Source organism: Streptomyces sp. NPDC090442 (assembly GCF_044769405.1).
Lineage (GTDB): Bacteria > Actinomycetota > Actinomycetes > Streptomycetales > Streptomycetaceae > Streptomyces.
Genome location: NZ_JBIVXW010000029.1, coordinates 1 through 47,187 on the forward strand (window position 1 = coordinate 1; position 47,187 = coordinate 47,187).

Below are 47,187 nucleotides of genomic sequence, written 5' to 3' on the forward strand. Positions count from 1 at the left end.
CCCTCAACGGGAGGGGGCGGGTCGGAGGGGGTGGTAGGCCAGACGTAAAGCGAAGCAGTCTGGCCTACCACCCCCGGAGACCCGTCACCGCACCCAACAGCCCCGCGCAGCGGACCCATCGGCTCGCCCCGCGCAGCGGATCGGCCCCGCGTAGCGGCACCGCCCCGCGCAGCGGACAACAACTCACCCCGCCCCGCGCAAGCGGATCGGCAGCGGACACCGCCCGCGCCGCAAGGCGCAAGGCGCAAAGACAGCCCCCCGCACGGCGGGAAAGCCAACAACGTGGGGCCGACCGGCCACAGCCTAGAGGCGGGCAAGCCCCTCGTAGCCGGCGATGGACTCCGGACGTCGGCCCGCCGGTCCCACATAGCGGGCGGAGGGGCGCACCAGGCGCCCGGTCCGCTTCTGTTCCAGGATGTGTGCGCTCCACCCCGCCGTGCGGGCGCAGGTGAACATGGATGTGAACATGTGGGCCGGCACCTCCGCGAAGTCCAGGACGATCGCGGCCCAGAACTCGACGTTGGTGGCCAACACCCGGTCGGGGCGCCGGTTGTGGAGCTCCTCCAGGGCCGCCTTCTCCAGGGCCTCGGCGACCTCGAAGCGCGGTGCGCCGAGCTCGCGGGCGGTGCGGCGCAGGACCCGCGCCCGCGGGTCCTCGGCGCGGTAGACGCGGTGGCCGAAGCCCATCAGGCGCTCGCCCCGGTCCAGCGCCTGCCGGACGTAGGCGGCCGCGTCGCCGGTCCGCTCGATCTCCTCGATCATGCCGAGGACACGGGACGGCGCACCGCCGTGCAGCGGCCCGGACATCGCGCCCACCGCGCCCGACAGCGCGGCCGCCACATCGGCGCCCGTGGAGGCGATGACCCGGGCGGTGAACGTGGAGGCGTTCATGCCGTGCTCGGCGGCCGAGGTCCAGTACGCGTCAACGGCCTTGACGTGCTTGGGGTCGGGCTCGCCGCGCCAGCGCTTCATGAAGCGCTCGACGACCGTCTCGGCCTTGTCGATCTCCCGCTGCGGAACCATCGGCAGGCCCTGGCCGCGGGCGGACTGGGCGACGTAGGACAGCGCCATCACGGCGGCCCGGGCGAGGTTGTCCCGGGCGGTCCGCTCGTCGATGTCGAGCAGCGGCTTCAGGCCCCATACGGGCGCGAGCATGGCGAGGGCGGACTGCACGTCGACCCGGATGTCGCCGGAGTGCACCGGGATCGGGAACGGCTCGGCGGGCGGCAGCCCCGGCGTGAACGCCCCGTCGACCAGCAGTCCCCAGACGTTCTCGAAGGACACGTGCCCGACGAGGTCCTCGATGTCCACCCCGCGGTAGCGGAGTGCGCCGCCCTCCTTGTCGGGTTCGGCGATCTCCGTCTCGAACGCGACGACTCCCTCAAGCCCGGGAACGAAGTCGGACATCAGGCGGCTCCTCAAGATGGGGACGGCAGTCGGCCCGTGACCGACTGCCGTGCGGTCGAGTCTCTTTCGGCGCCGGTGCGGTTACGCGGCTGCGCCGGCAGCTCGCGGTCCGTACCGGTCACCCCGGTGATGCCCCGCCAGGGCAGGGGCCACGCGACGGTCTACGCCCATGGATGGTCGGTCCACGGGCACGGGCCGTCGCGCAGGGCGCGCCGCGACGGCCTGAAGACGGACACGATAACTTCCGGTGTCCAAGGGCCACAGTGGGCCGGGCCATGATTTTGGCGGGTTCATCAGCAGCGGGGAAGCGTGACGTCCGGCACACTGGGCGATTTGCCGACGGGAGGGTTACGTCCCGGCGACGAGGGGCAGACTTCCGGCCCACCCGGCTGCCCGTCAACGGGCCGATGCTGCAAGATGAGGCCGTGCATCCCGCCGACATGCCTTCCGCCGACACCCCCGACCCGTCCTCGATGCGCGCGCACTACCGCGCCGAGGGCATCACCGAGTCCGAGCTCGCCGCGAGCCCCTACGACCAGTTCGCCCGCTGGTTCAAGGACGCGGCCGTGGCCGGCCTGCACGAGCCGAACGCCATGGTCGTCTCGACCGCGGACGCCGCCGGCCGGCCCAGCTCAAGGACCGTGCTGCTGAAGGCATTCGACGAGCGCGGCTTCGTCTTCTTCACCAACTACACCAGCCGCAAGGGCCGGGACCTGGCCGAGAACCCGCACCTGTCGCTGCTGTTCCCCTGGCACCCGTTGGCCCGTCAGGTCATCGTGACCGGCACCGCCGAGCGCATCGGCCGGGACGAGACCGCCGCCTACTTCCGCACCCGCCCGCACGGCTCCCAGCTGGGGGCCTGGGCCAGCGACCAGTCCGCACCGATCGCCTCCCGCGACGAACTGGAGCGTTCCTACGCGCAGTTGGCGGCCCGTTATCCGGAGGGCGAGCAGGTGCCGGCGCCCCCGCACTGGGGCGGCTACCGCGTCACCCCGGAGGCGATCGAGTTCTGGCAGGGGCGGCTCAACCGCCTGCACGACCGGCTGCGGTACGTCCGCGAGGGCGCGCCCGAGACCGGCAAGTGGCGGGTGGAGCGCCTCGCGCCCTGAGGGACGGGTGGTGGTGCGGCGCCGGTCGGGGCCGCACACGCAGACGACCCGCGGGCTGTCTCCTCCGCGCTCGGTGGCGCGAAGGGCCGGTCGGACGAACCGGCAGCCCGCGGGTCGGGTGACTGCTTGGGATTGGGCCGGCTGAGCGCATCTGCAGTATGCGCTGATCCGGCGCTGCACTTCGGTGAAGCGTCGGGCTGCTAGCCCGCAGCCACCTCACGCGTCCGGTGCGAAATCATCTGCCGAACCACCTCCCTTCTCGTGTACCCCATACGTTAGGAACCGCCCCGTCCCGGCACAACAGGTTTTTCTCGGGGTGTTTGCGGAGTGCCTCCGGGTCCCTTTCGGGACGGCCTCAAGGGGCGTCCCGGGGCCGCTTTGCGGGCCGGTTCCTTGCGGGGGCGGGGCCCGGTGGGCGGCGATTTCCGGGAAAGGGGTGTGTTCCACGTCACGTTCCAGTTGAATGTCCCCACGTGGAGCACGTGCGGCCGCGTTCGTAAGGGGTGCCAGTGACTGCCTCGTCAGCTTCTTCGGCCTCGTCGGCCTCGTCGCCGCAACAGCCTGCGTCCGCCGGCCCACCCGGCCACCGGGTGCCGGGGCAGGCCTCCTCAGGACCCCCGGGCGCCGAGCCCGAACAACCTCCGGACGCCGACGACTCCGGGCTGCTCGCCGCCCTCCTGGACGGTATGGACGCCGCCCTGATGGCCTTCGCCGTCGACGGGACGGTCACGCACTGGAACCACGAGGCCGAGCGCATCCTGGGCTGGACCACCGAGGAGGCGGTCGGCCGCAGCGGCCTCACGGGCTGGGCGGTGCGCGCGGAGGACGCCGACGGCGTGCGGTCCGCGCTGACCGCCACGATGCGCGCCGCCGGCCGTCAGGTGCACGACTTCGCCCTGCTCGCCAAGGACGGCCACCGCGTCCTGGTCCGCACCCAGTCCTCGGCGGTGCGCGCCCCCGACGGCCGGGTCGCCGGGGCCTATTGCGCCTTCAGCGAGTCGCACACCCAACTCGACCTGGAACGCGCGGTGGCGCTCAGCGAGGCGCTCTTCGAGGAGGCCCCCTGGGGCGTGGTGCTGATCGACGCCGACCTGCGCCCCGCGGTCGTCAACACGCACGCCGCCCGCGCCTTCGGAACGGGCCGTACGGCGCTGCTGGGCCGCCCGTTGGGCGACGTCCTGGTGCAGGGTGTCGAGGAGTTGGAGAGCGCCCTGACGCACGTCCTGGCCGAGGGGCCGCCGCCGGCCGTCGCCGAGCTGTGGGTGACCCTGCGGGAGGGCGAGGGCGAACTCCCGCGCCGGTGCTGGCGCAGCGGCTTCGTCCGGCTCTCCTCGCCGCTGGCGGAGGAGCCCGTCCCGCTCGGCGTCGCCTGGCTCTTCCAGGACGTCACCGACGCCAAACGGGCCGAGCAGGACGGTTCCCTGCTGCGCTTCCGGGCCCACCAACTGCACCGCGCGGGCCGGGCCGCCGCCGAGTGCCCGGATCCGGCCGAGGCCGCGGCGGTCCACCTCGACTTCGCGCTGGCGGGCTTCGCCGACCACGCCCTGGTCGACCTCGTCCACACCCCGACCCCGGCCCCGTACGGGGCGGTGGAGGCGGACGACGAGTGGGACGCGGAACCGTCGCCCATCGGGGGCGGTCCCGACGGCGCCGCCCCGGAGGGGGCCGGGCCCCCGCGGCTGGTGCGGGCGCTGGCCTCCCCGGCGGGCGAGCCCGGCCCCTCGGAGGCGGTCCCGGCCACCGGCATCCCGGTGGCGTACGCGCCCAACCACCCGGCGCTCCAGGCGTACGGCCGGCGCGGCTCCGTACGGGCCAGTGCCGGCCCGGCCCCGGCCGACGGCTGGGCGGCCGCCCGCAATTGGCCGGACGGCACGGTGCACGGGCTGTGCGTGGTGCTCCGCAGCCGCGGCCGCACCCTGGGGGTCGCCACCTTCCTGCGGGCCCCCGCGCGCCGCCCCTTCGACCGCCCGGACGCCGACTACGCCGAGGAGGTCGCCGCCCGCGTCGCCGCCGCCCTGGACCTCGCGGGGGCGGACGGGGCGTGAGGGCGCGCGCGGCGGTGGCTGGGGCGGTGGGTGGGGCCGTTGGGGGCTCAGTGCCGGTAGAAGATCCGGTCCGCGTACTCCCGCATCACCCGGCCGTTCCACTCGTGCCCGCCGTCCACGTTCCCGGAGCGCAGCAGCGGCGGCTGGTCCCCCCGCTCGGCCAGCGCGCCGGCCGCCGTCGCCACCACGGCCTGCATGATCGCGCTGGTGACGACCGTCGAGGCGGGTGCGAACGGCGCGTCGATGCCGGGCAGCGTCAGCTCCGCGTCGCCGACCGGGATCCGGCTGTCCAGGACGATGTCGCAGTGGTCCTTGAGGTAAGTCCCGGAGGAGTGCCGGGACTTGGTGGCGTCGGCGTAGGCCACCGAGGTCAGGCCGATGACCCTGATGCCCAGGGCCCGCGCGTTGATCGCCATCTCCACCGGGAGCGCGTTCCGCCCGGAGAGCGAGATGATCACCAGCACGTCGCCGCGCTCCAGCGGGCTGGTGTCCAGCACCGCGCCGGCCAGCCCGTCGACCCGCTCCAGCGCGCTGCCCAGCGTCGCCGGCCGGACGTCGACCCCGACGACCCCGGGGACGGACAGCAGGTTCATGATCGCCAGCCCGCCGGCGCGGTACACGGTGTCCTGGGCGGGCAGCGAGGAGTGACCGGCGCCGAAGGAGAAGACCCGGCCGCCGGCGGCCACGGTGTCCGCGATCAGCCGCCCGGCGGCGGTGATCCGGTCGCCCTCGGCGTCGCGGACCTGCCGCAGCAGGTCGATCGCGGCGTCGAAGTACCGCCCGGCCAGCCCCTCGCTCCGGTCGCTCTCAGCCATTGCCGCGGGCCCCTCTCGTCGCGTCTGGATGGGATCCTCACGCGGGATCCGTGGCGGGCCGTCACCGGCCCGTCACCGGCGCGCCGCCGCCTCGTGGCGCAGTGGCCCGGATCACGTTGCGGTCTGCACCAGTGCGCTGTCAATACGCCGGGCAATGCACCCGTTGAACCGACCCGCAAGGGTCCGCTGGGCGGACGAGGAGACACCGATGTCAGTGGGATGCGTCAGAATTGAATCCAGGGCCACCGCACGACATATCGAGGGGCACGCATGTCCGGACTGATCGACACCACGGAGATGTATCTCCGCACCATCCTCGAACTGGAAGAGGAGGGTGTGGTCCCCATGCGCGCCCGCATCGCGGAGCGGCTGGAACAGAGCGGCCCGACGGTCAGCCAGACCGTGGCCCGCATGGAGCGAGACGGCCTGCTGACGGTTGCGGGCGACCGACACCTGGAGCTGACGGAGGAGGGCCGCCGGCTGGCGACGCGGGTGATGCGCAAGCACCGCCTCGCCGAGTGCCTGCTGGTCGACGTCATCGGCCTGGAGTGGGAGCAGGTGCACGCCGAGGCGTGCCGCTGGGAGCACGTGATGAGCGAGGCGGTCGAGCGCCGCGTCGTGGAGCTGCTCCGCCACCCCACCGAGTCCCCGTACGGCAACCCGATCCCGGGCCTGGAGGAGCTGGGCGAGAAGGCCGAGGCCGACCCGTTCCTGGACGCCGGCATGGTGAGCCTGATGGATCTGGACGCCGGCGCCGACGGCAAGACGGCCGTGGTGCGCCGGATCGGCGAGCCCATCCAGGCCGACGCCCAGCTCATGTACACGCTGCGGCGGGCTGGGGTGCAGCCGGGCGCCGTGGTTAGCGTGACGGAGTCCCCGGCCGGGGTGCTGGTCGGCAGCAGCGGCGAGGCCGCCGAGTTGGACGCCGAGATCGCCCAGCACGTCTTCGTCGCCAAGCGCTGACGTCCCCGCGGCCCCAGGCGCCCCGCGTCCGGCGGCCCGTGCGCGGCACCGGCCGCCTACGCTCCGCGCCGCCCGCCGACCACTCCCGCGAGCCCGCTGAACTGCGCCGATGCGCAGGCCGGCGGGCTCGTTCGTGGTGCGTCAACTCCGGTGGCGATGAACGGTCTTGTGCGAATCCGTGCGGATCGGCCGCTCTCGTGTCACCCTGGCGCTGACGCATGGCCATGCGTCGTCACTCCCGCGTGATGCGTCGACGGCCGAGGGGGCTCGGATGCGTCCACCGAGATCGGTCGGGGACGGTCAGGGCCCCGGCGCTGCGAGCTGCCGGGGCCCTGCCTCCCCATGTCCCCCCACTGTGACCCGGAGCCCCGAGCTCTCAGGGTCGTTCCCCACGGGCCCCCTTCCCGGTAGGGCCCGCCTCCCGGCAGATGTCTCCCCGTGGTGGCCGTGGCCAATCACGCAGCAAGGTCACTCGAAAGTGGGGAGTTCGGCGCGGAAGCGATCTATTCGAATCTAGGTTCGATAATGTGGGGTGTGCGGGGCTGGTCAGGGGACGATTGGGGGTGCCAGGGCACATGGTGCGGCGTATCGATGTGACGGGGACCGGCGGCGTACGGCTCGCGGCCTGGGAGTTCACCGACCCGCCCAAGGGCGGCGGGCTGGAGGACGGCGGGCGGCGGCCCGGCGTGCTGTTGCTCCACGGGCTGATGGGCCGCGCCTCCCACTGGGCGCACACCGCGCGCCAGTTGAGCGCGACGCACCGCGCGGTCGCCCTCGACCAGCGCGGCCACGGCCGCAGCGAGAAGCCCGCCGAGGGCCCGCTCGACCGCACCGCCTACGTCGACGACGCCATCGCCGCCATCGAGCAACTCGGGCTGCCCCCCGTCGCGTTGGTGGGCCACGCCATGGGGGCGCTGACGGCCTGGCAGGTGGCGGCCCGGCGGCCGGACCTGGTCAGCGCGCTGGTGATCTGCGACATGCGGGCCTCGGCGCTCGGCGCGGCCTCGCAGCGCGAGTGGGCGGAGTGGTTCCGCTCCTGGCCGGTGCCGTTCGCCACCCTCGCGGACGTCCGCAAGTGGTTCGGGGAGGACGATCCGGTGCTGGAGCGCCCCCGGCCGGCCCGCGGGGAGTTCTTCGCCGAGGTGATGGCCGAGCGCGCCGACGGTTGGCGCCCGGTCTTCTCCCGCCGCCAGATGCTCCGCGCCCGCGAGACCTGGGTGTGCGATGCGCACTGGGAGGAGCTGGCCCAGGTCGGCTGCCCCGCCCTCGTCGTCCGCGGCCTCGACGCCGAGTTGGGCCGCGCCGAGGCCCAGGAGATGGTCCGGGTGCTGCCGCACGGCGAGTACGCCGAGATCCCCGACGCCGGCCATCTGCTGCCCTGGGAGCGGCCCGACGCCTGGCATCGCGCGATCGAGCCATTCCTCCGCTCGGCGGTGGCCCGCCCCTGAGGCCGACGGCCCGTACGGCCGGCGTGCCCTCTCGGGGGGCCGCCCCTACGGGCCGTTCACTCCGCCCGGCCCGCCCCGTCGAACTTCCAGACCAGCGGCTTGGTGGCGCCCTCGTCGCTCCAGCGGACCTCAAGGGCCTTGGCGCCCTCGGGAATCATGTAGGTCCGACAGATGACGTGACTCTCGCCGACCTGCCAGTTGTCGATGTCGATCGGGTCCTCGCACCCGGGCAGGTCCGCCGGGGCCGCGATGAGCAGCCCGCCGCGCTGCCCGTCCGCGTAGATCTCGGCGCCGTCGTCCACCTTCGCCAACCCCTTGACGACGCCCGGGCCCTTGTTGGTGAACTTCACATAGGCGGTGGCGGCGATCAGGCCCTTGGCGTTCGCCGGGTCCTGCACCATCTTCTTCGTCTCGTCCTCGGTCCCGATGTGGACCTTCTGCGCCACGACGTCGTACGTCGTCTTCCCGGACTCTTCCTTGTACTGCCCGGTGCCGCTCTGCCCCGGCCGCTGCGCCCCGCCGCCGGCCGTCCTGGTCGGCTCCGCACCGGTCTGCGGCGCGGCGTCCGCGGAGTTGGTCCCGCCGGCCGATCCGGAACCGGTGGACGGCTCGGCCGCGCCCTTCTTCCCGCCGCAGGCGGTCAGCGCCAGCGCCAATGCGGCGACCGGCGCGGCGGCGCGCAGCCATGCGGTCCTTGAGTGCAGCACAACGCTCCCCTGGTCCTTGCTTTCCCCCGTTTCACAGCACCGTTGCCCAGTGCTCGCGAACGGCTGTGTGAGCGGAGCATAGGAGCGCGATTTCATCCGTGTCGAAACGCGGAAGACGCATCCGTGTCGCTTTCCGTTCGCCCACCGCGGGAGCGTCCCGGAGCATTCCCCGCAATCCCCGCGAAATGACTTCCGGATTCCACCCGCAACCCCGCCCAATTACAGGTGAATTCATCGGCATTGCGAGCTGACGCACCGTCGGATGGTAATCCCCGGATAAAACTTTGACCGTGGATCCGTCATTGGCCGGGACGGGGTGGTCGACGGCCGCGGGCGGGGCGGGCGGACAGGTTCCGCCCCGCGTCGGGCCCGGCTGCCCGGCGTTCGAGGTCGTAGGGGTGGGGCGATCGGCCGTGGCGTCTCAAGAGGGCCGGCACAGCCGTCAGTTCGGCGCGCACGTGAGGGCGTCGCGTTGGAGGCGGGCGGCAGTGGGGTGAAGGGGGCCGAGGGGGAGGGGTGTGGGTCAGCGTGTTGTGCGGGTGAAGTCGCCTCGTTGGACGCGGGTGGTGAGGGAGGCGTTGGAGAGGAGGGAGCCGTAGCCGGTGGCGGCCCAGAGGCTCTGCTCCGGGGGGACCTCGAAGTAGGGGACCGGGTGGCCGTCCAGACGGTCGGTGAGGACCTCGGGGGCGCGGCGGGTGCGTACCGCGCGGAGGCAGGCGTCGCAGGCGGCGACCCGGAGTTGTTCCCGGCGGCCCAGCGGGCGCCAGGGTATGCGGCGGGTGGCGGGGCCGTGCAGCGGGTGGAAGAAGCACAGCGGCAGGGTGGCGGGGGAGGGGGAGAGCGCGGCCCGGCCCTCGGCCACCAGCGCGAACACGCCGGCCAGGTCCGGGATTCCGCGCGCCCGGTCCAGCACCGTGCCGGCCGCGGCGTAGGCGTCCAGGGCGCGCTCGATGGCCTCCGGGCGGCCCGCGGCGGCGCGGGCCTCCTCGCCGAGCCGCACCACCTCCTCGCCGGCGCGCTCCCGCAACCCGTCCTCGTCGGCCTGGTGCGCGGCGGCGAACACCGCCCGCGGCATCGCGAACGGCGTCCCGAAGTCACGCAGCTTCGCGCGACGCCGCAACAGCAGCCAGGCCGCGGCGAGCAGCAACACCGGCCCGACGACCAGCGCCACGATCCGACCGGCCGACGACGAGCCCGCCGCCGGCTTCTTCGCCGTGCCACCGCTCGACGCCGCGCCGCTCGGAGTGCCGCCGAGGTGGGCGGTGAGCCGCTGGTAGACCTGGTCGCCGTCGCCGGCCCTGATGACGGCGATGGCCCGGGATATCCGCTTGGCCAGCCCGGCGCCCTTCAGGGAGTCGTCGAAGTACACCGAGGCGGCGGCGCGTTGCGCCTGGTGGGCGTCGGTGGGCCACTCGCGGGCCGCGATGTCGTCGGGGAAGGTCCCGGGGGTGATGAGGATGGCCGGGCCGCCGCCCATCCGGTCGTGCACCACCTCGGTGAGCTGCTCCGGCTTGCCGCCCCAGTTGTCGCCCTCGACCAACGGGACCAGCACCACGCGGATCGGCAGCTGCGTCCCCCGGATCTGCTGCACCAGCGCCCGCTGCTGGTCCGGGTCGACCGCCGAGGACAGCGACGGATCGACGTACACCGGCGAGGCGCGCAGCGCGTCGGCGATCCTCTGCCCCGGGCTCTCGGCGGCCGCGGCCGGCCCGGCGGCGGTGCACAGCAGCGCGACGGAGGCCAGGCCGACGGCGACGGCGGAACGCAGCGAACGACGCTGACGAAGGTCAGTTGACACCGAAGGACTCCCGTACCTCGCGGGTGAGTTGATCTATCCCGGCGCCCTTGGCGAGCGAGGCCAGCGGGCCGGGGTGGTCGGGATACGGGGTGGGGCCCCGACGCCCGGAACCGACTGGGCCGGACAGTCGCAGCACCGCGCCGGGCGTCTCCCGGCAGGCCGCGCACACCGGCCGCGCCGGCTGCCCTCGGCCGCCGCCCCGCTCCCGCTCGGTGGCCGCGCCGTGCAGCGGGTTGCGGCAGCAGACGTGCGCCGTGGCGTTGGGCGCCCGGACCGCGGCCCGGCCGGCGCGGGCCAGCACGATCGCACAGGCCAGGCCGGCCGGGGTGGCGTCGGCGTCTATGCGGCCGTCGCTGTCCCCGTCGATCAGCAGCGCGGCGGCGTCCAGGCACTCCCAGGCCCGCCGGCGCGCCGCCTCCGGCAGCCCGGTCGCCGGCTCCAACTCCGCTGTCAGCGCGTCGACTTCCCGCCGGGCGGTGTGCCGCAGCCACGCCTGCTTGGGTTCGACGGGTGCCACCGAGCCGGCCGCGGCCCCGGCGCGGCGGCGTATCAACCGCCGCACCAGCGCCGAGACCGCCGCCACCACCCCGAAGAGCAGCAGGCCGCCCAACGCGCCGATGAACAAGCCGGGGTGGAAGTCTCCGGTGAACAGCCCGGGCAGCTTCCGCTGTGCCGCGGGATCCTGCACCGGAAGCGGTGCGAACGGCTCGCCGGCGGTCTTGGTCGTCTTGGCCTTGGCGACCGACGCGAGCAGCCTGTCCAGGCGCGGGCCCAGCGTGCTGCCGTCGAGGGCGGCGGCCGTGGAGTCGCGGGCCTCGTCGTACAGCGTGCTGGTGTCCAGGTGCGTGCCGTAGTTGGCGGTCCACAGGCCACCGCTCGGCAACTCCGCGAGCACGTAGAGCGCGTCGCGACGCAGCCGGTCGTGCAGCAACTGCGCCAGCTCGTCCTTGTTGCCCGCCGACTCGTCGTTCAGCGAACTGGGCAGGGCGACGACCAGGACCGGGACGGGCAGCGACCGGATCCGCCGGCGCAACCCGGCGCGCTGGGCGGCGTCCAGGGGCGAGGCACTCTCCGGATCGACGTACAGCGGGTCGTGCCGCAGCCCCTCGGCGACCCGGTCCACCCGGGCGCGCATGTCGGCGGCCGTCGGCACCGAACCGTCCCCGGTGCTCGTGGCGTCGAAGACCCGCGAGGCGCCGAAGGCCAGCAGCGCGGCGAGCGCCAGCGCGCCGAGGGGCAGCGACCAGGCGGGAAGGGGGCCGGGTCTGGTCGTCTTGTAGCCGCCCGCCGACGGCGCGGTGCCCTTCGACAGGGTGACGCCCTTCCGCGGGCCGCGGCAACCCGGGGCCGGGGTGCCTCCGGGGCCCTTGGCGCCCCCGGAACTCCGGGTGCCCCTTGGCCCGTTCGCGCCGGACCGGCGCCTGGTCAGCGCGTAGTTGGCGATCAGAAGCGCGCTCAGGGGCCCGCCGGCGATCACGACGCCCGTGAGGAAGCTCTGGTTCTGCCGGTCCGTCTGCGTGGTGTGCAGCGCGGGCGGCTCGTTCCTGTTGTACGCGCCGCCGTAGGTGGCGCGGGCCTTCTCGGCGCGCTGGTGGGCCTGCCCCGAGGCGAGCAGGTCGACGAAGTGCCGGAAGACCTCGCGGGGCGTGGCGTCATAGGGCAGTTCGTACAGCGTCGCGGTCTTGGCGTCCGCGGCGCCCGGCACGCTCACGCCGTAACTCTGCACATCGGACAGGCCCGTCTCGGAGACCGCGACATACAGCCCCTTGCGCCCGAGGTGGTCGTGCACCCCGGCGAGCAGACCGGAATCCAGGCCGCCGGAGGTGAGGAACGGCAGCACGACCACATACGTCGGCACGCGCAGCCGTCGGGCTTCGGCGGCGAACTCGGGCGCCGTCGACCGCGGCACGACGCGCGGCAGTTGGTCGCTGAGGTAGATCGGGCTGTGCCGGAGCCGGTCGGCCAGGTAGGCCGACTGCGACTGCGTCGGGGTCGCTGCGGGGGCGGCTTGCGCCGCCGTGCTGCCGACGAGGAGCGCCGTGGCGACGGCGAGGAGTGTCGCGGTGGTGGCGAGTAGCGTCGCCGACCAGCCGCTGAGTGGCGACCTTTTGGTGCGTCGCATGGCTTCCACCACCCCCCGTTCCCCTCGTTCGAATCTCGTCCTGACGGTACCGGGGGTGTGGGGGTGGGCGGGGGCGCCTGTGGATAACGTCCCGGCAAAGCGGGGTTGTTGTGTGGGCGGGGGCGCGTCTTGCTCGGTGGTGGGTGGCGGGGGTGGGCCTGCGGCGCCTGGGTTGTGGACTGCTTCGCTTTACGTCCACAACCCAGGCGCCTCCGGCCCACCCCCTCCCGTGATGCTTGGCGGCCCCCGCCCGGCGGAGGGTGAGGGAACGACGGGGCCGTCGTGGTAACCCCGAGACCAGAAGCGTGGGTCGGGGCTGCCCACCTTGGGCCTCAACAGTTCATCCCCCTTGGGGTGGGGCCGGTTTGCGGCAGGGAGGGTGTGGGGCCGGAGGGGTGGGTGTTCGGACGTAGAGCGAAGCACCGGTCGGCCCCCACGGAGCCCTCGCGTCACCCCTTGCTGACCGCCGCCAGGATCTCCGGCAGCCGGGCCGCCGCCCGGGGCGCCGCCACCCGCAGGCCCAGCGTCGCGATGCCCACGCCGTAGACCGCGCCGGCCGGGATCAGCACCCACAACAGGTGTGCGGAGCCCGCCACATGGAGCCAGACCATCAGGCCCGCCAGCGGCGAGACCAGCACGGCGGCCGTCAGGAAGCCGGCCAGCAGGCTGATCCAGGCGATCCCGGCCTGGCCGGGCGCCACGTTCTTGTTGCCCTCGGACGGGATGGAGTACGGGAACAGCGTGGAGGCCATCGCGCCCGTGGCGACCAGCGCGCCCAGGAGGCCCAGCGAGATGCCGTAGACGTCCGGGAAGGCCGACCAGGGGCCGAGGAGGGCGGCGGAGCCGACGACGACCAGCGTGACGTAGGGGACGGCCACCAGCGCCAGGCTCAACGCCCGGGCCCGCAGCTCCTCGTAGGCGTCCCGGGGGGAGGCGATGGTCGAGGCCACCATCCAGAACGCCGAGGTGTCCTGCCCGAACTGGTTGTACATCTGCATGCCGAGCAGGGCGGACGCCGAGAAGGAGGTGTAGATGGTGCCGTTGCCCTGGGCGGCAGTGATGATCGGCACCATCAGGCCGATGCCCAGCGCCACGGCCCAGGACATCTTCGACTTCGGGTCGCGCCAGGCGTAGCGCAGCGTGCGCAGCATGACGGTGCCGGTGCGGCCTTCGGGCAGGAGCCGGGCGAGGCCGCGCTCCCCGTCGCCGGACCGGTGCGCGCCGTCCTTGGCGGTGGCCTGGAGGGTGGAGGAGTCCGGCGAGGTCATCAGGGTGGTCAGGGTCCGCTGCCACCACCACAGGAGCAGCACCAGGGCCAGCACCGTCAGGGCCAGGCCGGCCGCCGCGCGCCCGTAGGAGCCGTGCCCGGCGTCGTCCACGGCGGAGAGCGCGGAGGCCGGCGGTATCCAGCGCAGCACCTCGCCCACCGGCTCCAGGGCGGCCAGGCCGCCCGCGCGGCCCAGTTGCTGCCCGGCGACGTTGACGACCTGGGCGCCCAGGGCGATGAACAGGCCGCTCAACACGGCGAGATCGCGGCCCCGGCGGCTGGTGAGCAGGCGCGTCGAGGCGGTGGCGACGGCCCGCGCCAGTGTGACGCAGACCAGCACCACCAAGACGACGGCCAGCACGCCGACGACCGCGGCGGCGGCGCCGTTGGCGACCGCCACGACGGAGCTGGCCACCAGGGCGAGTGTGGTCAACGGGCCGACGCCCACCAGCGACGTCACCAGCAGCGCGCGGATCAGTTGGCGCGGCCGCAGCGGCAGCATCACCAGGCGGGTCGGGTCGAGGGTCTCGTCGCCCGTGGGGAAGAACAGCGGCATCACCGCCCAACCCAGGGTGAGCATGCCGGTGAGGAGGACGACGAGCGCCGCGGCGTGTGGATTGCCGCGCAGCGCCACCAGGGCGATCACGACCGCGGATGCCACTACCAGTCCACCGAGGGCCGAGATGACGAAGGCCGCGGTGCGCCCGGGCGACTGGCGCAGGCCGTTGCGCAGCAGCGTCAGTTTGAGCCGGACGAAGACCGGGACCAGGGAGGAGGGGGCGGCGAGGGTGGTCTCGGTGCTCATCGGGCGCCGCCGCCCAGCCAGTCGAGGTCCTGCCCGGTGCGGCGGCCGTTGGCGCCGACCAGTTCGAGGAACGCGTCCTGGAGCGAGGGGGCGTCGCCGCGCACCGTGGCCAGCGGGCCCTGCGCGCGGATCCGGCCGGCGGCCATCACCGCGACCCAGTCGCAGAGCGACTCGACCAGCTCCATCACATGGCTGGAGAAGATCACCGTGGCGCCGGAGGAGGTGTAGCGCTCCAGGACCCCGCGGATGGTCTGCGCCGACACCGGGTCGACGCCCTCGAACGGCTCGTCCAGGAAGAGGATCTCCGGGTTGTGCAGCAGGGCTGCGGCCAGGCCGATCTTCTTGCGCATGCCGGTGGAGTAGTCCACGACCATCTTGTGCTGCGAGCCGGACAGGTCGAGCACGTCGAGGAGTTGGCCGGCCCGCTTGTCCACCTCGGCGCCGGGCAGACCGCGCAACCTGCCTATGTAGGCGAGGAGTTCGCGCCCGGAGAGGCGCTCGAAGAGGCGCAGTCCCTCGGGCAGCACGCCGATCCGGGACTTGACCGCGACCGGGTCCCGCCAGACGTCGTGCCCGCCGATCTCGACGAGCCCGGAGTCCGGCCGCAGCAGGCCGGTCACCATGGAGAGGGTGGTGGTCTTGCCGGCGCCGTTGGGGCCGACCAGGCCGATGAAGTGCCCTGCGGGCAGGGTCAGGTCGATGCCGTGGACCGCGGTCTGATCGCCGAAGCGTTTCCACAGGCCCTCGATGCGGACCGCGGGCGGTCCGGCCACGGCCCCCTCCTGGGTCGCGGCCGACCCGTCCTGCCCTTGCATGATGTCCGGTTCGCTGGCCACGGCCTGCCCTTCGACGTCCCCGCAGGGGTCTGGTCGTGACCCCCGTCTGGCAACCCACGATACGGGCAGGCTCTGACAAACCCCTCGCGTCGTCGTCAGCGGGTGCGGAGCGCCGCCGCGTCGCGGGCGCAGGCGTACGCGAGCGGGCTGATCAACTCCTCGGCGTCCGGCAGCCATCGGTTGCTGGCGGTGGGGCGGCGGGCCCACTGGATCGCGCCGTGCGGGCCCACCCGGGTCGGCGGCGCGGCGATGTACTCGCCCTCGCCGCGGCAGATCAGGTCGAGGGCGGCCGGCGTCCAGCCGAGGTTCCGGACCATGTCCGGGACCTTGGCTGCGGCGCCGGGGAGGACGAGGAAGAGCATCCGACGGTCGGGGGTGCGGGTCACCGGGCCGAGCGTCACGCCCAGTCGCTCCATACGGGCCAGCGCCAGGCAGCCCGCCATCTCGGGCACGTCGAGTGCCTCGAACGTCCGGCCCGTGGGCAGCAGGATCGACGCCCGCGGCTGCTTGCTCCACATCCGTCGCACGGCGGTGGCGCTGCCACTGGCCTGGTTGGCCCAGCCGGGGGCGGTCGGATGGGCCCCGGGCGAGGGGCAGTTGGCGGCGTCGCACGAGCAGCGCGGCAGCTCGCCCTCGTGCTCCAGCCATGCGCCGGGGAACACCTCCCAATGGCGTTCCTCGGCGTAACGCACCGCAGTGTCGATGAATTGCTCGCCGCGCTGTTTGGGGATCTGCGGGGCTCCTGTGACTCCGATGGTCTCTTCCACGCAGAGGACAACTCCCCTTGTCACCAAGGGTTACGGCCGAATGGGTGACGGCCCCGGCGCATCGTTCCGACACGTGGGGCGCATGGATGCACTAGTGGGGGCGCGTGTGCGGATGGGGTCCGGGTAGCGGGTAGCCACTTGCGTGACGGGCGGACGGACCGCCCGGCGGACGGCCGCGGAGCACTAGGGGAGCCCTGCGCCGCGGCGCCGCGACCGGTGCACGGACACTGCGCGACACCCCTCCTCGTAGAACAGCCCACCGCGGCGCGGACCTGGGGGCGGCCGCGCTTCGCACGACGACGCACGGGCATCGCGCACATCGCACGTATCCCGGGCATCCACTGCGAAGCACGCCCTCCGGGTTCGTACCGCGCATATCCCGGATGTCTCGGATATCCCAGATATTTACGGGGAATTGATCGCGGGGACGGCGTTCGCCGGTGAACGCGCAGCAGCAGTACAGGGGGTACACACCATGGCCGCCAGGCCACTCGTCGCGCGCCAGCCCAATGAGCGGCTGCAAGCGCTGATTCAGGAAGCCGGCTGTTCCAACGCCGGGTTGGCCCGCCGCGTCAACATGTGCGGCGCGGAGCACGGTCTCGACCTGCGTTACGACAAGACCTCGGTGGCCCGTTGGCTGCGCGGACAGCAGCCGCGCGGCCGTGCACCCGCCATCATCGCCGAGGCGCTGGGGCGCAAGTTGGCCCGCACGGTCACCATCGACGAAATCGGCATGGCCGACGGGAAGAACCTCGCGTCCGGGGTGGGGCTGCAGTTCTCGCCGACCGTCCTAGGGGCCATCGAGCAGGTCTGCGAGCTGTGGCGCAGCGACGTCGGGCGGCGGGACTTCCTCAGCGGGTCCACGGTCGCCGCCTCCGCGCTGGTCGAGCCCAGCCGGGACTGGCTGATCACCGGGGCGGATTCCCAGGTGTCGCGCAACGCCGGTGCCAGAGTGGGCATTTCGGACGTGGCGGCCGTACGGGCGATGACCTCGGCGCTCAGCGAACTGGACCACCGCTTCGGCTCCGGGCACGTCCGGCCCGTCGTCGTGCACTACCTCAACAGCGTGGTCTCCGGGCTGCTGGCGGGGTCGTACCGGGAGGCGGTCGGGCGGGAACTCTTCGCCGCCGTCGCCCGGTTGACGGAACTGGGCGGCTACATGGCCGTCGACACCGGCCAACCGGGCCTGGCACAGCGCTACTACATCCAGGCCCTCCGGCTCGCGCAGGCGGCCGGCGACCGCGGCTACGGCGGCTACGTCCTCGCCGCCAGCATGAGCCATCTGGCCGCCTCGTTGGGCAATCCACGGGAGATCTCGCAGCTCGCGCGGGCCGCCCAGGAGGGCGCGCGGGGCATGGTCACCCCCAGGGCCGAGGCGATGTTCTTCGCCGCGGAGGCGCGCGGGCACGCCCTGATGGGCGACGCCCGGGCCTTCCAGACGGTGGCGGGTCGGGCGGTCTCCGCGATGGAGCGCGCCGAGGCGGCCACCGGCGCCGGCGACGACCCGGTGTGGATCGCCCACTTCGACCCGGCCTACCTGGCGGACGAACTGTCGCACTGCCACCGGGACTTGGGGCAGCCGGCGCCGGCCGCGCAGCGCGCCCAGGAGGCGCTCGACGGGCATCCGGCGGCCCGCGCGCGGCGCCGCGCCATCGGGTTGGTGCTGCTGGCCACCGCCCAGGTGCAGCAGCGGGAGGTCGAGTTGGCCTGCCATACGGGAACGAGGGCGATCGAGTTGCTGAACGGGCTGCGCTCGGACCGTGGTGCGGAATACCTGGAGGACTTCCGGCAGCGTCTGGAGCCGTATCAGGACGAACCCGTCGTAAGGGAATTCGCCGCCCGGATGGAACTGCGCGCCGTCGCGGCGTGAGCAACGCCTCATCAGGCGCGGCGGCGAGCCCTCGCGACGAGGGGCGAAAACGGGCGGAAGGGGGTACCGGTCGAAGGGGGTTCGACCGTGTGCTGCCAGGGGCGGGCCGGGATTCCGGTCCGCCCCCGGTGCGTTCTGCGGGGCCGGCCGCACCGGCCGCCGGCGGCCGGTGCGGTGACCTGGACGCATGTCGAACGTTGCCGCGAACCGGTAGCGTGCAGCCGACGATTCCGTAGGTCTGCACGATGGTAGGAGTCCCGGTGACGCAGAGCGGACAGGGTCACGACCCGCAGGATCCTGCGGCCGGCCCGGCCAGAGAGGGCATAGTGCTGCCCGCCGGCGGCGGCGACGCATGGCCGCCCGACCAGCAGGCCGCGCCGCCCGCCGGGCAGCCGTGGGGCCAGCCCTGGGGGCCCGGCCAGCAGCCGCCCGCACCGCACGGCCCCGGGCAGCCCGGCGCGGCCCCGGGCGGGCCGCAGCCGCACGGTCAGACCCCGTCGTACGGCTACCCGCCCGCGCCCCAGGCGCCCGCCGCGCCGCACCCGCCGCAGTACGGCTTCCCGCCGCCCTCCCCGGGGCCCTCGCCGACGCCGCCCATGCCGGCCGCGCCGCCCCCGATGCCGCCGCAGGCGGGCCCGCCGGCCGCCGGTCCGATGCCGCCCAACGCGTCGGCCGCCGAGGCCACCGCGATCCTCTCCTTCGGCGGCCAGGGAGGGCAGCAGACCGGCCCCTCCGGTGCACTGGTCCGCGCGACCCCGCAGGCCGGCGCCCCGCTGCCGCCCGCGGCCGGCGACGACGCCACCACCCTCCTGCCGCCCGTCGCCGGCGGACCCGGCGCCCCTGGTGGCGCCCCGCTGCCACCCGAGTCGGCCGCCGCGCAACACCGGGACGCGGCCACGCAGATGCTGCGCCCCATCAAGGCGCACCAGGGGCCGCCGCGTTCGGCCCAGCCCATGCCGCAGTCCCAGCCGATGCCCGGCGCCGGTATGGACCAGGCCACGCAGCTGATCCCGCCGATCAGCGGCGCCGGCGGTCCCGTCGGCGCCGGTGCGCTCACCCCGCCGCCCGCCGCGCAGTTCGGCGCCCAACCGGGCGCGGCCGGCGGCCGGTCGACCCCCGCCGAGTTCGACGGCCTGTTCCGCGACGGACCGGCCGCCCCGGCCGCACCCGCCCCCGACGCCACCGCGCAACTGCCGCGCTTCGCCGACGCCGGCCACCCGCCGTACGGCCAACAGCCCGCCCCCGGCGGCCCGTTCGCCCCCGGTGGCGGCCCGGACCAGCACGCCCCCTACGAGGAGGGCGGCGGCGGGCGCCGCAAGATACCCGCGGCCGTCGTCGTCGGCGCCATCGTGGTGGCGCTGGCCGGCGTCGGCCTCGGTGTCGGCTGGGCGCTCAGCGGCGGCAGCGGCGACGACACCGCCCAGAAGAAGCAGCAGGACACCGGCACCAGTACGGCCAAGTCGACGAAGGACGGCGAGACCAAGCCGGCCGACGACCCGGCCGCCGGCCAGGCCAAGGGCCTGGACGCCCTGCTCGCCGACAGCAACAACAGCCGCTCCGCCGTCATCGGCGCCGTACAGAACATCAAGAGCTGCAGCAACCTCGGCGGCGCGGCGGGTGACCTGCGGTCCGCCGCGGGCCAGCGCAACGACCTGGTCAAGCGGCTCCAGCAGCTCCCCGTGGACAAGATCCCCAACAGCGGCGAGCTGACCGCCGCGCTCACCACGGCCTGGAGGTCCTCGGCCGACGCCGACAACCACTACGCGGCCTGGGCCGACAAGGTCGCCGGCAAGGGCGGTTGCGACAAGGGCCACGCCAAGGGCGGCAAGGAAGCCTCCCAGGGGAACGCGTCCAGCGGCACGGCCACCAAGGCCAAGCAGCAGGCCGCCGGTCTGTGGAACCCGATCGCCGAGAAGTACGGCCTCCGGAAGCACGGCCCCGAACAACTGTGAGGTCGGGCCCAGGGCTTGCCCCGTAGGCGGCCGGGCGGGCGTCAGCCGTCGTCGGTGCGCCGCTGCTCCAGCGTCCGGGTCACGTCGACGAACCCCTCCTGGGCGGCGACCAGTTCGCCGTGCCGGACGACCTGGTACGTGACGTCCGCGTTGACGATCCGGGGGAAGTCGGCGACGGCCAGCATGTCGTCGTTGCGCCAGCGCAGGTCGGGCGTCAGGCCGCCGGTGTCGACGGACTGCTCGCCGCGGTCCAGGGCGGATTGCAGCGTGTGCGCGGTGATGTCCGAGACGCCCGAGGCGGCCAACTGCCGGATCACCGCGCTCAGTACGGTGTAGGCGATCCAGGTCGTCTGGACGCCCTGGTCGGCCGGGTCGATGCGGCTGTCGTCGAACGCCTCCTGCTCGATCACCCGGCGCATCGGCAGCCAGCGCGGATCGCTGGGGACCGGGTACCAGCCGGTGACGTCCGCGCCCTCCAACGGGCCGGACTCGCCGCCGCTGCGGTTGACCATCGACTGGTCGACGCTGCCCAACACGGAGCCGACCTGCACCTTGGTGTGGGACTCCTGGAGGCGCCGGAAGGAGTCGAAGAAGGTGTCGGTGTGGTCGCCCAGCGAGGCGGCCACGCAGGAACCGGGCGCCGCGCCGCCGGTGACTGCCGTCCCGTACACCGCGGAGTCCGCGCCCACCGCCTTCAGCGCGGCGGTCACCTCGTCCGTGTAATCGGTGGCGGCCTCGGGCGCCTTGACGTCCAGGGCGCTGCTCCGACCCCCGCTGTTGAGGCCGGCGTTGAGCAGCCCCGGCATCTGGTCGCCCTGGATCGTGTCCGGCCGGACCAGCGCCACCCGCCGGCAGTCGCCCGCCAACTGGCGACCGTTGCCGGCCAGGAGGGCGGCCTGACCGCCGTTGACGGGGTAGGAGAGCGGGCTGGCGAACTCCTCGGCGGAGGCGCCGTACCCGCCGATGTACGGGATGCCCGCCGCTTCGAGCGGCGACATGAACGAGCGCCCCCACTGGCTGTACGAGCCGACGACGGCCACCGCCCCGCCCCGCACCGCGCGCTGGGCGCACCGCGCGGCCTGCGCCGAGTCGTTCTGCTCGTTGCAGGTGAGGACCTTCAGCGGGTGGCCGGCTATCCCGCCGCGGGAGTTGACCCAGCGGGCGTACGCCTGCGCCATCGCCGGCATCCCGGGCAGGTTGGTGGTCTTGGTGCCCTCGGGCGCCCAGGTCATCACCGTGACCGGCTCCCGCTCCCCGGAACCGGGGAGGGAGCCGCAGCCGGACAGCAGCGACGCGATGACCGCCGTGCACGCCGCCGCGGCGGTCGTGGAAGCGCGGAGAGAGGGGCGGGGGGAGGAGCGTCGCCGTCCGGTCATGGCCCCGGAGCCTTCCGCTCCGGCCGGAACGGGTGCGTGACACCGAGGCAACGGATGGTGACGCTGTGGTGAACTCCGGGGGGCCGATCGAGATCAATCGGGAGGAACGTACGATCGCTTGCTGTGCAAGGTTCGGAGAAGTCTTCCCGTCGCGGCCGTCGCTCGACCACCATGGGCGGTATGCCGCTCTCTGACATGCCGTGGTGGCGCTGGCGCAGCAACGTCCGCTCCGCGCTGCACATGCTCTCCGACCCCGTCTTCCAGCAGCACACCTGGCTGGCCGGCCGTCCCGGCTACGGAGACGTCACCGACGCCGTCTACCGGCTCGTCGAGGACACCTGGTTGGACAACTGGTCCGCCGAGAAGTACATCGGCACGATCTTCCGGGACACCCAGGAGGCGCAGTTGGTCGACGCGGCCGTCCTGCGGGTGCTGCGGATCATGCACCAGGTAGGGCCGGACGCCCCGGTCACCGCCTACATGGAGCACGCCGGTTGGCCCGACGCCGTACGGGCCGCCCGCGAGGCGCACGTCCACCTGGCCACCGCGGACGGAGAGGACCCGGCCACCGCCCCGCACTCCCTCGACGCGTTGGCCGCCGCCCAGTCCGGCACGCTGGGGGCCCCGGCGTGACCGGTGTCCCGGCCGTCGCGGTCGGAGCGGCCCCGCGGATGTGCGACCCTATGAGGTCATGAGCGAGTCGCAGCCCACCCAGCCCGGTCCGCGGGACCGGAACGATCAGTACGTCCTCACGCTGTCCTGTCCGGACAAGAAGGGCATCGTGCACGCGGTGTCCAGCTACCTGTTCATGACCGGTTGCAACATCGAGGACAGCCAGCAGTTCGGCGATCGGGACACCGGGCTGTTCTTCATGCGGGTCCACTTCACCGCGGAAGCGCCGGTGGACGTCGACAAGCTGCGGGCCAGCTTCGCGGCGGTGGGCGTCTCCTTCGGGATGGACTGGCAGATTCACCGCGCCGACGAGAAGATGCGCGTGGTGCTGATGGTGTCCAAGTTCGGGCACTGCCTCAACGACCTGCTCTTCCGCTCCCGGATCGGCGCCCTGCCGGTCGAGATCGCGGCCGTGGTCTCCAACCACACCGACTTCGCCGAGCTGGTCGGCTCCTACGGCATCCCGTTCCACCACATCCCCGTCACCCGGGACACCAAGGCCCAGGCCGAGGCCCAGCTCCTGGAGCTGGTGGAGAAGGAGCGCGTCGAGCTGGTGGTGCTCGCCCGCTACATGCAGGTCCTCTCCGACGAGCTGTGCACGGCGCTGGCCGGCCGCATCATCAACATCCACCACTCCTTCCTCCCCAGCTTCAAGGGCGCCCGCCCCTACCACCAGGCCCACGCCCGCGGTGTGAAGCTGATCGGCGCCACCGCGCACTACGTGACCGCGGACCTCGACGAGGGCCCGATCATCGAGCAGGAGGTCGAGCGGGTCGGCCACGACGTCACGCCGGACCAACTCGTGGCGATCGGCCGCGACGTGGAGTGCCAGGCGCTGGCCCGCGCCGTGAAGTGGCACAGCGAGCGCCGGGTGCTGCTCAACGGGCGCCGCACGGTCGTCTTCGCCTGACGCGGACGACACGCGCGCCGGCGCCGCTCACGGCGTAGGCGACGCGCACGACGCAGGTGAGGTGGGCCCCGACGGGCAGCCCGCCTCACCACCGAGCCCCCACCCCAAGCTCCCCTACAGGCGGGACAGCGCCGCCGTCGCGAACAGCACCTCGCGGATCGCCTCGCGCTCGCCGTTCTGCCCCGCCGCGGCCTCCTCCGGCGAGATGTGCCCGGCGGCCAACTGGCAGAACTCGTCGCTGTCCAGGGCGATATGGGCGACGGTGCTCTCGGGCGAGCCGACCGCCGCCGGGGAGTCCAGGGCTATGTACCAGTCCCCGCCGCCGTTGCCCTCGACCTCCAGATGGAGCGTGCGGCCCGGGGCGCCGGCGGCGACCAACTGCCGCGGCGGTGCGGCCAGTCCGGCCTGCCGGCGCTGGGCGAGCGTGGTCGGCAGCAGCCGCGCCGCGAGGTCGACGAGCAGATGCAGATGGCCGGAGGCCGGCGGCTTGTACGGATAGTCCACCGCCTCGGCGATGTCCCCGGCGTGCACCCAGGTCTCGAAGGCGCGGTCCAGGAAGGCGTCGTGCAGCGCGAGGTCGAACTTCCCGTACGGGACGGAGAGTTCGGTGACCCCGGTGCCGGCGAACGAGACCGTTCTGATCAGTGCCTGGCCCTGCTCGCGCCAGGGGTCGTGCGGCGCCCGCGGATCGGGCTGCTCGCCGAGGGTGCGCCAGTACACCTCCGTTCTTCGGCGCGGTCCCGGCTGCTCCGGGGCGTCGGCGCCCAACGGGTCGGGCAGTCCGAGGGCCGCGGCGACCATGCCGTCCACCGCCATCAGGTGCCCGATCACCCCGCCGACGGTGCTGTCGCGCGCCACCGGCTCCCGGCCGTCGAACCAGCGCAGCCGCACCGGAGCCCGCCACTCCGCCTCGCCCATGTCGCGCAGCAGCGCGTCGAGTTTGGCGGCCTCCGCGTCGAACGGGATGGCCCACTCCGGCACCGGGATGCGTGCCGGTCGGCGGCCCAGGCAGCCCGCCAACACCCGCGACCGGAGCAGCGGATCGAGGTCGAGGCTGTCCGCGGGGTGCAGCAGCGCCACCGCGTCGCGCAGCCGCAGGGCCTCCTCGGCGCAGGCGGCGCAGTCCGTCAGGTGCTCCTCGACGGCGGTGGTCTCCTCCGGCGAGCAGGCGGACAGTGCCCAGGCACCCAGCAGGGACTTGAGCACCTTGTGGGACGGGGCGGCCGGCGGTGGCCGGCGCGGGCCGGTGTCGGCGCCGGTCACGGGGTCGTCATCGCTCTCGTACTCCGCAGGGACGTCGTGGGACGGGACGTGGTCCGGGACGGGACCGGGCGTCGGGTGGGGGACGGGCGGCAGCGGGCCGTGGTCCTCCGCGGCGGGGCGCGGCGCCGGTATCCGGGGCCGTTCACCGGGGCCACCGGGGCGCTCGCGGCCGTCCCATTCGTCCGGGCCCCTCACAGCGGCCGCCCATGGCCCGGTGCGGGCGGTGTGGAGCGCGGCGGGCGCGGGGCCTGCGGCCCCCGGGCGGCGGCGCGGCGCATCGGGACCGCGGGCAGCGCCTGGTGGTTGTGGGCGGTGGACAGCAGTTGGAGGCCCAGGCGGAGCCGGCGCCGGGCCTCGTCCTCGGTGACGCCGAGGTCGGCGGCGGTCTGGCGGTAGTCCCGGCGCTGGAAGTACGCCAACTCCAGGGCGTCGCGCAGCGGGGCGGGCATGGAGGTGACGATGTAGTCGGCGCGGGCGGCGGTGGACGCCTCGTGGATCTTCCGCTCCAACTCGTGCTCCGATGCGGCGGATCCGGGCCCGTCCCCGTCGCGGTCGCGCGCCGAGGCGGACTCGGTCTGGCGCAGCCGCTGGACGGCCTGGTGGCGGGTGATCGCGGCCACCCAGGAACGCAGCGAACCCTGCTTGGGGTCATAGGAGTCGGGGTGCTCCCAGATGTAGCCGAACACCTCGCGGGTGATGCGGTCGGCGGCGTCCTCGTCGTCCAGGACGCGGTAGGCGAGGCTGTGCACCAGCGAGGCGAAACGGTCGTAGAGCTCACCGAGCGCGGCGGCCTCGCCGCGGGCGAGCCGCTGCTGCATCCGCCTGTCCCAGCGCGGTGGTGCGTCGTGTGCCATGGGACCCCCATTCCTGCCCCTCGCGGCCGGGCTCACACCTCGGCCGGCGCCGTCGCCGAAAGCCCCCGGACGTGACCTCAGCCTCCACCCGGGGCCCGTGCTCCGCCGGACCCCGTGCCGTCACTCCCGCCCACTGTCGTACCCGTACTCGCCCCTCCGCTCACGAACTGTCGTGCGTCACCCGATCCGGCGGCCCGCCGCATCGGGCGCTTTACGCTCGCCGCGCCCCCGCCGTGACGTTCGCCACGACGCTTGCCGTGCCCACGAATGTAGTGGCCGGGTCTGACAGCGCAGGCGCCTTTGCGGCAAAGCGGCCCGCACAGGCGTTGCGGATGGTAAGGGGGTGATGACGGTGTGGCAGATCCGGGCACACTTCGCGAGCGAAGTGGAACGATGCGGACCGTTCGTGGCCGTATCCACCCATGTGTTACGCGGGTGTGACCGGTTGCGGGCGAAAACCCGCCTTCCCTTGGGCATAGCCTTAGGAGGGGACGGCCTGCCGCGCCACGGAATCGCAAGCGTTTCAGGGGGGAGAGGCCGGGCAGTCGAGCCGGGAAGGGTGAGTTCCGCATGGCAGCCGGGGCGCATCCGGTCCGAAAGCGAGCGAAAGGCTTCGAGCGCGTGTCGTTGAAGGTGGCAGAGGACGAAAAGGGCCCATGGGCGGTGCTCCAGGTTTCCGGCGAGATGGACCTGGTCACGTCGCCGGCGGTGCGGCAGCACGTGCACGACGCGGTGGCCGAGGGCCGGCGCTCCCTCGTCCTCGATCTCTCCGAGGTCCGGTTCTGTGACTCCAGCGGCGTGGGCGTGCTGATCGCCGCCCGCCGCCTGATGCGCTCCTGCCAGGGGCGCCTGCGGCTGATCCTGCCCGCCCAGGGCGCCGTCGACGGCTCCCACGTCAACCGCGTCCTGGCCGCCCTCGGCGTCCGCCGGCTCTTCGAGGTCTACCCGGACCTGCCCACCGCGGTCGACGAGACGGCGGCGCCGCTCTCGGCCTGAGCGGCCCGATGTCGGCTTGAGGGCGGCCTGCTGGAGGGTCGCCGTCGACGCCTGCCCGTCTCCCGCTACCCGCCCGCCGCGCCCTAACGGGCCACCTCCCGCCCCCGGTTGTCGACCGCCCGCCCGATCACCCCACCCCGTACGGGAATTCCGCCCGCACGACGAAGCCGCCCTCGGCCGTGGGGTGCGCCTCCAGCGTGCCGCCGAGGCTCTGCGCGCGTTCGCGGAGCCCCACCAGCCCGTGCCCGCCGCCCGGGAGCGCGGGGACCGGCGCCGCCGCGTCCGCCGGCCCGTTGCGGATCTCCACCCGCAACCCTTCCCGCGCCCGCGCCGCCGCACCCACGTCGTCCGGTGCCGTCAGCTCCACCGCGTCGACCCGGACCCGCACCCGCGCCCCCGGGGCGTGCTTGCGGACGTTGGTGAGCGCCTCCTGGACGGTGCGGAAGGCGGCCCGCTCGACCGTCCGGGCGCCGCGCGGACGGCCCGCGTCCGCCCCGACCGGAGCCGCCTCCTCCGGGGCCCCGTCCGCCGCGCACAGCCCCTCGTACGTCACGTCCAGCGCGCTCATCTCGATCAGCCGCGGCAGCTCGTCGAGGTCCGGCTGCGGCGCCAGTTCGGCGGTCTCCCGGGCGTCGCCGCCGGCCGCCCGCAGCACGCCGACCATGTGCCGCAGCTCCTCCAACGTGCGCACGGACAGCTCCCGGATGGTCCGGGCCCCGCTGCGCGCCGCCTCGTCCGCCGTGCTGACCTGCACGGCGCCGGCCTGGAGGCTGATCAGGCTGACCTGGTGGGCCACCACGTCGTGCATCTCGCGGGCCAGCCGGGCCCGTTCGGTGGCCTTCACCCGCTCCGCCAGCAACCGGTCCTCGCGGCGTAGGCTGCGGGTCAAGTCGTCGACCCGGGAGGCGAGTTCGCGGCGGGTCCGGACCAGGAGGCCGAGCGCGATCGGGGCCGCGGAGGTCACGCAGGCGTCGATCAGGACCAGGGTGTTCTCCCGGTACGCGGTCGGTTCGAAGTCCGAGATCGGGTACGGCAGGAAGTGCGCGGCGACCAGCAGCAGCGCGCAGACGCCGAGCCGGGTCCGGCCGGGCCGCAGCGCGGCCAGGGTGTAGAGGGCGATCATCGGCGCGAACCAGATGTAGCCGATGTAGAGCCCCGGGAGGGTCACCAGGAACACCAGCAGCGGCCAGCGGCGCCGCAGCAGCAGGGCGGTCGCCGCGACCACCGAGACGGCCAGCTCCAGGGCCATCTCCAGGCCGTTGACGAGCAGCGCGTCGGCGATCGCCAGCAGCACCGGCACCAGTACGGGACCGATCCGGCGCAACCGCCGTCCCAACGGGCCACGGGCGAGCCGGCGGACGGGATGGCGGGCGGGTCGGCGGCCGGTGCCCGGGTCCCCAACGGGCACCGGGCCTGTCCCCGTTGCCCGCCCCTTCCCGAGGTCCCGTCTTCCCCCGGGCTTCCGGCCGGATATCACCACGTCCCCCGGGGGACGCCGGCCACCAGGCCCGCCCGGTCGGCGACGATAGCCGCCTGGACGCGGTTGATTCCGCCCAATTTGGCCAGCAATGCCCGGACATGGTCCTTGACCGTGCTGGGCGCCAGCCCCATCCGCTCCGCGATCTGCGCATTGCCCAGGCCCTCGCCCAGCAGCGCCAGCACCTGCGACTCGCGCGGCGTCAGCCCGCTCACCGCCCGGGCCGCGGCCGCCTGGTCCTCGGCGGTCAGATAGCCGCCGATCACCGCCCGGGTCACCCCGGGGTCCAGCACGCTGCCGCCGGCCGCCAGCGTCCGCACCGCCCGCACCAGTTGCTCGGGGTCGGAGTCCTTGAGCAGGAAGCCCGCCGCGCCCTCCCGCAGTGCGGCCGTCAGGTACTCCTGGGCGTCGAAGGTGGTGAGCATCGCCACGGTGGGCGGCTCCGGGGCGGCCCGCAGCTCCCGGAGCACGGTCAGGCCGTCCACGTCCGGCATCCGGATGTCGAGCAGGACGACCTCGGCCGCGCAGCTCAGCACGGTCTCCACGGCCTCCGCGCCGCCGCAGTCCGCGACCATCTCGATGTCCGGGGCGGTCCCCAGGATCATCCGCAGTCCGGACCTGACGAGCCGTTCGTCGTCCACCACAGCGACACGGATCACCGGCCGCCCCTTTCTTCCACGCATCGTTCGAGCCCCGGAACCGCCCGGCGCTGCGCGACTCCGTCCCCGCCTCCGGGTCCCCCTCAGGAGGGCCCCGCACCCCCGCCGACCGGCGGGGGTCCTCGCCCGACCTGCGGACGATGGCGCGGGGCGGACCCCGCGGGCAGAGTGGTTCTCATGCTGCACCACTGAAGAGGCCACAAGCCCGGGACGCGTTGCAGCTCACATCGACGGCCGCCGCGGCCCCCACACGCGACGGACGTCCCGGCGTGCGGGGGCGGGCCCGGAGGGGACCTTCCTCAACCCCGGTCACGGGGTCCACGAGGCCCCGTCGCCGCCGCCCCCGCTGCCGTCGCCCCCGAACGCCGCGGGCTCCGCCTCGTCACCGCCGTCGCCGGCCCCGGACGCCCCCTCGGCATCTCCCGCCTCCTCCGCCGCGTCCTCGGCATCCGTCGACTGCCGGTACTGGGCCAGCCGTTCGCCCCGGCTCTCCGCGATCCATACGGCGTCCCGTAGGGCGGCGAGCAACTGCGCGGCCAGGAAGCGGAGCTGTCCGGCGTCGGCCGACGGGTCGTCGATGAGGGGCTCGGCGTGGTCCAGCAGCCCGAGGCTCATGGCCAGTTGGAGCGCCTCGATCCGGTCCACGTGCCGGGAGACGGGGCCGTCGCCGGCGAGGTCGGTGAGGAGGTAGCAGGGCTGGTCGTCGGCGCCGACCCAGGGGAGCAGCCGGCCAACGGTACGGGCGGGGCGGACAGTTTCGGCAGTTCGGGCATTCCGGTCGGAACGGTGCGGCACGTCAGCCTGCTTTCTTGGGGTGAGCGTGACCGGGCCGGCGCGGCCCGGGGCCGTCGTCTTCGACGCGCCCGCCACGCTAGGCGGGCGCGGTTCGCCCGGACAGTGACGCCCTGTGCCACTTTGCATGCCGGGTAGGACGCCGTGCCCTACCCGCCCTCTGGGGAGGCGGTGCGCTACGCGTCGAGGTCCAGCCGATCGGCGAGTGCCGTCAACGGAGAGGCCCGGCGCCTTTCCCGGCCGCGGAGTTCGGACACCAGGCGCAGGCTGGTGGAGTGGTACCGCATCCATTCCGGGGCGATGCGCTCGGCGGTGAGCAGGGCCGTCACCGCCCCGTCGTCCTGATCCAGGTCGGCGTGGGCCAGGGCGCGGTCGACATGGAACCGCGCCCGCCACGTGGGCGGCAGCGCCTGCAGTTCCGGCACGGTGCGCGCGGTGCGCAGGGCCTCCGCGCTGTCTTCCATCTCCACAAGGAAGTTGACCTTCGCCACCCCCATGTTGGTGGGTCCGAACGGCGTCGCATAGTCGAGCCGGTCCGTGCCGAGCCGGGCCGCCGCCGCGCCCGCCAGGTTGAGCAGGTCGTGGACGGTGTCCCGGCGTTCCGAGCGGACCGCCGCCGTCGCCGCGCGGAGCAGCAGGATGCCCCACAGCGCCAGTTCGAGCGGTGCGGAGCGGAAGCCGGGTTCGATCCGCTCGGCCGCCCTGAGCGCGACGCGTTCGGCGTCCGCCAACCGCCCCTGTTTGGTCAGGACCCAGGCGAGGCTGGAGAGGCCGACGGTCTCCAGATGGGGGTCGTCCCCCTTGGCGGCCGCCGTCCTGGCGCGTTCGAGCGCGGTGAACGCGGCGTCCTCCTTGCCCAACGCCGCCAGTGTCGTCGCGGCGACCTGGTACGCCTCGGCCAGCACGGAATGGGCCGCGGCGGCCCGGCACCCGGTGGAGGCGTGTGCGGTCGCCTTGGCGTCGTTGATCAACTGCGGCAGCAGGGCGCCGATTTCGGCCATCCGGCCCTCCCTGCGGATGCGCTCCGTCGAGCGCAGTGCCGTCTGCAGCGCCGCGATGTCCGGCGGGTCCTCGGGATCGGGGTCCTCGCCGAGGAGCTCGGACACCGGGGCGACGGCCTGGCGCAGCGCCAGGACGGACGGCTGCTCGCCATCCCCGCGGACCTCGAAGGTCGTCGGCTTGCCGACGAGCGCGGACGGCTCCACGTCCAGCGCTCTGGCAAGGGAGTTGAGCGTGCTCAGCCGGGCCGTCCGGCGCGCGCCCTGCTCCAACTTGCGTACGACGTCGACGGACAGCCCGGCCCGTTCGGCGAGCCCTTCCTGCGTCAGTCTGCGCCGGGCGCGCAGTCGGGCGATGCGGTCCCCGATGCCGGGCTCCTCGTGGAACAACTCCATGGCCACTCCCGCCAGACGGACGTAGCGACCACGCTACGCCTGCGGGCGCGGGGGTGTTGCGCCAGCGATTGGAGCCGCCCGTCGGACTACCCCTCCCCGCCCGCCGTCCCCGCCCCGTCGACGACGCCCTCGCCCCGTTCCAGGCCGTGTCCCATCGCCAGCACCAGCACCGACGTCATCGCGGCCAGGCCGAACGCCGTGGTGGCCATGTAGAGCGCGCCGTCGGGGGTGGCGAAGGACTGGTTGAAGAAGTCGGTGACGGTCAGCCAGACCACCGTGCGGACGGTGAGGTAGAGCTCGACCGCGGCGAAGACGAGCAGCGCGCCGCGGACGTCGTGGCGGGCGCGGCAGGCCAGCACGCCCAGCACGAGGAAGCCCAGCACCGAGCCGAGGGTGGTGAATTCGCTGGAGGTGGCCAGATTGAGGGTGCCCAGGACCGAGCCGTCCACCGCCCCGCGGAGGTAGCGGCGGGCGGCCTCCACCCCGGCGGACGTCAGGTCGTACGCGGTCCAGGAGAGCCGGGCCACGCCCATGACCAGGAAGAGGGCGCCGCAGATGCGCGCGAGCCGACGGTCCCGGCGGCAGGGGGAGGGGGCCGGGGCGTCCGGCGTGGCCAGGAGGGTCGAGGTAACCGGGGCGGCCCCCTCGGCCCGGGGGCGGCGCCAACGCCCCGCCACGGACCGCGTCTTCGCCGCCTCCGCCGTCTCCTTCGCCGGGAACATCTTCGTCAGGACGACCACCGCGACCACCAGTCCCAGCGCCCGGGTGGCAAGCGCCCAGCCGCCGAGCGGATCGGTGGCGTACTGGTCCCGGTAGGCGGCGTCGGAGAGGCCGACCACCTCCCGCAGCGTGACGGCCAGCAGGAAGAACCCGCAGAACAGGGCGGCGCTGCGGGCCGGCCGGCGGTGCGCGACGGCCAGGCCGGCGGTCGCGAGGAACGCCGCGGCGAAGGCCCACTCGTAGGGGCCGACCAACTGGGACGCGGGGGCGGCGCCAGGATTGAACAGCCCCTCGACGAAGTCCCAGACCGAACCGTCCCCTTGGACGATGCCGTACACCGTCCAGGCGGCGAGCGCGACGGCGTAGAGGGCGAGGGAGAACGCGGTGGTGTGGTACGCGGCGTGGTGCCGGGGTGCGGCGCGGGTCGGATCCCCGCCCGGACGGACGTCCAGTGCGTCGCCGTCCCGCATGACCATGCCCGATCCCCGTTCCCGTGCCGCCCGTTGTCGTACCGGCGTCGCCGCCGTAGCCGCCGCCTCACTGTGTCAAGGACGGCCGGAAGGGCGGGGGAGGTTCCGCTCCGTGTGTCGCGAGTTGATCAACGTGGGTGGTGGGTTTACGGCGGTGGTGGTGCGATGGCGTGCGGAAAGGGCTAACGGCCTGTAGAGGGCGGGGTGTTGACGCGGGTGGTCGCGCGGCGTTGACGTCGTGGTGGTCACCGGCCGGCTCCGGCCCGCCCGCGACGGACTCCGCGCCGGACGCCGGGAGTTCGTCCCGGGCGGCCGCGCCGGATGCCCGTCCCGGGGCGCGGCCGCCCACCGGCGACCGAGAGCCGCCCGCTCCCGTCCCGCCTCCGGTCCATCCCCCCAGCCCACCCCCCTTGCGGCCAGCAAATACTGGCGCGATGGTGGGCAGGGCGGGAAAACCTGTTACCGCCGGGTACACAAAGCGGTCCCGGACGAATACGCTCGCCCGCATGACGGACTCGCAGGACACCGGAACGGCCACCTCCGACGCGGCACCCCAGGACGCCCCGGCGTCCACGACGCCTCCCGAGGCCCCCACCGCGCCCGGCACGGAGGCCGATCCGGTCGCGCCCGCCGCGCCCCACAAGGACGGCAACCCGGTCGCCGTCGCCGCGCCCGGCACCCGTACCGCCGCGGACGTCGTCCCCCCGGAGGTGGCCGCCCGCCTCACCCGCGCCGTGGTCGGCAGCGGCGCGACCGCCAACCACGCCCCGTTCACCGGCGAGAAGTTGGCGGACCTGCCCGAGTCCACCCCCGAGGACGTGACCACCGCCTTCGAGCGGGCCCGCGCCGCCCAGGAGCGCTGGGCGAGGGTCCCGGTCAGGCAGCGCGCCGCGGTCCTGCTCCGCTTCCACGACCTGGTCCTGCGCCGGCAGGCCGAGGTGCTGGACCTGATCCAGTTGGAGACCGGCAAGGCGCGGCTGCACGCCCACGAGGAGGTGCAGGCGGTCGCCGTCGCCGCCCGCCACTACGGCCGCAAGGCCCCCGCCTACCTCCGCCCCAAGGGCCACACCGGCGTCGTCCCGACCCTGACCAAGGTCACCGAACTCCGGCAGCCGCGCGGCGTGGTGGGGCAGATCGCCCCCTGGAACTACCCCTTCGAGCTCACCGTCGGCGACGCCCTGCCGGCCTTCGTCGCCGGCAACGCCGTGGTGATGAAGCCCGACACCGAGACCGCGCTGACCGCCCTGTGGGCCCGTGAGCAACTGATCGAGGCGGGCCTCCCGGAGGACGTCTGGCAGGTGGTGCTCGGCGAGGGCCCGGTGATCGGCCCGGAGGTCGTCCGGCACGCCGACTACGTCTCGTTCACCGGCTCCACCCGCACCGGCCGCGAGGTCGCCCAGGGCGCCGCCGCCCGGCTCGTCGGCGTCTCCCTCGAACTCGGCGGCAAGAACGCCATGTTGGTGCTGCGCGACGCCGACGTGGACAAGGCCGCCGCCGGCGCCGTCCGCGGCTGCTTCTCCTCCGCGGGCCAGTTGTGCATCTCCATCGAGCGGCTCTACGTCCACGAGTCGGTCGCCGATGCGTTCGTCGAGCGGTTCGTGGCCCGCACCAAGGCGATGCGGCTGGGCAACGCCCTCGCCTACGGCGCCGACATGGGCTCGCTGGTCGGCCCGCGCCAGTTGGAGACCGTCACCCGGCACGTCGAGGAGGCGGTGGCCAAGGGCGCCCGGGTGCTCGCCGGCGGCCGCCCCCGCCCCGACATCGGCCCGCTCTTCTACGAGCCGACCATCCTGGACGGCGTCGAGACACCGATGGCCGTCTGCGGCGAGGAGACCTTCGGCCCGGTCGTGTCGGTCTACCGCTTCCGCGACGAGGACGAGGCGGTGGCCCGCGCCAACGCCACGCCCTACGGCCTGAATTCCAGCGTCTGGACCAAGGACGGCCGGCGCGGCCGGGCGCTCGCGGCACGGCTGCGCACCGGCACCGTCAACGTCAACGAGTCCTACGCGGCCGGCTACGGCAGCGTGCAGTCGCCGATGGGCGGCATGGGCGACTCGGGCCTGGGCCGCCGACACGGCTCCGAGGGCATCCTCAAGTACACCGAGGCACAGACCGTCGCCCAGCAACGCCTGATGCCCATGGCCCCGGCCTTCGGCATGAACGACGAGAAGTACGCCGCCTTCATGACCCTCAGCCTGCGCGCGATGAAGGCCCTCCGCCTTCGCTGAACCGAACGATGCGTCCCGCAACATCTCAGCCCCGCCGCGCCTGCGGAGCAGGGCCGGCGGCGGAGCCCGGAAACCAGCCCCTCCGGCGTGGCGGGAGCGGGGTCCGGGGCGGAGCCCCGAAGACGGACACGGAGGTACCGGTGCCACAGGACAACGCTTCCCCCCACCAAGCCCCGAACGGCGAGTTCGCCGCCACCGGGCAGACCCCCGACGACCACGCATACGACTACGACGTCATCGTCGTCGGCTCCGGCTTCGGCGGCTCCGTCTCCGCCCTCCGTCTGACCGAGAAGGGCTACCGCGTCGCCGTCCTCGAAGCCGGCCGCCGCTTCACCCGCGAGACCCTGCCGAAGAACTCCTGGGACCTGAAGAACTACCTGTGGGCCCCCGCCCTCGGCCTCTACGGCATCCAGCGCATCCACCTCCTGGGCAACGTGATGGTGCTGGCCGGCGCCGGCGTCGGCGGCGGCTCGCTGAACTACGCCAACACCCTCTACGTCCCCCCGAAGGCGTTCTTCGACGACCCCCAGTGGCGCGACATCACCGACTGGCAGCGGGAGTTGGACCCGTACTACGACCAGGCCCGGCGGATGCTCGGGGTGCGGCTCAATCCGACCATGACCCCCTCCGACGTCCATCTGAAGGCGACCGCCCGGGAGATGGGCGTCGGCGACTCCTTCCACATGGCGCCGGTCGGGGTGTTCTTCGGCGACGGCGCGGACGCCGACGGCACGACCAGGGCGAAGCCGGGCGCGGAGGTCCCCGACCCGTACTTCGGTGGCGCGGGCCCGTCCCGCCGGGCGTGCACCGAGTGCGGCGAGTGCATGACCGGCTGCCGGCACGGCGCCAAGAACACCCTCAACGAGAACTATCTCCACCTCGCCGAGCGGGCCGGCGCGGTGATCCACCCGATGACCTCGGTCGTCGCCGTCACCGAGGACTCCCGCGGCGGCTTCGCGGTCAAGACGCTGCCCACCGACAACAAGAAGGGCCGACGGGGAGGTGCGGCGCGGGGTGGTGGCCGGGCGACGGGCGGGCGGACGTTCACCGCCCGCCGGGTGGTCCTCGCCGCCGGCACCTACGGCACCCAGACGCTGCTGCACCGCATGAAGGACAGCCGGCAGCTGCCGTACCTCTCCGACCGCCTCGGCACGCTGACCCGCACCAACTCCGAGGCCCTGGTGGGCGCCCAGACCACCGACCGCCGCTACCGGAAGCAACACGGGGCCGGCCGCGCCGACTTCACCAAGGGCGTCGCGATCACCTCGTCCATCCATCCCAACGAGAACACCCACATCGAGCCGGTCCGCTACGGCAAGGGCTCCAACTCCATGGGGAGTCTGACGCTCCTCCAGGTGCCGTACCGACCGGCCGGGCGGGTCCGGGGTTGGGTCGGCAACATGGTCCGCCACCCGATGCTGGCGGTCCGCTCGCTCTCCAACCGCCGCTGGTCCGAGCGCAGCATCATCGGCCTGGTGATGCAGTCCCTGGACAACTCCCTGACCACGTACCGGAAACCGGGCGGCCTGGGGAAGGGCCTGCTCACCGCCCGGCAGGGCCACGGCGCCCCCAACCCCAACCAGATCCCCGAGGCCACCGAGGCCGCCACCCTGCTCGCCCGCGAGATCAACGGCTTCCCGGGCAGCAACGTCGGCGAGTTGATGGGCACCCCGCTCACCGCGCACTTCCTCGGCGGCTGCCCGATCGGTGCGGACGCCGACCACGGTGTCATCGACCCCTACCACCGCCTCTACGGCCACCCGGGCATCTCGGTCGTCGACGGCGCCGCGGTCTCCGCCAACCTCGGCGTCAACCCGTCCCTGACCATCACCGCCCAGGCCGAGCGCGCTATGTCCCTGTGGCCCAACAAGGGCGAGGCGGACCCGCGCCCGGCCCCGGGGCGGCCGTACGAGCGGGTGGCGCCGGTCGAGCCGGTCCGCCCGGCCGTGCCCCGCGCGGCCTTCGGCGCGCTCAACCTGCCGTTCCTGCCGGTCCCTTCGGTCCCGCCGAAGAAGCCGTAGCGCCCACCCGGCACGGCGAAGGGCCCCGCGAACTCCTCCGCGGGGGGATGCGGAGGCCACGGGGCCCTTGGCGTTCGGTGCCGACGTCAGGGCAGCGCCGGCACCGACAGGCGGCGCTGGGGGGGGGGGTAGCGCCGCTGGCTCATCAAGAGGGGTGCGGTGGTGCGGTGTTGCGGAGTGGTGCGCATGCGGTGCGAGACGTGGTGGGGAAGTGGTGCGCGGGACCGCTCGGCAACTGGTGTGGACCAATGGCGTGCGCGGCAAAGGTCCGTACCGGAAGCGGTCTGTGGTGCGTCAAGCATCGTCCTGGATGCGCCTCACCTGGCGCAACCGTTTCGGCGGGATGCGGTCGGTCCCGGGCGTCCCCAGGACCGACCACCCCATCGGTGTGACCGGGCTGCTGTCCCCTGCTGACCGGTCACGGACCGGAGCGAGGTCCCACGACGCGGGCCGCTGCCAGCGGCCGACGTCTCATCGCTCCGGTTTTCCGCCCGTGGGGCGGCGTCTACGCGTAGTCCTGCAGGCCACGTCTGGCTGGCGTGGCACCGGGAACAACGAAGCCTCTCCGGGCCCGGTCACGCGCCGTACGGGTGAGTCGGCAACCGAACTCAGTTCCAGCCGGGCCCCCACTCGCATCCCATCCGCACCGGCCGCGCGACCGGCCGGATCCGGCCGCCGGACCGCCGTTGGGCCCGCCCTTCCGGCCCGGCCGTCAGACCCGGCCCCGACACAGCTCCAGCAAGGTCATCGCCAGCGCGGTGCCCGGCCGGCCGAGCTGGTCGCGGTAGTGCGCCAGCACCTCCATCTCGCGGGAGAGGTTCACCCGCCGCCCGCCGGAGGCGATCCGCTCGCGCTGGATGACCGCGGAGACCGCCATCCGTTCCTGGACGAGCCCGATGATCCGGCCGTCGAGGTCGTCGATCCGGCGCCGGGCGTCCTGGATCACACCGGCCGCCTCCGGGGTGTGCGCGCCGGTGTCCGGGGCGGCGGGGGTGGTCGTCGGTCGCGCGGTGTCGCTGCTGGTGCTCATGTCCGTTCCTCCTGGGGTCCTGGCCCCGGGAGCCGCGGGATCCGGCACCGGTCCCGGACAGACAACAGGCGCCCCGGACCGTGGTCGGCCCGGGGCGCCTGGGGAAGTCGCTGTCAGTTGATCAAGCAGCACGACCTTGGCAGCCGGACGGGCCGGTGCCATAGGTAAAGACGAAGCTGAGCTGCTTGGACATGGCGCTCAGTATGAGCCCGTTAGAATCGAAAGTCCAACCCCTGCTCCACACCGCCGGAAGGCCGCCGAAGTGCCATCAGCGCCCCCTGCCGCCGCACCGGACGTCGTCCTCGTTGTCGACTTCGGCGCACAGTACGCGCAGCTCATCGCCCGTCGGGTCCGCGAGGCCCGGGTCTACAGCGAGATCGTGCCGTCCACCATGCCGGTGGCCGAGATGCTCGCCAAGAACCCCAGCGCGATCATCCTCTCCGGCGGTCCGTCGTCGGTTTACGCCGAGGGTGCCCCCAGCATCGACCGTTCGCTGTTCGAGGCCGGGGTCCCGGTCTTCGGCATGTGCTACGGCTTCCAGCTGATGGCCACCACGCTCGGCGGCACGGTCGACAACACCGGTGCCCGCGAGTACGGCGGCACCGCCCTGAGCGTCAGCAAGCCCGGATCCACCCTTTTCGAGGGCACCCCGGCCGAGCAGTCGGTGTGGATGTCGCACGGCGACGCCTGCTCCGCGGCCCCCGAGGGCTTCACGGTCAGCGCGTCCACCGACCTGGTCCCGGTCGCCGCCTTCGAGAACGACGAGAAGAAGCTCTACGGCGTGCAATACCACCCCGAGGTGATGCACTCCACGCACGGCCAGCAGGTCCTGGAGCACTTCCTCTACCGCGGTGCGGGCATCGAGCCGAGCTGGACGACCACCTCCGTGGTCGAGGAGCAGGTCGCCGCGATCCGCGCGCGGGTCGGCAGCAAGCGCGCGATCTGCGGGCTGTCCGGCGGCGTGGACTCCGCGGTGGCCGCGGCCCTCGTCCAGAAGGCCATCGGCTCCCAGCTGACCTGCGTCTACGTCGACCACGGCCTGATGCGCAAGGGCGAGACCGAGCAGGTCGAGAAGGACTTCGTGGCCGCCACCGGCGTCCAGCTCAAGGTCGTTGACGCCAGCGAGCGGTTCCTGAACGCGCTCAAGGGCGTCTCCGAGCCCGAGCAGAAGCGGAAGATCATCGGCCGGGAGTTCATCCGGGTCTTCGAGCAGGCCCAGGCCGAGCTGGTCGCCGAGGCCGGCGCCGACGGCGAGGAAGTGGCCTTCCTGGTCCAGGGCACGCTCTACCCGGACATCGTCGAGTCCGGCGGCGGCACCGGCACCGCGAACATCAAGTCGCACCACAACGTCGGCGGCCTGCCGGAGGACATCGAGTTCGAGCTCGTCGAGCCGCTGCGCCAGCTGTTCAAGGACGAGGTCCGGATGGTCGGCACCGAGCTGGGCCTGCCGGACGCCATCGTCCAGCGCCAGCCGTTCCCCGGCCCCGGCCTGGGCATCCGCATCGTCGGCGAGGTCACGCAGGAGCGACTGGACCTGCTGCGCGAGGCCGACGCCATCGCCCGCGAGGAGCTGACCGCGGCCGGCCTGGACCGCGAGATCTGGCAGTGCCCGGTGGTCCTGCTCGCCGACGTGCGCTCGGTCGGCGTCCAGGGTGACGGCCGCACCTACGGCCACCCGATCGTGCTCCGCCCGGTCTCGTCCGAGGACGCCATGACCGCGGACTGGACGCGCATGCCGTACGAGGCGCTGGCCCGGATCTCCACGCGGATCACCAACGAGGTCGCGGACGTCAACCGCGTCGTCCTCGACGTCACCAGCAAGCCGCCGGGCACCATCGAGTGGGAGTGAGCGGCTCCCACTGACGCCCGATGACGAACGCCGTCGCCCGCTGTGTGCGGGCGGCGGCGTTCGTCGTGTGCGGGGCCGGTTCGCCGCGGGCGGTCGGTGGTTGACGACCGACGGCCGAGGGCGGAAGATATTTTCCGCTAGACGGTAATAATTCTTCGGTATGCGGAAGTGAGTGGGTCGCGCGCTATGAGCACCATCGGTTTCCTCGGCCTCGGCATCATGGGCAGTCCCATGGCGGTGAACCTCGCCAAGGCCGGGCACACCGTGCGCGGGTGGAACCGCAGTCCCGGCAAGGCGGGCGCGCTGGTCGCCGCGGGCGGCCGGGAGGCCGCGTCGATCGCCGAGGCGGTCGCCGACGCGGACGTCGTCATCACCATGGTTCCGGCCTCCCCGCAGGTCGAGGCGGTCGCCTACGGGCCGGACGGCATCCTGGCCCACGCCAGGTCCGGCGCCCTGCTGATCGACATGTCCTCGATCACCCCGCAGACCTCCGTCGACCTGGCCAGGAACGCCGCCGAGAAGGGCGTCCGGGTCCTGGACGCCCCGGTCTCCGGCGGCGAGGCCGGCGCCGTCGAGGCCGTCCTGTCGATCATGGTGGGCGGTGAGCGGGCCGACTTCGACGCCGCCAGGCCCGTCCTCGCGGCCCTCGGCACGACCCTCGTGCACTGCGGCCCGCACGGGGCCGGCCAGACCGTCAAGGCCGCCAACCAACTCATCGTCGCCGTCAACCTCCAGGCGTGCGCCGAGGCCGTGGTCTTCCTGGAGAAGTCCGGCGTCGACCTCGCGGCCGCCCTCGACGTCCTCAACGGCGGCCTGGCCGGCTCCACCGTCCTGAACCGCAAGAAGGACAACCTCCTGCGGCGTTCCTACGCCCCCGGCTTCACGTTGGAACTCCACCACAAGGACATGGGCATCGTCACCGACGCCGCCCGCACCGTCGGCGCCCCGCTCCCGGTCGGTGCCGCCGCCGCCCAGCTCATCGCCTCCGCGGTGGCCCGGGGCGACGGCGCGCTCGACCACTCCGCGCTGCTCCGCGGCGTGGAACTGCTCGGCGGCTGCGGTCAGGAGCAGTAGGGCCGCCCTTGGGGCGCGGCGCGGTTGGTGGCGGCACGGGCCTGGTCTCTCGCGGAGGCGGGGGGTAGCTTCCGCCCGAGCGCCGCGAGCCGCACGCGCCCGGAAGGAGAACCACCATGTCGGAGCCGACCCCGATACCCCCCGAGCAGCTCTACTTCGCGATGCCGCCGACGCACCAGAGCGTCGAGGAGGAGCGGCGGCACCGCAAGGAGCGCCTGGTGGCGGCGGTGCGCCTGCTGGGCCGGCACGGGTTCGACGAGGGCGTCTCGGGCCATTTCACCGTGCGGGACCCGGAGTTGGCCGACTGCTACTGGGTCAACCCCTTCGGCCTGGCCTTCGCGCTGCTGACCGTCGGCGACCTGGTCCTGGTCAACGGCGACGGGAAGGTCGTCGAGGGCCACCACCACGTCAACCAGGCGGCGTTCACGATCCACGCGCAGATCCACCGGGCCCGCCCGGACGTCGTCGCCGTCGCCCACAGCCATTCCCCCTACGGGCGCGCGCTCTCCGCCCTGGGGGAGCCGCTGGCCCCGATCACCCAGGACGTCTGCGCGTTCTACGAGGACCACGCCGTCTACCCCGCCTATACGGGCGTGGTGGTGGACGAGGAGGAGGCCCGCCGGATCGCCGCCGCGCTCGGACCGCACAAGGCCGTGATCCTGCGGAACCACGGGCTGCTGACGGTCGGCGACTCGGTCGACGCGGCGGCCTGGTGGCTCCTCACCATGGAGCGCTGCTGCCAGGTGCAGTTGACCGCCAAGGCGGCCGGCAAGCCGGTGCCGATCGCCCACCAGGACGCGGTGCGCACCCGGGAGCAGCTCGGCAGCGACCTGGTCGCATGGATCAACTACCAGCCGCTGTACCAGCAGATCGCCCGCCGCGAACCGGAGATGTTCGGCTAGGGCGCCGCTGACGGATCTCCGTGGAAGCCCCTCGCGCCGGACCGACAGGGCGGAGCCGGGCCCGCGCATACGACGGACGGCGCTCACGAGGCCGTGAGAGGCCCGGTGAGCGCCGCCCGCGCCTATCGGGTGTCCCGGGCCGCTACTTCTGCGGGAAGAGCTTCAGGAACGGATCCACGGCCGCCGGCAGCCCGCGACTGAACGGCGCGTCGAAGTCCCAGACGAGGAAGAGCAGGAAGGCGATCAGCGCGCTGAACACGCCGGCCATCAGCAACTCCCGCGCCGACCGCCTGATCTGGAGCGTGAACATCACCCCGATCGAGATCACGCCCCCGACGATCAGCCCGAACCACACCACCCCGGGAAGCGTCGGTTCCGCCGCGTCCGAACGGGCCATCCGCGCGCTGTCCGCGGCCGCCACCTGGTCGATGAGGGGCTGGTAGGACTCCCGCTCGTAGTCGTCCCGCGGGTGGTAGCCGATGACGTCGGAGCGGACCTTCGCCAGCAGCGCGTCGCCCTGCTCGGTGAGCTCGCCGCGATCGGCCATCACCGGCCACTCCTTGTGGACGACGTAGCTGACATAGGAGTTGGCGTCCGCGCGGATGGTGTCCCGTACGGGCGCCGGCCACGCCTGGGCCCGCGCGCTGACCTCGTGCAGCGCCTGCGCCTCGGCCCGCACGGTGTCCTCGGCGGTGCTCCGGGCCTCCCAGACACCGGCGATGGCCAGGCCCAGCACGATCGCGTAGACCACGCCCACCATCATCGTCAGGTACTCGATCACGTCCGGCGTCTCGGACGGGTCGTCGTCCTCGCCGATCCGGCGCTCCTTGAGGACGGTGATGGACAGCACGACGCCGCAGACCGCGGCCATGGCGATGGTCAACACCAGCCATTGCGACATGGAGACCTCCTACGAGGAACTGCGCCCGGCGGAACGGGACGAGGAGCGCGAACGGGGACGGAGGGCGACGCCGGCCAGTACGGCCGGGGTGGTGACCAGCAGCATCCTGGTCACCACGGAGCGCCCGCGGTGCGGCTTGTGGCGGGCCGGCGGCACATAGCCGTGCCGGGCCGCCGGCCGCGGAAGCTCCAGGAGCTGCGCGGGCGTTGAGGGGGGTGGTGGGGCCGGCGGCGTGGGGCGCGCGGGCGGCGGCGCCGGTGGTGACGGCCGGGGCGCCGGTGGGTCGGTCGGCGTGTGCCACGGGTGGGGCCGCGGCGTTGCACTCCGACGGGGCGGCGGCGGGGCCGGTGTGGGCGTGGGACGGGGCGGGGGGTGGTGCGTCGGCTGGGTGCAGGGGAAGTGCCAGCCGGGCGGCATCGGGAAGTCGGTGGGCAGATGGACGGGTGGAGCGGTGCCGGCGTAGGCGCAGTTGTCGCCGGACGGCCGCTGGAGCGGTCCCGGGCGGGCCGCCGCCGGCGGGGACGTGACCAGGGCCAGCGCCGCCGCGAGCGTCGACGCCGCGGCCAGCGCCAGGGCCGCGGCGCGGACCAGGGTGGCGAACGGCGGCCGGCCGGCGGACCGGCCGCCGCGCCGGACACGGGAGCGCCGGCGCGCTCCGGCGCCGGCGTCGTTTCGGGGAGATTCGTGTATCTCACGCACGGCGGGAAGTCTGCGCAGCGCCCGGGCCGGACAGCCGTCCCTCGACGGCGATTCGCCCGAACGGGGGGCATCGGGGAAAGCGCGTCCGGGCCACCGGCGGGCCGCCACACCGCCTGCGCACAGGTGAGCGTCAACCTGCCGATGCCGAACGGGACTTCCGTGACCTGGACGATTACCTCTCGCCCCGGTGGTTTACGGCACAATTCCCGTCTAGCGAAGAGAAGTTGATACGAGCGGCGGCGGGGCGGTACGGACGTGTCGGTGGAATCGGCGAGCACGGTGGCCGGGAGGAGCGAGCCGGGAGGCGGCGCGAGGCCCTCCGACGGCGGCGGATGCCGGTGCGGACAGTGCCCGCACGGGGCCCGCGAGGGGCACCGGCAGGCGCTCGCCGCGTTCGTCGCGCTGCGCGAGGAGTTCGCCGCCGGGCGCGGGGTGCCGGCCGGACTGGCGCACTCCGCCGGTGCCGCCCGGCAGTGGGTGTCCGACGAACTCGCCCTGTCGGCCAGGCTGTTGGCCGAACGCGGCGCGGCCGAGGGCGCCACCTGGCCGGCGACGGCCCGCCTGCGCGCCGTGCTGGCCGTCTGGGCCGGGGTGCTGGCGCTGCTGCTCGGGCAGGCGCTGACCGCCGTCGGGCACGGCTGGACGACGGGGCGCACGGCCACGCTGACCGCGGCCGCCCTGCTGGCGCTCGGGGTGACGGCCGCGGCCCGCCTCCACCGTGAACAGGGCGGCGCGCTGGCCCCGTTGGTCGGCGAGGACCAGCGGCTGTCCACCTCCCGGGCGGTGGCCGTGGCCTGGGTGACTGCGGTGCTCTACGCCGTCCTGACGCTCGCCGTCCAACTGGCGCTGGGCCCGGGCCCGGATGCCCGGCGCCACCTGCTCTCCGGGCTCGGACTGGTCCCCTCGGGCGGGCTGTTGGCCATGTTGGCCATCGGGTCCACGGTGGCCGTGCTGGCCTACGGGATGACCGCCGGGCGGGTCCGCGCCGGGCGGGTGCAGAAGGTGCCGGCCGACCGGCCGCGGGTCGCCGACCTGCTGGCCGACGACGGGGGCCGCGGCAGCTTCACCGACGCGCAGTACGTGCTGGTGAACGCGGCCGTGCTGATCTTCACCCTGGTCCGGCTGGCCGGCGACCCGACCCAACTGCCCGGCCTCCCCTGGGTGTTGGTGGTCCTGGCGGCCCTCTCCGCGGTGACGTACCTGGCGGGCAAGGCCGTCTCCGGGGGCCGGCCGGTGATCCTCTCCGTGGTGCGCGCCAGGGAGCTCGGCGACCTCGCCGCCCCGATCCGCACCGGCGACGACATCGAGATCCGCGGCGCCGGCTTCGTCCCGCCCGGCGCGGCGACCCCGGACCGGCTGGCCCGTACGGTCGTCCGGATCGGCGGGGTCCACGTGCCCGTCCCGTTGGTGCCGGTGCCCGGCGGATTCGCCAATCCGACGGACGGGGTGCTGACCGTGCCCGTGCCGGTCGACGTGGAGCCGGGTCCCGTGGACGTCCGGGTGATCACGGCGGCCGGGGCGGAGACCCGGGCCTATCGGATCGAGGTCCAGGACTGAGCTGAGCGTGGCGGCTCGCCAATTCCCTTCGCCTTAGAGGGCATTGCCCGCTCGGCGGTCGCGGGGGTGCCCCTCTGGACGGTGACCTGGGCCCGTTGACCGGCCTCTCGCCCCGCCTCGTGGTCGTCCGGTCTTGTGTGCGCCCGGCCTCTCGCCTGGCCTCGTGGTCGTCCGGCTCGTGTTCGTCCGGCTCGTGCGCGTCCGGTTTCGTGTTCGTCCGTCTCGTGCGGGGCGGTGCCGCGGGGGCCGGCGCCGGCGGGGGCCCATCCGGGCGGTGCCGCCTGCGACGCCGGAGGGAATGCGGAGGGGAATCTCGCGCCACCGTGCGTACGCGTCTCGCCAAGCCGCGCGGGCCCCGGCACAATCGGCTGCCCCCGGCGGCAACGGAGAGGCAGACGTCATGGCCCACGCACACCGCACGCACCCCGCCGACCTTGCCGGTACCCGGCCCGGCGGGCTCCGGGGCGGGCTGGCGCGGCACGCCCTGCTCCCGCTGCGCCTCTTCCTGGGCGCCACCTTCCTCTACGCCGGAACCCAGAAGCTCACCGACCGGGCCTTCCTGAGCGCCGGCGGCAAGGGCTCGCTGGGCGGACTACTGCGGCAGGTCCACGACTCCGCGGCGCTGCCGCAACTGGTGGAGCTGGCGCAGCACAGTCCGGCCGCCTTCGGCTATGCGCTCGCCGGCGGCGAGGTGTTGGTCGGCATCGGGACGCTGCTGGGGCTGCTGGGCCGGCTGGCGGCCTTCGGTGGCGCGCTGATCTCGCTGACCCTCTGGCTCACCGTGAGCTGGCCCGCCGCCCCCTACTACTACGGCAACGACCTCGCCTATCTGATCGCCTGGACCCCGCTGGTGCTGGCCGGCGCACCCCGCTTCTCGCTCGACGCCGCACTCGCCCACCGCCGCGGCCGGCGCGGGGCGCAGCTCTACGGGTGAGCGAGGGCGCCCGGGTGCCTCCGCCGGGCGGGCGGGGGCGTGCCGCCCACGACCCGGCCCGTCTACCGCCCGCCCCTCGGCGCTCCACCGCCGGCCGCCCGTCATGACGGCTGCCGGGGCGGGGCGTCCCGGTGGTGGTGGCGTCGGACGGTGGCCCAGACGGCGGTGGTGATGCCGGCGAGCAGCAGGCCGGCCGGGATGGCGAAGAACAGCCAGGGGCCGGGGGCGTGCCAGCGGCCGACGGCGTCGAGGCCGTAGCCGACGCCGACAACGAGGGCGGCGAGGCCGGTGATCAGACGGCCCGGCTCGAAGGGATGGCGTTTCACTGGGGGGCTCCCTGGGGGGTCTGGGCCGGGGACGGGGTGGCCGAGGGGGCCGGCGCGGCACGCTCGACGGCGATCTGGCCGAGGCCGACCTTGAGGTCCAACTCCACTGCGCCGTGCGGCCGCTCGCCCTTCTTCAGACCCTCCGCGGCCAGTGTGACGGTCCGCTCGCGGTGCCCGGCGACGATCTCCACGTCGTTGGCCGCCTCGCCCGGCATCTGGATGCCGCCGGCGCCGAGCGAGAGGTGGAGCGTCGCGGTGGTGCGCTGCGGCAGCGTCACCTGGAGCCGACCGGCGCCGACTTCCGCGGCGCTGTGGACCGTCGTGCCGGGAGTGAGGGGGAGTTGGGAGAGATCCAGCCGGACCTCACCGGAGCCGACCGCGTAGCGCGGTTGGACGGCGGTGGGGGCGGCGGGCGTCCAGGTGCGGCGCTGCCAGTCGGCGGTGATGGTGGGGGGCAGCGCCGTCGCACCGGCCAGCAGGGCCGCGGTCAGCATCATCAGGAAGACCGTGCCGCCGCCGGTGCGCCCCAGCCAGGCGCTCAGGAGGATGCCCAGCCCGAAGACGGCCAACGCACAGGCCAGGCCCGCCTGGAGGGACGGCGCCAGCGCGGCGTGCCGGGACACGGCGAGGCCGGTGCCGGTGCCCGCCAGCACGGCCAGCACGAACGTCCGCCCGCCGATCGCCCGGCCGCGGACGGGCCGGGGCGGGGCGGCGGTGCGCGCGGCGGCCGGGGAGGCCGGGGCCGCACCGGGCTGCCCGGGGCCGGCGTCCGCGTCGGCCGGCGCCCCGTGGGTGGACTCGTAGGTGATGTCGAGCCGGGCGTCCTCCGGGCCCCACAGATAGCCGCGGCGCATCAGCGCCTCGGTGCGCGGATCGCGCCACCAGGAAGGGGTGTTGGGGGCCGGGGGCGCGGTGGCCTCCGGCGGGGCGTCGGCGACCGCCTGGGCCGTGGCGGCGTCCACGGAGCCCGGGCCCTCGGACTGCGCCCGGCGGCGCTGCCGCGACCAGTAGGCGGCGCCGGCCACCGCCAGCGTCACCATGATCGCGAAGGACATCATGCTGCCCTTGCCGAGCGTGGTCAGGAACAGCGCACAGCCGGCCAGCGCGCACAGCAGCGCCGTCAGCGCCGAGCCCTCGACCCGGCCGGAGAGCAGCCGGCGACCCTCGTTCTCCTCCTGGCCCTCAAGGGGCACGATCAGCCAGGCGAAGCCGTAGAAGATCAGGCCGAGTCCGCCGATGGACAGCACGGCGAGCACGACCCGGAAGATCACCGGATCGACGTCCCACTGCCGGCCCAGGCCGCCGCACACGCCCGCGACGACCTTGTGCCGCCGGCTGCGGCGCAGCGGCGGGCGCGGCGGGGTGGGGCCGGCGGGGTCGGAGGCCGTCGGCTCCGCGGCGGTGGGTGCATCGTTCATGGAGACATGGTGACAAGGGCCTCGGCCGCGCGGTATCGGTGAAAACCCTGGCTGACCCCTGAGATCCCCCGGAGCGACCCTGGGGTTTTCCCCGAGAGGGCCCCGTGAACGGGGTCTTCCGGGGCGTGCCGTGGGGCGTCGAACGGCGCCCCTGAGCCGCCGGAAAGTGGCCGCGCACGCCGCGTGCGCGGCGGCCCGCGCCGGAAAAAGACTCGTCGCGGCGGTGGCCGGAGGTCTTTTCCGGCCTGCTGAAGACTATCGTTGCGCCCTGAATACGTACGGGTTTCCGGAGGGGCGTGCGGTGTCGGAGGACGAGGGGCGACTGGTCGCCGGGCGGTATCGCCTGGTCCAGCGGATAGGCCAAGGCGGTATGGGCACCGTCTGGCGGGCCCGGGACGAGCTCCTGGGGCGTCAGGTCGCGGTGAAACGCCTGCACGTCTCGCCCCAACTCGATGCGGACGAACTCGCCACCCGCCACGAGCGCACCACCCGTGAGGCGCAGGCCGCGGCGCGGATCAACCACCCCAACGTCGTCGGCGTCCACGACGTCGTGGACGACGAGGGGTCGCCGTGCATCGTCATGGAGTACGTCCCCTCCTCGACGCTCGGCGACGCCATCAAGGAGGCGGCGCAGTCCGGCACTTACCTCTCGCCCCGGGAGACCGCCCGGATCGGCCGGGGCATGATTTCCGCGTTGCGGGCCGCGCACTCCGCCGGTGTGTTGCACCGTGACGTCAAGCCGGGCAACGTGCTG

General features: G+C 73.8%; 38 protein-coding genes. 17 read left to right on the forward strand and 21 right to left on the reverse strand.

Going from position 1 to position 47,187, the window contains the following annotated elements:
- Window positions 1-303: 303 nt before the first annotated feature.
- Window positions 304-1,407 carry a citrate synthase 2 gene (locus ACIQU6_RS21045; RefSeq protein WP_403483173.1) on the reverse strand — a complete coding sequence of 368 codons (1,104 nt, stop codon included), beginning with the start codon at window positions 1,405-1,407 and terminating at the stop codon, window positions 304-306.
- Between the two features lie 407 nt (window positions 1,408-1,814).
- Here ACIQU6_RS21045 and pdxH point away from each other — a divergent pair, with 407 nt between their 5' ends.
- Both pdxH and ACIQU6_RS21055 read left to right on the forward strand, forming a co-directional pair.
- Complete coding sequence (gene pdxH, locus ACIQU6_RS21050; RefSeq protein WP_403483174.1) at window positions 1,815-2,516, forward strand: pyridoxamine 5'-phosphate oxidase; 702 nt, start codon at window positions 1,815-1,817, stop codon at window positions 2,514-2,516.
- Between the two features lie 590 nt (window positions 2,517-3,106).
- On the forward strand, window positions 3,107-4,561 hold the full coding sequence (locus ACIQU6_RS21055; protein ID WP_403483175.1) for a PAS domain-containing protein: 1,455 nt from the start codon (window positions 3,107-3,109) through the stop codon (window positions 4,559-4,561).
- Window positions 4,562-4,608: 47 nt separating this feature from the next.
- On the opposite strand, the gene ACIQU6_RS21060 is transcribed toward ACIQU6_RS21055, so the two are convergent.
- Entirely contained in the window at window positions 4,609-5,376 is a 768-nt protein-coding gene (locus ACIQU6_RS21060) for an SIS domain-containing protein (protein ID WP_403483176.1), read from the reverse strand.
- 270 nt (window positions 5,377-5,646) lie between these two features.
- Here ACIQU6_RS21060 and ACIQU6_RS21065 point away from each other — a divergent pair, with 270 nt between their 5' ends.
- Both ACIQU6_RS21065 and ACIQU6_RS21070 read left to right on the forward strand, forming a co-directional pair.
- Window positions 5,647-6,339 (forward strand): metal-dependent transcriptional regulator, encoded by a 693-nt coding sequence (locus ACIQU6_RS21065; RefSeq protein WP_274913877.1) that lies wholly within the window; start codon window positions 5,647-5,649, stop codon window positions 6,337-6,339.
- Window positions 6,340-6,914: 575 nt separating this feature from the next.
- The gene (locus ACIQU6_RS21070) at window positions 6,915-7,787 is read left to right on the forward strand and encodes an alpha/beta fold hydrolase (protein WP_403483177.1); all 873 of its coding nucleotides are present in this window, start codon (window positions 6,915-6,917) and stop codon (window positions 7,785-7,787) included.
- Window positions 7,788-7,843: 56 nt separating this feature from the next.
- On the opposite strand, the gene ACIQU6_RS21075 is transcribed toward ACIQU6_RS21070, so the two are convergent.
- From ACIQU6_RS21075 to ACIQU6_RS21100, 6 genes are all read right to left on the reverse strand, one after another.
- Window positions 7,844-8,494, reverse strand: coding sequence for a hypothetical protein (locus tag ACIQU6_RS21075; RefSeq protein WP_403483178.1), 651 nt, complete (start codon window positions 8,492-8,494; stop codon window positions 7,844-7,846).
- A gap of 523 nt (window positions 8,495-9,017) precedes the next feature.
- The gene (locus tag ACIQU6_RS21080) at window positions 9,018-10,292 is read right to left on the reverse strand and encodes a hypothetical protein (protein ID WP_403483179.1); all 1,275 of its coding nucleotides are present in this window, start codon (window positions 10,290-10,292) and stop codon (window positions 9,018-9,020) included.
- Entirely contained in the window at window positions 10,282-12,414 is a 2,133-nt protein-coding gene (locus ACIQU6_RS21085) for a hypothetical protein (protein WP_403483180.1), read from the reverse strand. The genes ACIQU6_RS21080 and ACIQU6_RS21085 overlap by 11 nt, the downstream gene beginning before the upstream one ends.
- 449 nt (window positions 12,415-12,863) lie before the next feature.
- A complete protein-coding gene (locus tag ACIQU6_RS21090; RefSeq protein WP_403483181.1) occupies window positions 12,864-14,486 on the reverse strand; it encodes a transporter in 1,623 nt (540 codons plus the stop codon).
- Window positions 14,483-15,301 carry an ABC transporter ATP-binding protein gene (locus tag ACIQU6_RS21095; RefSeq protein ID WP_403483251.1) on the reverse strand — a complete coding sequence of 273 codons (819 nt, stop codon included), beginning with the start codon at window positions 15,299-15,301 and terminating at the stop codon, window positions 14,483-14,485. The genes ACIQU6_RS21090 and ACIQU6_RS21095 overlap by 4 nt, the downstream gene beginning before the upstream one ends.
- Window positions 15,302-15,417: 116 nt before the next feature.
- Complete coding sequence (locus tag ACIQU6_RS21100) at window positions 15,418-16,089, reverse strand: bifunctional DNA primase/polymerase (RefSeq protein ID WP_274913870.1); 672 nt, start codon at window positions 16,087-16,089, stop codon at window positions 15,418-15,420.
- Window positions 16,090-16,564: 475 nt separating this feature from the next.
- On the opposite strand from ACIQU6_RS21100, the gene ACIQU6_RS21105 reads away from it, so the two are divergent.
- On the forward strand, window positions 16,565-17,959 hold the full coding sequence (locus ACIQU6_RS21105; RefSeq protein ID WP_403483182.1) for a transcriptional regulator: 1,395 nt from the start codon (window positions 16,565-16,567) through the stop codon (window positions 17,957-17,959).
- A gap of 260 nt (window positions 17,960-18,219) precedes the next feature.
- Window positions 18,220-19,911, forward strand: coding sequence for a hypothetical protein (locus ACIQU6_RS21110; RefSeq protein WP_403483183.1), 1,692 nt, complete (start codon window positions 18,220-18,222; stop codon window positions 19,909-19,911).
- 41 nt (window positions 19,912-19,952) lie between these two features.
- Here ACIQU6_RS21110 and ACIQU6_RS21115 read toward each other — a convergent pair whose 3' ends face one another.
- On the reverse strand, window positions 19,953-21,287 hold the full coding sequence (locus ACIQU6_RS21115; RefSeq protein ID WP_403483184.1) for an ABC transporter substrate-binding protein: 1,335 nt from the start codon (window positions 21,285-21,287) through the stop codon (window positions 19,953-19,955).
- Window positions 21,288-21,458: 171 nt separating this feature from the next.
- Between ACIQU6_RS21115 and ACIQU6_RS21120 the strand changes: the two genes are divergently transcribed.
- Together ACIQU6_RS21120 and purU are read left to right on the forward strand one after the other, a co-directional pair.
- Complete coding sequence (locus ACIQU6_RS21120; RefSeq protein ID WP_403483252.1) at window positions 21,459-21,920, forward strand: hypothetical protein; 462 nt, start codon at window positions 21,459-21,461, stop codon at window positions 21,918-21,920.
- Between the two features lie 58 nt (window positions 21,921-21,978).
- Window positions 21,979-22,869, forward strand: coding sequence for a formyltetrahydrofolate deformylase (purU, locus tag ACIQU6_RS21125; protein ID WP_403483185.1), 891 nt, complete (start codon window positions 21,979-21,981; stop codon window positions 22,867-22,869).
- Between the two features lie 114 nt (window positions 22,870-22,983).
- Here purU and ACIQU6_RS21130 read toward each other — a convergent pair whose 3' ends face one another.
- A complete protein-coding gene (locus tag ACIQU6_RS21130) occupies window positions 22,984-24,327 on the reverse strand; it encodes a zf-HC2 domain-containing protein (protein ID WP_403483186.1) in 1,344 nt (447 codons plus the stop codon).
- Window positions 24,324-24,986 carry a sigma-70 family RNA polymerase sigma factor gene (locus ACIQU6_RS21135; RefSeq protein ID WP_403483187.1) on the reverse strand — a complete coding sequence of 221 codons (663 nt, stop codon included), beginning with the start codon at window positions 24,984-24,986 and terminating at the stop codon, window positions 24,324-24,326. The genes ACIQU6_RS21130 and ACIQU6_RS21135 overlap by 4 nt, the downstream gene beginning before the upstream one ends.
- A 621-nt stretch (window positions 24,987-25,607) precedes the next feature.
- Here ACIQU6_RS21135 and ACIQU6_RS21140 point away from each other — a divergent pair.
- A complete protein-coding gene (locus tag ACIQU6_RS21140; RefSeq protein WP_403483188.1) occupies window positions 25,608-25,982 on the forward strand; it encodes an STAS domain-containing protein in 375 nt (124 codons plus the stop codon).
- A gap of 127 nt (window positions 25,983-26,109) precedes the next feature.
- Here ACIQU6_RS21140 and ACIQU6_RS21145 read toward each other — a convergent pair whose 3' ends face one another.
- The 5 genes from ACIQU6_RS21145 to ACIQU6_RS21165 form a co-directional block, all read right to left on the reverse strand.
- Window positions 26,110-27,306 (reverse strand): sensor histidine kinase, encoded by a 1,197-nt coding sequence (locus ACIQU6_RS21145; RefSeq protein WP_403483253.1) that lies wholly within the window; start codon window positions 27,304-27,306, stop codon window positions 26,110-26,112.
- A 149-nt stretch (window positions 27,307-27,455) separates the two neighbouring features.
- A complete protein-coding gene (locus ACIQU6_RS21150; protein WP_403483189.1) occupies window positions 27,456-28,118 on the reverse strand; it encodes a response regulator in 663 nt (220 codons plus the stop codon).
- 309 nt (window positions 28,119-28,427) lie between these two features.
- Window positions 28,428-28,913: a hypothetical protein gene (locus ACIQU6_RS21155; RefSeq protein WP_403483190.1), complete on the reverse strand. Its 486-nt coding sequence runs from the start codon at window positions 28,911-28,913 to the stop codon at window positions 28,428-28,430.
- Window positions 28,914-29,086: 173 nt separating this feature from the next.
- Entirely contained in the window at window positions 29,087-30,304 is a 1,218-nt protein-coding gene (locus ACIQU6_RS21160; RefSeq protein ID WP_403483191.1) for a helix-turn-helix domain-containing protein, read from the reverse strand.
- Between the two features lie 86 nt (window positions 30,305-30,390).
- Window positions 30,391-31,500, reverse strand: coding sequence for a hypothetical protein (locus ACIQU6_RS21165; protein WP_403483192.1), 1,110 nt, complete (start codon window positions 31,498-31,500; stop codon window positions 30,391-30,393).
- Between the two features lie 500 nt (window positions 31,501-32,000).
- Here ACIQU6_RS21165 and ACIQU6_RS21170 point away from each other — a divergent pair, with 500 nt between their 5' ends.
- Together ACIQU6_RS21170 and ACIQU6_RS21175 are read left to right on the forward strand one after the other, a co-directional pair.
- Window positions 32,001-33,722 carry a succinic semialdehyde dehydrogenase gene (locus ACIQU6_RS21170; protein WP_403483193.1) on the forward strand — a complete coding sequence of 574 codons (1,722 nt, stop codon included), beginning with the start codon at window positions 32,001-32,003 and terminating at the stop codon, window positions 33,720-33,722.
- A 140-nt stretch (window positions 33,723-33,862) separates the two neighbouring features.
- Window positions 33,863-35,743, forward strand: coding sequence for a GMC oxidoreductase (locus tag ACIQU6_RS21175; RefSeq protein ID WP_403483194.1), 1,881 nt, complete (start codon window positions 33,863-33,865; stop codon window positions 35,741-35,743).
- Between the two features lie 712 nt (window positions 35,744-36,455).
- Here the strand turns inward: ACIQU6_RS21175 and ACIQU6_RS21180 are convergent.
- Window positions 36,456-36,773 carry a chorismate mutase gene (locus ACIQU6_RS21180; protein WP_403483195.1) on the reverse strand — a complete coding sequence of 106 codons (318 nt, stop codon included), beginning with the start codon at window positions 36,771-36,773 and terminating at the stop codon, window positions 36,456-36,458.
- Between the two features lie 262 nt (window positions 36,774-37,035).
- Here ACIQU6_RS21180 and guaA point away from each other — a divergent pair, with 262 nt between their 5' ends.
- From guaA to ACIQU6_RS21195, 3 genes are all read left to right on the forward strand, one after another.
- Window positions 37,036-38,622 carry a glutamine-hydrolyzing GMP synthase gene (gene guaA, locus ACIQU6_RS21185; RefSeq protein ID WP_403483196.1) on the forward strand — a complete coding sequence of 529 codons (1,587 nt, stop codon included), beginning with the start codon at window positions 37,036-37,038 and terminating at the stop codon, window positions 38,620-38,622.
- Between the two features lie 186 nt (window positions 38,623-38,808).
- Window positions 38,809-39,696, forward strand: a complete 888-nt coding sequence (locus ACIQU6_RS21190; RefSeq protein WP_403483197.1) for a 2-hydroxy-3-oxopropionate reductase — start codon at window positions 38,809-38,811, stop codon at window positions 39,694-39,696.
- Between the two features lie 116 nt (window positions 39,697-39,812).
- Window positions 39,813-40,598, forward strand: a complete 786-nt coding sequence (locus ACIQU6_RS21195; protein ID WP_403483198.1) for a class II aldolase/adducin family protein — start codon at window positions 39,813-39,815, stop codon at window positions 40,596-40,598.
- A 142-nt stretch (window positions 40,599-40,740) separates the two neighbouring features.
- Here the strand turns inward: ACIQU6_RS21195 and ACIQU6_RS21200 are convergent, their stop codons facing one another.
- Together ACIQU6_RS21200 and ACIQU6_RS21205 are read right to left on the reverse strand one after the other, a co-directional pair.
- Complete coding sequence (locus ACIQU6_RS21200; RefSeq protein ID WP_403483199.1) at window positions 40,741-41,499, reverse strand: hypothetical protein; 759 nt, start codon at window positions 41,497-41,499, stop codon at window positions 40,741-40,743.
- A gap of 9 nt (window positions 41,500-41,508) precedes the next feature.
- Window positions 41,509-42,198, reverse strand: coding sequence for a hypothetical protein (locus ACIQU6_RS21205; RefSeq protein ID WP_403483200.1), 690 nt, complete (start codon window positions 42,196-42,198; stop codon window positions 41,509-41,511).
- 279 nt (window positions 42,199-42,477) lie between these two features.
- Between ACIQU6_RS21205 and ACIQU6_RS21210 the strand changes: the two genes are divergently transcribed.
- Window positions 42,478-43,755: a hypothetical protein gene (locus ACIQU6_RS21210; protein ID WP_403483254.1), complete on the forward strand. Its 1,278-nt coding sequence runs from the start codon at window positions 42,478-42,480 to the stop codon at window positions 43,753-43,755.
- 400 nt (window positions 43,756-44,155) lie between these two features.
- Window positions 44,156-44,689, forward strand: a complete 534-nt coding sequence (locus ACIQU6_RS21215; protein WP_403483201.1) for a DoxX family membrane protein — start codon at window positions 44,156-44,158, stop codon at window positions 44,687-44,689.
- A gap of 101 nt (window positions 44,690-44,790) precedes the next feature.
- On the opposite strand, the gene ACIQU6_RS21220 is transcribed toward ACIQU6_RS21215, so the two are convergent.
- Window positions 44,791-45,015 (reverse strand): hypothetical protein, encoded by a 225-nt coding sequence (locus ACIQU6_RS21220; protein WP_403483202.1) that lies wholly within the window; start codon window positions 45,013-45,015, stop codon window positions 44,791-44,793.
- Window positions 45,012-46,433: a PspC domain-containing protein gene (locus ACIQU6_RS21225; RefSeq protein WP_403483203.1), complete on the reverse strand. Its 1,422-nt coding sequence runs from the start codon at window positions 46,431-46,433 to the stop codon at window positions 45,012-45,014. Before ACIQU6_RS21225 ends, ACIQU6_RS21220 begins: the two co-directional genes overlap by 4 nt.
- A gap of 370 nt (window positions 46,434-46,803) precedes the next feature.
- Here ACIQU6_RS21225 and ACIQU6_RS21230 point away from each other — a divergent pair.
- A partial coding sequence (locus ACIQU6_RS21230) for a protein kinase (protein WP_403483255.1) occupies window positions 46,804-47,187 on the forward strand: 384 nt, incomplete at its 3' end.

What these genes read in the sequence shown, in the direction of transcription:
- ACIQU6_RS21105 (WP_403483182.1), top strand. Translation starts at nt 16,565, where the DNA reads ATGGCCGCCAGGCCACTCGTCGCGCGCCAGCCCAATGAGCGGCTGCAA.
- ACIQU6_RS21195 (WP_403483198.1), top strand. Translation starts at nt 39,813, where the DNA reads ATGTCGGAGCCGACCCCGATACCCCCCGAGCAGCTCTACTTCGCGATG.
- ACIQU6_RS21115 (WP_403483184.1), bottom strand. Translation starts at nt 21,287, where the DNA reads ATGACCGGACGGCGACGCTCCTCCCCCCGCCCCTCTCTCCGCGCTTCC.
- ACIQU6_RS21085 (WP_403483180.1), bottom strand. Translation starts at nt 12,414, where the DNA reads ATGCGACGCACCAAAAGGTCGCCACTCAGCGGCTGGTCGGCGACGCTA.
- purU (WP_403483185.1), top strand. Translation starts at nt 21,979, where the DNA reads ATGAGCGAGTCGCAGCCCACCCAGCCCGGTCCGCGGGACCGGAACGAT.
- ACIQU6_RS21160 (WP_403483191.1), bottom strand. Translation starts at nt 30,304, where the DNA reads ATGGAGTTGTTCCACGAGGAGCCCGGCATCGGGGACCGCATCGCCCGA.
- ACIQU6_RS21190 (WP_403483197.1), top strand. Translation starts at nt 38,809, where the DNA reads ATGAGCACCATCGGTTTCCTCGGCCTCGGCATCATGGGCAGTCCCATG.
- ACIQU6_RS21070 (WP_403483177.1), top strand. Translation starts at nt 6,915, where the DNA reads ATGGTGCGGCGTATCGATGTGACGGGGACCGGCGGCGTACGGCTCGCG.
- pdxH (WP_403483174.1), top strand. Translation starts at nt 1,815, where the DNA reads ATGCTGCAAGATGAGGCCGTGCATCCCGCCGACATGCCTTCCGCCGAC.
- ACIQU6_RS21170 (WP_403483193.1), top strand. Translation starts at nt 32,001, where the DNA reads ATGACGGACTCGCAGGACACCGGAACGGCCACCTCCGACGCGGCACCC.
- ACIQU6_RS21215 (WP_403483201.1), top strand. Translation starts at nt 44,156, where the DNA reads ATGGCCCACGCACACCGCACGCACCCCGCCGACCTTGCCGGTACCCGG.
- ACIQU6_RS21065 (WP_274913877.1), top strand. Translation starts at nt 5,647, where the DNA reads ATGTCCGGACTGATCGACACCACGGAGATGTATCTCCGCACCATCCTC.
- ACIQU6_RS21045 (WP_403483173.1), bottom strand. Translation starts at nt 1,407, where the DNA reads ATGTCCGACTTCGTTCCCGGGCTTGAGGGAGTCGTCGCGTTCGAGACG.
- ACIQU6_RS21180 (WP_403483195.1), bottom strand. Translation starts at nt 36,773, where the DNA reads ATGAGCACCAGCAGCGACACCGCGCGACCGACGACCACCCCCGCCGCC.
- ACIQU6_RS21060 (WP_403483176.1), bottom strand. Translation starts at nt 5,376, where the DNA reads ATGGCTGAGAGCGACCGGAGCGAGGGGCTGGCCGGGCGGTACTTCGAC.
- ACIQU6_RS21200 (WP_403483199.1), bottom strand. Translation starts at nt 41,499, where the DNA reads ATGTCGCAATGGCTGGTGTTGACCATCGCCATGGCCGCGGTCTGCGGC.
- ACIQU6_RS21120 (WP_403483252.1), top strand. Translation starts at nt 21,459, where the DNA reads ATGGGCGGTATGCCGCTCTCTGACATGCCGTGGTGGCGCTGGCGCAGC.
- ACIQU6_RS21165 (WP_403483192.1), bottom strand. Translation starts at nt 31,500, where the DNA reads ATGGTCATGCGGGACGGCGACGCACTGGACGTCCGTCCGGGCGGGGAT.
- ACIQU6_RS21135 (WP_403483187.1), bottom strand. Translation starts at nt 24,986, where the DNA reads ATGGCACACGACGCACCACCGCGCTGGGACAGGCGGATGCAGCAGCGG.
- ACIQU6_RS21225 (WP_403483203.1), bottom strand. Translation starts at nt 46,433, where the DNA reads ATGAACGATGCACCCACCGCCGCGGAGCCGACGGCCTCCGACCCCGCC.
- ACIQU6_RS21090 (WP_403483181.1), bottom strand. Translation starts at nt 14,486, where the DNA reads ATGAGCACCGAGACCACCCTCGCCGCCCCCTCCTCCCTGGTCCCGGTC.
- ACIQU6_RS21095 (WP_403483251.1), bottom strand. Translation starts at nt 15,301, where the DNA reads ATGCAAGGGCAGGACGGGTCGGCCGCGACCCAGGAGGGGGCCGTGGCC.